This is a genomic window from Bartonella propinqua (genome assembly GCF_047263965.1).
In the GTDB taxonomy this organism is placed as follows: domain Bacteria; phylum Pseudomonadota; class Alphaproteobacteria; order Rhizobiales; family Rhizobiaceae; genus Bartonella.
On sequence record NZ_JBLEBK010000006.1, the window covers coordinates 1 to 57,671 of the forward strand.

The 57,671-nt window shown below is 36.8% G+C and carries 44 protein-coding genes, 1 tRNA gene and 1 pseudogene (1 of these 46 running past the window's edge); 15 read left to right on the plus strand and 31 right to left on the minus strand.

The window, feature by feature from the left end:
- Positions 1-131: 131 nt before the first annotated feature.
- Positions 132-350 (plus strand): hypothetical protein, encoded by a 219-nt coding sequence (locus tag ACMFKV_RS05310; protein WP_413154684.1) that lies wholly within the window; start codon positions 132-134, stop codon positions 348-350.
- A gap of 7 nt (positions 351-357) precedes the next feature.
- On the plus strand, positions 358-1,395 hold the full coding sequence (locus ACMFKV_RS05315; RefSeq protein ID WP_413154685.1) for a tyrosine-type recombinase/integrase: 1,038 nt from the start codon (positions 358-360) through the stop codon (positions 1,393-1,395).
- A 35-nt stretch (positions 1,396-1,430) separates the two neighbouring features.
- Here the strand turns inward: ACMFKV_RS05315 and dcm are convergent, their stop codons facing one another.
- Together dcm and ACMFKV_RS05325 are read right to left on the minus strand one after the other, a co-directional pair.
- A complete protein-coding gene (gene dcm / locus ACMFKV_RS05320) occupies positions 1,431-2,474 on the minus strand; it encodes a DNA cytosine methyltransferase (RefSeq protein WP_413154686.1) in 1,044 nt (347 codons plus the stop codon).
- Positions 2,467-3,387 (minus strand): type II restriction endonuclease, encoded by a 921-nt coding sequence (locus tag ACMFKV_RS05325; RefSeq protein ID WP_413154687.1) that lies wholly within the window; start codon positions 3,385-3,387, stop codon positions 2,467-2,469. Before ACMFKV_RS05325 ends, dcm begins: the two co-directional genes overlap by 8 nt.
- Before the next feature lie 161 nt (positions 3,388-3,548).
- Here ACMFKV_RS05325 and ACMFKV_RS05330 point away from each other — a divergent pair.
- Positions 3,549-3,746, plus strand: a pseudogene (locus ACMFKV_RS05330) (tyrosine-type recombinase/integrase); the annotation flags it as partial.
- Positions 3,747-4,644: 898 nt separating this feature from the next.
- Here ACMFKV_RS05330 and ACMFKV_RS05335 read toward each other — a convergent pair.
- The 3 genes from ACMFKV_RS05335 to ACMFKV_RS05345 all read right to left on the minus strand — a co-directional run bounded on the left by ACMFKV_RS05335 (position 4,645) and on the right by ACMFKV_RS05345 (position 9,515).
- Positions 4,645-6,033: an amino acid permease gene (locus ACMFKV_RS05335; RefSeq protein WP_413154688.1), complete on the minus strand. Its 1,389-nt coding sequence runs from the start codon at positions 6,031-6,033 to the stop codon at positions 4,645-4,647.
- A 537-nt stretch (positions 6,034-6,570) separates the two neighbouring features.
- The gene (hutH, locus tag ACMFKV_RS05340) at positions 6,571-8,109 is read right to left on the minus strand and encodes a histidine ammonia-lyase (protein WP_413154689.1); all 1,539 of its coding nucleotides are present in this window, start codon (positions 8,107-8,109) and stop codon (positions 6,571-6,573) included.
- A gap of 1,329 nt (positions 8,110-9,438) precedes the next feature.
- Positions 9,439-9,515, minus strand: a tRNA-Arg gene (locus ACMFKV_RS05345).
- 212 nt (positions 9,516-9,727) lie between these two features.
- Here ACMFKV_RS05345 and ACMFKV_RS05350 point away from each other — a divergent pair.
- Positions 9,728-10,501 carry an NAD kinase gene (locus tag ACMFKV_RS05350; RefSeq protein WP_413154690.1) on the plus strand — a complete coding sequence of 258 codons (774 nt, stop codon included), beginning with the start codon at positions 9,728-9,730 and terminating at the stop codon, positions 10,499-10,501.
- Positions 10,502-10,649: 148 nt separating this feature from the next.
- Positions 10,650-12,053 carry a DEAD/DEAH box helicase gene (locus ACMFKV_RS05355; RefSeq protein ID WP_413154691.1) on the plus strand — a complete coding sequence of 468 codons (1,404 nt, stop codon included), beginning with the start codon at positions 10,650-10,652 and terminating at the stop codon, positions 12,051-12,053.
- Positions 12,054-12,119: 66 nt separating this feature from the next.
- On the opposite strand, the gene gltX (ACMFKV_RS05360) is transcribed toward ACMFKV_RS05355, so the two are convergent.
- From gltX (ACMFKV_RS05360) to ACMFKV_RS05390, 7 genes are all read right to left on the minus strand, one after another.
- Positions 12,120-13,490 carry a glutamate--tRNA ligase gene (gene gltX / locus ACMFKV_RS05360; RefSeq protein WP_336288449.1) on the minus strand — a complete coding sequence of 457 codons (1,371 nt, stop codon included), beginning with the start codon at positions 13,488-13,490 and terminating at the stop codon, positions 12,120-12,122.
- 10 nt (positions 13,491-13,500) lie between these two features.
- Complete coding sequence (locus ACMFKV_RS05365; RefSeq protein WP_413154707.1) at positions 13,501-15,162, minus strand: NAD+ synthase; 1,662 nt, start codon at positions 15,160-15,162, stop codon at positions 13,501-13,503.
- 123 nt (positions 15,163-15,285) lie between these two features.
- Positions 15,286-16,665, minus strand: a complete 1,380-nt coding sequence (locus ACMFKV_RS05370; protein ID WP_413154692.1) for a class II 3-deoxy-7-phosphoheptulonate synthase — start codon at positions 16,663-16,665, stop codon at positions 15,286-15,288.
- Positions 16,666-16,739: 74 nt separating this feature from the next.
- Positions 16,740-18,131 carry a glutathione-disulfide reductase gene (gene gor, locus ACMFKV_RS05375; protein ID WP_413154693.1) on the minus strand — a complete coding sequence of 464 codons (1,392 nt, stop codon included), beginning with the start codon at positions 18,129-18,131 and terminating at the stop codon, positions 16,740-16,742.
- A gap of 196 nt (positions 18,132-18,327) precedes the next feature.
- Positions 18,328-18,885: a DUF2059 domain-containing protein gene (locus tag ACMFKV_RS05380; protein ID WP_413154694.1), complete on the minus strand. Its 558-nt coding sequence runs from the start codon at positions 18,883-18,885 to the stop codon at positions 18,328-18,330.
- 107 nt (positions 18,886-18,992) lie between these two features.
- A complete protein-coding gene (gene rpiA, locus ACMFKV_RS05385) occupies positions 18,993-19,697 on the minus strand; it encodes a ribose-5-phosphate isomerase RpiA (protein ID WP_336288453.1) in 705 nt (234 codons plus the stop codon).
- Positions 19,698-20,023: 326 nt separating this feature from the next.
- Positions 20,024-22,318: a ComEC/Rec2 family competence protein gene (locus tag ACMFKV_RS05390; protein WP_413154695.1), complete on the minus strand. Its 2,295-nt coding sequence runs from the start codon at positions 22,316-22,318 to the stop codon at positions 20,024-20,026.
- Positions 22,319-22,430: 112 nt separating this feature from the next.
- Between ACMFKV_RS05390 and gltX (ACMFKV_RS05395) the strand changes: the two genes are divergently transcribed.
- The 6 genes from gltX (ACMFKV_RS05395) to ACMFKV_RS05420 all read left to right on the plus strand — a co-directional run bounded on the left by gltX (ACMFKV_RS05395) (position 22,431) and on the right by ACMFKV_RS05420 (position 29,422).
- Positions 22,431-23,858 (plus strand): glutamate--tRNA ligase, encoded by a 1,428-nt coding sequence (gene gltX, locus ACMFKV_RS05395; protein ID WP_336288455.1) that lies wholly within the window; start codon positions 22,431-22,433, stop codon positions 23,856-23,858.
- Between the two features lie 261 nt (positions 23,859-24,119).
- A complete protein-coding gene (gene gltA, locus ACMFKV_RS05400) occupies positions 24,120-25,415 on the plus strand; it encodes a citrate synthase (RefSeq protein ID WP_413154696.1) in 1,296 nt (431 codons plus the stop codon).
- Between the two features lie 896 nt (positions 25,416-26,311).
- Positions 26,312-27,064 (plus strand): transporter substrate-binding domain-containing protein, encoded by a 753-nt coding sequence (locus ACMFKV_RS05405; RefSeq protein ID WP_413154697.1) that lies wholly within the window; start codon positions 26,312-26,314, stop codon positions 27,062-27,064.
- 77 nt (positions 27,065-27,141) lie between these two features.
- On the plus strand, positions 27,142-27,861 hold the full coding sequence (locus ACMFKV_RS05410) for an ABC transporter permease (protein WP_336288458.1): 720 nt from the start codon (positions 27,142-27,144) through the stop codon (positions 27,859-27,861).
- Complete coding sequence (locus ACMFKV_RS05415; protein ID WP_336288459.1) at positions 27,861-28,568, plus strand: ABC transporter permease; 708 nt, start codon at positions 27,861-27,863, stop codon at positions 28,566-28,568. The genes ACMFKV_RS05410 and ACMFKV_RS05415 overlap by 1 nt, the downstream gene beginning before the upstream one ends.
- An 80-nt stretch (positions 28,569-28,648) precedes the next feature.
- A complete protein-coding gene (locus ACMFKV_RS05420) occupies positions 28,649-29,422 on the plus strand; it encodes an amino acid ABC transporter ATP-binding protein (RefSeq protein WP_413154698.1) in 774 nt (257 codons plus the stop codon).
- Between the two features lie 28 nt (positions 29,423-29,450).
- On the opposite strand, the gene lpxB is transcribed toward ACMFKV_RS05420, so the two are convergent.
- The 13 genes from lpxB to ACMFKV_RS05485 all read right to left on the minus strand — a co-directional run bounded on the left by lpxB (position 29,451) and on the right by ACMFKV_RS05485 (position 43,448).
- On the minus strand, positions 29,451-30,626 hold the full coding sequence (gene lpxB / locus ACMFKV_RS05425) for a lipid-A-disaccharide synthase (protein WP_413154699.1): 1,176 nt from the start codon (positions 30,624-30,626) through the stop codon (positions 29,451-29,453).
- Positions 30,619-31,491 (minus strand): LpxI family protein, encoded by an 873-nt coding sequence (locus ACMFKV_RS05430; protein ID WP_336288462.1) that lies wholly within the window; start codon positions 31,489-31,491, stop codon positions 30,619-30,621. Before ACMFKV_RS05430 ends, lpxB begins: the two co-directional genes overlap by 8 nt.
- 2 nt (positions 31,492-31,493) lie before the next feature.
- A complete protein-coding gene (gene lpxA / locus ACMFKV_RS05435; RefSeq protein ID WP_336288463.1) occupies positions 31,494-32,318 on the minus strand; it encodes an acyl-ACP--UDP-N-acetylglucosamine O-acyltransferase in 825 nt (274 codons plus the stop codon).
- A 22-nt stretch (positions 32,319-32,340) separates the two neighbouring features.
- Complete coding sequence (gene fabZ, locus ACMFKV_RS05440) at positions 32,341-32,808, minus strand: 3-hydroxyacyl-ACP dehydratase FabZ (RefSeq protein ID WP_413154700.1); 468 nt, start codon at positions 32,806-32,808, stop codon at positions 32,341-32,343.
- A gap of 1 nt (position 32,809) precedes the next feature.
- Complete coding sequence (gene lpxD, locus ACMFKV_RS05445; RefSeq protein ID WP_336288465.1) at positions 32,810-33,856, minus strand: UDP-3-O-(3-hydroxymyristoyl)glucosamine N-acyltransferase; 1,047 nt, start codon at positions 33,854-33,856, stop codon at positions 32,810-32,812.
- A gap of 66 nt (positions 33,857-33,922) precedes the next feature.
- Entirely contained in the window at positions 33,923-36,319 is a 2,397-nt protein-coding gene (gene bamA, locus ACMFKV_RS05450) for an outer membrane protein assembly factor BamA (RefSeq protein WP_336288466.1), read from the minus strand.
- A gap of 206 nt (positions 36,320-36,525) precedes the next feature.
- Positions 36,526-37,665 (minus strand): RIP metalloprotease RseP, encoded by a 1,140-nt coding sequence (gene rseP, locus ACMFKV_RS05455; RefSeq protein ID WP_413154701.1) that lies wholly within the window; start codon positions 37,663-37,665, stop codon positions 36,526-36,528.
- Positions 37,666-37,689: 24 nt separating this feature from the next.
- Complete coding sequence (locus tag ACMFKV_RS05460; protein WP_336288468.1) at positions 37,690-38,505, minus strand: phosphatidate cytidylyltransferase; 816 nt, start codon at positions 38,503-38,505, stop codon at positions 37,690-37,692.
- Positions 38,506-39,186: 681 nt separating this feature from the next.
- Positions 39,187-39,747, minus strand: a complete 561-nt coding sequence (gene frr / locus ACMFKV_RS05465) for a ribosome recycling factor (protein ID WP_336288469.1) — start codon at positions 39,745-39,747, stop codon at positions 39,187-39,189.
- Positions 39,748-39,784: 37 nt separating this feature from the next.
- A complete protein-coding gene (gene pyrH, locus ACMFKV_RS05470; RefSeq protein WP_332060755.1) occupies positions 39,785-40,504 on the minus strand; it encodes a UMP kinase in 720 nt (239 codons plus the stop codon).
- A gap of 159 nt (positions 40,505-40,663) precedes the next feature.
- Positions 40,664-41,587, minus strand: a complete 924-nt coding sequence (tsf, locus tag ACMFKV_RS05475) for a translation elongation factor Ts (protein ID WP_413154702.1) — start codon at positions 41,585-41,587, stop codon at positions 40,664-40,666.
- A gap of 104 nt (positions 41,588-41,691) precedes the next feature.
- Positions 41,692-42,465, minus strand: a complete 774-nt coding sequence (gene rpsB / locus ACMFKV_RS05480) for a 30S ribosomal protein S2 (RefSeq protein ID WP_336288471.1) — start codon at positions 42,463-42,465, stop codon at positions 41,692-41,694.
- Between the two features lie 158 nt (positions 42,466-42,623).
- The gene (locus ACMFKV_RS05485) at positions 42,624-43,448 is read right to left on the minus strand and encodes an EipB family protein (protein ID WP_336288472.1); all 825 of its coding nucleotides are present in this window, start codon (positions 43,446-43,448) and stop codon (positions 42,624-42,626) included.
- A gap of 137 nt (positions 43,449-43,585) precedes the next feature.
- On the opposite strand from ACMFKV_RS05485, the gene ACMFKV_RS05490 reads away from it, so the two are divergent.
- Positions 43,586-44,047: a RidA family protein gene (locus ACMFKV_RS05490; protein WP_336288473.1), complete on the plus strand. Its 462-nt coding sequence runs from the start codon at positions 43,586-43,588 to the stop codon at positions 44,045-44,047.
- Between the two features lie 130 nt (positions 44,048-44,177).
- Positions 44,178-44,600 (plus strand): HIT family protein, encoded by a 423-nt coding sequence (locus ACMFKV_RS05495; protein ID WP_336288474.1) that lies wholly within the window; start codon positions 44,178-44,180, stop codon positions 44,598-44,600.
- A gap of 9 nt (positions 44,601-44,609) precedes the next feature.
- Here ACMFKV_RS05495 and clpA read toward each other — a convergent pair whose 3' ends face one another.
- Complete coding sequence (clpA, locus tag ACMFKV_RS05500; protein WP_413154703.1) at positions 44,610-46,958, minus strand: ATP-dependent Clp protease ATP-binding subunit ClpA; 2,349 nt, start codon at positions 46,956-46,958, stop codon at positions 44,610-44,612.
- Between the two features lie 12 nt (positions 46,959-46,970).
- Positions 46,971-47,354, minus strand: coding sequence for an ATP-dependent Clp protease adapter ClpS (gene clpS / locus ACMFKV_RS05505; protein ID WP_413154708.1), 384 nt, complete (start codon positions 47,352-47,354; stop codon positions 46,971-46,973).
- 238 nt (positions 47,355-47,592) lie between these two features.
- On the opposite strand from clpS, the gene ACMFKV_RS05510 reads away from it, so the two are divergent.
- Positions 47,593-48,942: an SPOR domain-containing protein gene (locus tag ACMFKV_RS05510; RefSeq protein ID WP_413154704.1), complete on the plus strand. Its 1,350-nt coding sequence runs from the start codon at positions 47,593-47,595 to the stop codon at positions 48,940-48,942.
- Positions 48,943-48,974: 32 nt separating this feature from the next.
- Positions 48,975-49,253, plus strand: a complete 279-nt coding sequence (locus tag ACMFKV_RS05515) for a hypothetical protein (protein WP_336288477.1) — start codon at positions 48,975-48,977, stop codon at positions 49,251-49,253.
- A 487-nt stretch (positions 49,254-49,740) separates the two neighbouring features.
- Here ACMFKV_RS05515 and ACMFKV_RS05520 read toward each other — a convergent pair whose 3' ends face one another.
- The 4 genes from ACMFKV_RS05520 to rpoB all read right to left on the minus strand — a co-directional run.
- A complete protein-coding gene (locus tag ACMFKV_RS05520) occupies positions 49,741-51,138 on the minus strand; it encodes an L-serine ammonia-lyase (RefSeq protein WP_336288478.1) in 1,398 nt (465 codons plus the stop codon).
- A 333-nt stretch (positions 51,139-51,471) separates the two neighbouring features.
- Entirely contained in the window at positions 51,472-52,161 is a 690-nt protein-coding gene (locus ACMFKV_RS05525; RefSeq protein ID WP_413154705.1) for a nitroreductase, read from the minus strand.
- A 596-nt stretch (positions 52,162-52,757) separates the two neighbouring features.
- Complete coding sequence (rpoC, locus tag ACMFKV_RS05530; protein ID WP_336288480.1) at positions 52,758-56,969, minus strand: DNA-directed RNA polymerase subunit beta'; 4,212 nt, start codon at positions 56,967-56,969, stop codon at positions 52,758-52,760.
- A 177-nt stretch (positions 56,970-57,146) separates the two neighbouring features.
- A protein-coding gene (gene rpoB, locus ACMFKV_RS05535) for a DNA-directed RNA polymerase subunit beta (RefSeq protein ID WP_336288481.1) crosses the window boundary here: on the minus strand, positions 57,147-57,671 show its 3' portion. It continues 3,627 nt past the right edge of the window; 525 of the gene's 4,152 nt are visible here — the last part of the coding sequence; its start codon lies beyond the right edge, outside the window; it ends in the stop codon at positions 57,147-57,149.

The following is a 57,671-nucleotide window of genomic DNA, read 5'->3' on the forward strand; positions in this document are numbered from 1 at the left end:
TGACTAAGGCTGCTTAACGTTATGGGGGTGCTGTCTCCTCCCTAGCATCCCCGCCCTCTCTCATAACAACTTTTCATTAAATGCGTGATTCACGTCACAAGTGAATTGCATCTAAAATTAGGAGACTCGATATGGCTCATCGTCAACCTACCATAACCCAACCAGCGATTGCTCGTGCTTTAAGAGAAGCCAAAAAACAAGGCGCAGAGGTTGTAGAAATCAAGCCCACAGGCGAATTGTTAATCTATCTTAAAACTGGAATCGAAGTTCCTAAGACAGCTACCCCTCCAGACAGCTTATTAGAGTTGTCAAAAGACGAGTATTACGAAGCTCTTCTCTCTAAGCTGTGAAACTCCCATGCCTAAACCACGTCCCCCTCATCTCGTTAAACAAATCACCCAGCATGGTAAAATTGTATGGTATGTACGTATCGGTCATGGATCACGACGTAGAGTACACGGAACTTACGGAACGCAAGAGTTTATCGACAGTTACAAAAGAGCGCTTGCTGAATTGCAAGGTATCATCCCTCCTAAACCTAAAGTAGGAAAACTTATTGAAGGTTCATTTGCATGGCTTCTCAAACAATATTTTAACAGCGTCGATTGGCATAGCCTAGCTAAAGGTACCAAAAAACAAAAAGAACTTATCTTGATGAAAGTATGCGACTCCATAGGAAATATTCCATACAGAGAAATCAAAAAAGCACATATTACAGCTGGAGTTGAACGACGCAAAGAAACACCAGCAATGGCTAGAAACTTTCTGAAAGCACTCAATGGTCTTTTTAAATGGGCAATTGATCAAAGTCTTTTAGAAAATAACCCAACCGTAGGAGTAAAGAGACCTCCCCTAAAAAATAAAGATGGCTTTCCTACTTGGACAGAAGAAGATATAGAGCAATATTATCAAAAATGGGCGATCGGTACACATGAACGTGTCTGGATCGATGTGCTTCTGTATACAGGTTTAAGACGTGGTGATGCAGTACGCATTGGCTGGAAAGATGTAAAAGATAATATTATTCATCTAAAGACAGAAAAAAGTAAATTTCAAACAGATGTCTTTCTTCCCATTTTACCTGAACTCACAGAAATCCTTAAAACTAATCCTATTGGAGATGAAACATTCATTTGTGGTAAAGAAGGTAAAAAATTAACTAAAGAAAGCTTTGGCAATCTATTTCGTGAAGCATGTAATGCAGCAGGAATAAAAAAGTCAGCACATGGATTAAGAAAATTAGCAGCAACACGTGCTGCCAATTCAGGTGCAACTTTATCTCAATTAAAAGCACTTTTTGGCTGGACAAATGACAGTATGGCATCTCTTTACACTAAAAGTGCTGACCGTAAAAAACTTTCTCTAGAAGCGATAAAAAAATTGCAGAAGAACTAAAAAAAATCTTCTATGACTTTACTTATAAATAAATCTCAAAGCAAGCCATTGCGGTGCGCTTCACATGCAAAAAAATTTGGCATAATTTTTTTACTACGCGAAAATTGTTCATGAGAGTTTATATTTTGATAATTTTCAGAAATCTTGATGTTTGCTTTCAATACTTTTTTCATTTCATTAGCTATAGCTCGAATAACAGGAACAGAAACACTATTACCAAACTGTTTGTACGCTTGTACATCTGACACAGGTATTGCAAAATTATCTGGAAATCCTTGCAATCTCGCAGCTTCCCTAGGTGTTAATTTTCGAGGATTTTTGTCACTTTGAGCTATCAAAATTTCACTGCCATCTTTGTAGTATCGTGCAGATATGGTGTTAGTATGCGAAGAATTTTGGTCTATCAAACTATAACCAAAACCTTTGCCATTTATTTTATTTTGTTTTTTCCGACGCTGATGTCCATCCCACAGTCTATCGCTAATCGTATATTTATCAGAAACATTAGTTTCTAAAATATCTCCTACTCTCGTTTGCACCAACAAAGGATCTGGAAACTTAAATTTTACAGATGAATCAGAAAAACCAACAATATAAATACGCTCTCGATTTTGAGGAACACCAAAATCACGCGCTCTGAGCACATCATAAAACACACTATACCCAACATCTCTAAGATGATGCAGAATTGTATTTAAAGTCTGTCCTTTATTGTGCCCCTTTAATTGCTTAACGTTCTCGAGTAAAAACGCTTGAGGTTTCCTATAAGATAAAATTCTTTTTATATCGAAAAACAAAGTCCCTCGCGTATCAGAAAAACCTTTTTTTAAGCCTGCTTGAGAAAAAGGCTGACACGGAAACCCCGCTAACAAAACATCGTGTTCTGGTACATCGCATTCGTTAATTTGTGTAATATCACCATGAATAAATTCATTACCAAAATTAGTTTGATACGTCTGTATAGCATGAGCATCAATTTCAGATGTAAAAACACACTGCACACCAGACTTGCTGAAAGCCTGCTCAAAACCCAATCTTATTCCTCCAATGCCAGCAAATAAATCGATGATTTTAAGCATCTTTTCTCCAAAAATTAAAAACCTTTGGAATTTTTTCCAAAAAATATTCCTCAAAATCAATAACATCGAGATTACGTTTGAAACACTCTCTATTTTTGATTTCTTTTAAAACAACTAAAACAATACCCATCTCAGATATCTGCTGTAGCTTTTTTTCGCTCATGGTACCATCAACAGTCAATAAGTAAATACTATTAACTCCTAATCGATGCTTTTCTTCCACAACCTCCTGCCAACGCTCTCGTAAGGTGGTTTTTATTGAACCAATTATAACCTCTTCAGGGCATTGTCTAAATTCTTCAATACCAGGCAAAATCGAATCAACGGGACTACTACTATTATTTGATTTACCAAAAACTTTCTTTATTTCATTCTTCACTACACTTTGTGAAGCAAACGAATAGCTGAAATAATTGTATAAATAATATATAATGTTTTCAAATGTTGCTCCAGCTCGCGATCTGTTTGCTTGTGTATTACTTACACAAAAGCTGTAAAGATATGGACCCATAATCTCAGTATAATTGCCAAACGTTTCCATTAACTTTTCAAAAAAAATGCCTTTATTAGTAGCATTGAACTCAAAAAAAACATCAGCCAAATGTTTTATTTTTGAATTTCGAATGCCGAATTTTTTTCCTATTTCTCTAAAAACAATACCATTAAAAATCGCTTCCTTTTCCAAAAGAGTTGTATAAGCCTCTTCTCTTAAAAAAAGAATGGTGTCAGAAATTTTATCATTCGAAAGATAATCAAATATAGTATTTTTATTTTTTTTTATCACTGATTCCAATATTTCTTTATTAGAAGGTACGAGTGAACTTCTTTTTTTCTCTAAATAATTTTTGAATTCTTTTTTTTGATCTTCATTTAATCGAAAAGAAGATATATTTAAGGAGGAGGATTGCGCCATTTTGAATCTCTGTAAATAAATATAGAATCTAATATGATGCTAATTAGCACGTTGCTAAAAATAGAAACAACTATCAAGTTGATTTTCTGTTTATCTTTACAACTTTGCAAACAAAATAAAGACAATAACTCATAAAAAAATTTTATCGAACGTACGCACAAGCAGGCTTTTTTGAATCAGCACATGGATTAAGAAAATTAGCAGCAACACGTGCTGCCAATTCAGGTACAACACTTTCACAAATGAAGGCACTCTTCGGATGGACAAATGACAGTATGGCATCTCTTTACACTAAGAGTGCTGACTGTAAAAAACTTTCTCTAGAAGCGATAAAAAAGCTTCAAAAAAGTGAGGGATAGGATGCTAAAAAAACTAATAGAATCAATAACCATACAATTCCCTCACCTTATAATAACCCATTGATTTTAATAACTTTATTCGCTCCTGTCACGCCCACCATTCCTTTTTTATAAAGATAGTAAATTAATTTTAGTCGCGTATTTTTTTATAATTAAAAACAAAGCAGTTAAGTGATTAGATGATATAGAGATTATCGTTCATCATATCAGAATCAATAAATTAAAGATGACAATATTCAAATTTGTTTTTCTGTCTTATCATAAAGACACTTCCAACGCTTTTTAACATTTCTTTTTAAAATGGTTGTACTAAACTTATAAATAGAAAGAGTTTGAGCTTTAAAATTCTCACAGCAATTCCACTTTCCACTTTATTGCAGAAAATCTGCTTGCATTAAACAGCTATTAATGAGCGTATTTACGTTGATTATTAAATTTTTATAATTTTCGTATAGCTACCCAAAAAAAAATTTAGACTCCACATTTTAACTTAGAAAAAAATGAAAAAATTAACTGGTTCACTCTGAATTTTTTTTTGCAATAAAACCTGATGTGAATCAGGATAGTAATGGCACTTCTTGTAATGTACCTCTCTATAAAGAGCACTATTTCAATCAATAAGTTGAAGAAATTTATATTATCCCTCACAATATTCTTGCCTCTGGTAAAAAAGCTTGCCTCCCGCACCTTTATCATTTTATTAGGTAGCTCTATTTATAGCATTTCATGATATTGCAAATCATCAACAGTCACCTATTAACTTGGTGACTGTTTCCACTTACATAACTTTCCAGCCACCATAAGGCGACAACATACAAATAGCTCCAAAATAAAATGATAAAATTAGCGAACGTTATTTCATTATGCAATCGTCAATTATTCATTTTTGAATAAATCTTTATTCATACTTTGGTGCACTTTTCTCTTTTCTCGAATTAAAAAATTTAAGTGTATAAAAGCAAATAACAAGCCAAAGAATCCAGCTGATACCTATAATTAAAACTGGTCGCGTATCATCAAAAAACCATAACAAACCAAAAATAAAAATCATAAACAAAATAGAAAAAATCGACCCTATTGGCCATAATGGAATTGGAAATTTTAAATCACGCTGTACTCTCTGAGACATTCTTAACCGCATAAAAATTTGTGAAAGTAAAATCATCATCCAAACAAAAACTGTTGCAAAAGTAGCCATTGCTGCAATAAGAAAAAAAAGTCGGTCGTGGTATAAATAATTAAGAAAAACTCCAAAAAGAAAAACGACCAAGATGAGTAAAATAACAAAAATTGGTATACCGTTTTTTGATAAATATTGAAACTTCTTTAACGCATAACCCTCATGCGATAGCCCATGTATCATACGACCAGCACCATACATTCCACTATTCATCGCCGAAATAGCTGCTGTGACAACGACAATGTTCAAAACATTAGCTGCTGATGAAATTCCAAGGTTTTCAAAAATTGAAACAAAAGGACTTTCCATAAGACCAATTTCATTCCAAGGATAAAGTGACATTAAAATAGCTAAAGTCATGATATAAAAAAGCAAAATACGAATCGGAGTAGAATTAATTGCCTTTGAAATAGTATAATGAGGATCTTGCACTTCCATCACTGCCATCCCAATGATTTCAATGCCACCAAAAGCAAAGACAACAACGCTAAAACAAGCTAAAAAACCAAACCAGCCATTGGGAAAAATACCACCATTTTTCCATAAATTATGAATATTAACAGTAGAGGAAACTGTACTTGTGCCCCAACCAAATAAAATAATTGCTACTCCTAAAACGATCATAGCAATGATAGCAATAACCTTAATAAAAGAGAGCCAAAACTCTAGCTCACCATATACTTCTACTGCTGCCAAATTAATACCAGTAATGATCAGTGTGATACTAAGTGCCCACATCCAAGGAGCAACATCAGGGTACCAAAATCCCATATAAGTTGCAAAAGCTGTAATATCGGCCAAACCAACAAGAACCATCTCAAAGACATACGTCCATCCTGTTAAAAAACCAGCCAATGGTGATATGTAGTTTGCAGCATAACGGGCAAAAGAACCTGGCAATGGATTATGAATAATCATTTCACCAAGAGCTCGCATAACCATAAAAATAACTAAACCAGAAATACAATAAGCAATTAAAACACTCGGACCCGCAAGCCTAATCGCTTGTGCAGACCCATAAAAAAGACCCGTACCAATAGCAGAGCCAAGGGCTAAAAAAATAACTTGGCGCTTACTCATACCTCGTTTAAGTTCATTTTTTACCATTTTTTGCCTTATTTAAAACGCGACCACCCCCTTCATAAAGATAAAATTCATAAATTAATAAACATCAAAGCCAATCGAAGTGCAAAAAACCTCTAATGAATCTGAAGAACTTGCAATTTTGATTGCTTCATTTTCATAAAATAGAACAGCATCATCACGGCTAAAACGCATAATTTTATTTTAAACGGTGAATGCAATGGATGTTTAACAAAAAAAATGGCTCCCTTTTGTCTTCTCAATTTCTACAATTGAGGATACTTTTCACATATCATCACAGCGCTCAAATTTAACGCTTGTTGCATTTAGCAAAAAAATTTTTTAGGAGCAAGTATCATCAAACGCTCAACATGGTGATAAAAATTTCTCTGCATAACTATAATAACATCACCAACTTGTCATAGAAAGGATGAATATGCCACCAATCAATAAATGGCATATTCATTACAATGCTCAAATATATCATCGAGCTTCAAAATTCTATGTGAGGAAACCTCAAAATTAAGTGTCTCTCCTTTTTATTTGACTTCACAATAAATATTATTTTGCTTCTAGCTGTGGAAAAATTGTCTCTGGCAAAATGGATAATAAGTGTCCTTCACTCACAAGTAAATGCCCTTTGTGGAGATCTGGAGCCATATAGCGGTCTGCCTTAAGAGTATCAATATCTTTGCGTAAACGCTCCATAACAGACTGCAATGAAGCGCTTGTTTTTAAAGGAGCGCGATACTCAATTCCTTGTGCAGCAACAAGCGTTTCAATACCAATAATAGTAAAAAGATTTTCACTCATTGCCAATAATCGACGAGCGCCATGGCAAGCCATTGAAACATGATCTTCCTGATTTGCTGAAGTTGGTGTTGAATCAACCGATGCAGGATGTGCCATTTGTTTATTTTCAGACATTAAAGCAGCTGCTGTTACTTCAGCAATCATAAAACCTGAATTAAGACCCGCGTTTTGTGCTAAAAAAGCTGGAAGTCCATAAGAAATTGCTGGATCAACCATAAGAGCAATGCGTCTTTGAGAAATCGCCCCTATTTCACATAAAGCAAGAGCAATCTGATCAGCCGCAAATGCAACAGGCTCAGCGTGAAAATTTCCGCCCGAAACAACTGTACCATCACTTAAAATTAAAGGATTATCTGTAACTGCATTTGCTTCAATAATAAGTGTTTTTGCTGCTGCAGTAAGAACATCAAAACACGCACCCATAACCTGTGGCTGACAACGTATACAATAAGGATCTTGCACACGGCTATCATCACGCAAATGCGCATCCCGAATTCCTGACCCCTCTACAAGCTGTTCTAGTGTTTGCGATACAACAATTTGCCCATAATGACCACGTAAAATATGGATATCAGGATGAAACGGTGCTGTTGAACCCATAATAGCATCTGTTGTCAATGCCCCTGCAAGAAGTCCACCACACAATGCCCGATAACCTCGAAAAAGACCCGCAAGGGCAAGTGCTGTCGATGTTTGAGTACCATTAATAAGAGCCAAACCTTCTTTTGCTTCTAAAACAATAGGAGATAACCCTGCTTTCTCTAGAGCAGCTGCCCCACTCATGCGCGTATTTTGAAAAAAAGCTTCTCCTTCTCCCATCATAACAGCAGCCATATGAGCAAGCGGTGCAAGATCACCTGATGCACCAACTGATCCTTTTTCAGGGATAACAGGAATAACTCCTTTTTCAAGCATATTTTCTAATAAATGCACCAATTCTAAACGAACACCAGAAGCCCCTCGCCCCAGCGAAATAAGCTTTAAGGTCATGATTAAACGCACAACATTTTCCGCTAAAGGCGTCCCTACACCACAACAATGTGACAAAATAAGATTTTTTTGTAAAACAGTCACATCGTTTGTATCAATTTTAATCGAAGCTAGTTTGCCAAAACCAGTATTAATGCCGTAAACTGGTTCACTCCCAGCTGCAATTTCAGCAATACGTTCTGCGCCTTTTTTAATAGCGAAATGCGTATCACTATGAAGTTTGCTTACCTCACCATTTAAATAAACAGCCTCAAGTTCGTTAAGCGTTACCTTACTTGGATTTAGTATAATAGTCATAATTTTCTTTCTTATTTATTTAAAGTATAATACCTTGAACGTCATTTGTTTATTCTATAAAACAAAAAAGAGTACAATGATTTTATAACATTTATATGATGGTTTAAAACCAATTAGGTAAATAAATTTTACCAATTTTTTCATTTACTAAATATAAATACTTTTTTATTACCTTTTTTAGCGCATCATAGAAATAAAAATACGAAAATATCACATAAATAATATTTAATACGATTAATTGATTCTAAATTCGAATAAAATTTTCTTATTAATTACCAAATTTAAAAAAATTTATTTTATAATTATGATGATTATACATAATTAATTTAGCAAGATTAATTATCAAAAAATTAAAATTACATACGATATATAATCATATTATTTATTATAAAACATAAAATTAATAAAAAAAGATATATTTTTTAAATTAATATCAAATATTCAAATTTAATTAATATAAATTTATTTAAAATTTTAATTTATATTATTCAATATATATATTATGATAAGTATAATATTTTGTTTATACGAATGAGTGAATAAAATTACTGGATAATTTTCATGAAACAGTACCAGTACCACGCGCTCAACAAAATAGCTTAAGGCATAGTAGTAGCTGGAAAAAATATCAATAATCAAAGCACTGTCCTTTACAAAGGGAGTCTATGATTAAACCATCAATAGCAAATTTGCTTCAGAACTAAAATGAATGATGAAGCGTAAAACTATTACAGTGAATAAAGATTACCTCATTACAAAAAATACAAATAATTGAGCTTTGAGATTATGAAAAATGCTTATCTTACGAATTATCGCTGTCAGTATGGAAGACGTAAAAAATATATAAAATTGTAAACAGCTTGCCAAAAGTAAATATGAAAGGATCGTGTACATATATACCTCAATATTGTTTACAGAAAAAAATAAATTATGATGGCATAATATTATATCAAATTAAAGCTTACAGAAACTTTGCTACTACTACGAAGAGAAAAATAGGTGCTTAAATAGCATTCTGCAACACAAAGAGAATGTGTAGGTATCTAAAAATGCTAAAGTTTACAAAATGCGGTGATTGGCAATACTCTCAAAATTCGCAGTAATGTTATTATGATTTACGATAATATTTAAATTTATGGCGAGCTCTGAAACTGGTGAAGATGATCAATATGGAAATGCTAATGTTACTGATAAAGCACATATTTCTGGATTTGCCAAAGTTAGCTAATAGCAACTGAGTATTTCAGATCATGTAACAAAAAAGGGTTATTGAGTGAATTTAAAAAAATAAAAATGATTAACCTATTGATTATCATTTAAAAAATAAAGTGGTGCACCCGACAGAATTCGAATCTGTGACCTCTGCCTTCGGAGGGCAGCGCTCTATCCAGCTGAGCTACGGGTGCTTATGGCTGATTTCAAAATCAGCTGTAGTCTTTTAACCGATCATACTCTCAGCTTCAATGATGAATTGTCATTTCGAAAGAAATATTTAAAATACGCGTTTATGATTTATACAATTCTGCAATCTTCTTATCCTATACAACTTTTATTATAACTTCAAAATTCTAAAAAAGTAAGTTAGAAATAAGTTACAAATATATCAGGATAATTTTTAATGACTACTTTACCAAGCCGTTTTCATTTCATTTCCGCTGAAACTCAAGAAGCCATTAAAGCTACGAATAAATTAATTTCCATTTATGGTCACTCTTCTCTTGAAGAAACTGATGTTGTTATTGCGATTGGTGGCGATGGAACAATGTTACAAACAGTGCGAGATGTTATGGACACTGGAAAACCTATTTATGGTATGAATCAAGGCTCTGTAGGTTTTCTTATGAATGAATTTCATGAAGAAAAGCTGCCAAACCGCATTGCTGTCGCACATAAAAAAGAAATCCATCCACTGCGCATGATTGCAGAATCTGAATATCAAGGTTATGTTGAGGCACTTGCAATCAATGAAGTATCTCTTTTTCGTCAGTCTTATCAAGCAGCTAAGATTCGGATCAGCATTGATGGTAACGTACGCATGGAACAATTAAGTTGTGATGGTATCCTCGTTGCTACACCAGCAGGATCTACTGCATATAATTTGTCAGCACACGGACCGATTTTGCCTCTCATGGCTCCCCTTATGGCACTTACCCCCGTTAGTCCCTTTCGTCCTCGACGCTGGCATGGAGCACTGCTTCCCAATACAGTAACAGTACGCTTTGATATGCTCGAACCCAATAAACGTCCTGTAAATGCTGCAGCCGATAATGTTGAAGTTAAATCTGTTCGCTCAGTTACCATTGCATCAGCTGCTGAAGTAACAGCTTCAATCCTTTTTGACTCTAACCATTCGTGGGACGAACGTATTTTATCAGAACAATTTCGCTATTAATTATTGTATTATGCTTTTTATACATATATGTCCGTTATAGTTGACTTTTTTGTAAATGCGCCTTAACCATCTTTAATGATGCAGAATGTTTAATCTTGCTAACAATTCAAATAACTAGGTTAAAATTCCAAAGCAATTGACAGGAAAAATGATATCACCTTTAAACAGTTTCGATGATTTAGGTCTTTCCGCAAAGGTTCTTAAAGCAGTAAAATCAGCGGGATATACAGCTCCAACGCCTATTCAGAGTAGAACCATTCCTCATGTTCTTCAAAAAAAGGATGTTTTAGGAATTGCTCAAACAGGGACTGGGAAAACTGCCTCTTTTGTTTTACCTATGCTCACATTACTTGAGAAAGGTCGTGCAAGAGCAAGGATGCCGCGAACTCTCATATTAGAACCAACGCGGGAACTTGCAGCCCAAGTTAAAGAAAATTTTGATAAATACGGGATAAATCATCGTTTAAATGTCGCACTTTTAATTGGCGGTGTTTCTTTTGAACACCAAGAGCGTAAACTTGAGCGGGGTGCCGATGTTCTTATAGCAACACCAGGACGTCTCCTTGATCATTTTGAGCGTGGCAAATTACTTCTAATGGGTGTTGAAATTCTTGTTATTGATGAAGCTGATCGCATGTTAGATATGGGGTTTATCCCTGATATTGAACGCATCTGTAAAATAACCCCCTTCACGCGTCAAACTTTGTTTTTTTCAGCAACAATGGCGCCAGAAATTACGAAATTGACAAAGCAATTTTTACATTCTCCTGTATCTGTTGAAGTAACAAAAGCATCCTCAACAGCAACAACAATCACACAACGACTTGTTAAATCTGGAAGTAAAGCATGGGATAAAAGAGCTGTTTTGCGAGATCTTATCCACAATGAAGGCGATGAACTTAAAAATGCTATTATTTTCTGTAACCGAAAAAGAGATATTTCTGAACTTTTTAGATCTCTCGTCAGACATAATTTCAGTGTAGGTGCACTTCACGGAGACATGGACCAATACTCACGTATGAATACATTGACTGATTTTAAAGACAATAAACTCACACTTCTTGTTGCATCTGATGTTGCTGCCCGTGGGCTCGATATTCCAGCTGTCAGTCATGTTTTCAACTATGATGTTCCTACGCACGCTGAAGACTACATTCATCGCATTGGTCGTACAGGACGTGCAAATCGTAGCGGAAAAGCTTTTACGATTGTCACAAAAGCTGATCAAAAATATATCAGCGCCATTGAAGAAATAAGCAACGAAAAAATTGAATGGTTGAATGGAGACTTATCAACCTTAATGACCAATGATCAAGACAATGATGCCGTTTCAAAAACAAAGCCTGCAAAATCATCAAAGAAAACTCTTCGAAAAAGAGAGATTGTACAAGTGAAAAAATCCTTAAAAGATGACAAAGCAGACTGCACTGAAAACACCAATAAAAAAGAGATCCCACCTGAACGACATCGTACTCGGAAAAATAAAAATCACACTTTCCTTGGATTTGGTGATGATATCCCAGCATTCATGCTTATCAAAATCCGCAATTAAATTAAATACTTGGCTTGATAATACAGAAAAATTTCTACAATCTTCCGTATTGCTGGTTTCATCCCTTTAGATAGTCAACTTTTTTATTACCTTCTCACGCCCTAAAAGTTGCAAAAGCTTTCCCATTTCAGGACCGTGATCCATTCCAGTTAGTGCTTGACGTAACGGCATAAACAAAGCTTTCCCTTTACGACCTGTTTTTTCTTTTAACGCTGTTGTCCACACTTTCCAGCTATCATCATTCAATGCACCTTCAGGTAAAAAATCAATCGACTGATGCACGAATGCACGATCCTCAAGCGCAACTGTATTAAAATTCTGATCCCCATAAATAATTTTCCACCACAAAGCAGCATCATCCACCTTATCAATATTACCTCTTATCGTATTCCAAAAACATTCTGCCTTTTCCCCATCAATAGAAAGCTTTTTAAGCCGAGTTTTAACTTCCTCATAAGTTAATTCATGGACAAGATGACTATTCAAAGCAAAAAGATCAGCAACATCAAACTTTGCAACCGATCTTGACGTATCTTGAAGATTAAAATGCTCTAAAAGAGCTGCTTGATTGGGATAAGCATGTACATTTTGTGATGTTCCAATCAAAACAGCAAGACACTGAACAGCCATAGATTCCATTCCCTCTTTCCGTAAAGAGCGAATGGAAAGATCACCATCACGCTTTGAAAATCCTTTTCCTGAAACTGTAGTCAATAAATTAATGTGACCAAACATTGGCGGATTTACCTTAAGAGCTTCAAAAAGAGCAAGCTGTGCAGCTGTATTAGTGATATGATCGTCACCACGAATAATATGTGTAACCCCCATATCTATATCATCAACCACAGAAGGTAGCGTATAAAGATAGCTTCCATCTTCACGAATTAAAACAGGATCTGAAAGAGAAGCCAAATCAATCGTCTGTCTCCCCTTTACAATATCTTCCCAATAAACTTCCGTTCGTTTTGTGTGCAATGGATCATTTTCAAAATTAGGTAAAAGAAAACGCCAATGAGGTTTACGACCTTGATCTTCAAATGCTTTTTGATCTTCTGGTGTTAATTTTAATGCTTCACGATCATAAACAGGAGGTCTTTTGCGTGAAAGCTGAATTTTGCGGCGCCGTTCCAATTCTTCTGCCGTTTCATAACAAGGATAAAGAAGACCGCTTTGTTTTAAAGTTTCCGCAACTTTATGATATCGACTCACACGTTTAGATTGGTAATAAATTTCATCTGGTTTTATACCAAGCCATTCAAGGTCAACCATAATACCATCAACATACTCTTGTTTAGAGCGCTCAACATCTGTATCATCAAAGCGCAAAATAAATACTCCATTATTCGCTTGTGCATAAAGCCAGTTAAATAATGCAGTGCGAGTATTACCAATATGGATATAACCTGTTGGAGATGGGGCAAAACGAACTTTTATCATTTAATAATGCTCAACTTTTATCACGAAAATGATTGACGATAGGATAACGACGATCACGTCCAAAATTCTTATAACTAATTTTTACACCAGGTGCAGATTGTCGTCTTTTGTATTCTGCTAAATAAAGAAGATGTTCAATTTTCTCAACCGTTTCTCTTAAATGTCCACGTTTAACAATATCATCAACACTCATGTCGTTTTCTATAAGAGATTGCAAGATATCATCTAGAATAGGATAAGGAGGAAGAGAATCTTCGTCTTTTTGATTTTCTCGAAGCTCTGCGGAAGGTGCTTTTTCTATAATATTGGGTGGAATTACAATCTCTTTTGGTCCTTTAAAATTCTGCAAATGGTTTTTATTGCGCCACTCAGCTAATGCATAGACCTGCATTTTATAAATATCTTTAATGGGATTAAATCCTCCGTTCATATCACCATAAAGAGTCGCATATCCTACAGCCATTTCCGACTTATTGCCTGTTGTTATCACCATTGAGCCAAATTTATTCGAAAAAGCCATTAAAATAGTTCCACGTATACGGCTTTGAAGATTTTCTTCTGTAGTATCAGATGGTAGCCCTAAAAAAACAGGCGCCATTGTATTTAAAACAACCTCAACAGGTTGCGCAATCGATAATATTTCATAACGACATCCTAAAAAATGTGCACAATCTTTAGCATCCTTCAATGATTCTTGCGAAGTATAATGATAGGGCATCATTACAGTACAAACTCTTTCAGCGCCAAGTGCATCCACTGCCATTGCAGCACAAAGCGCAGAATCAATTCCTCCTGAAAGACCCAGAACAACATCCTTAAAGCAATTTTTCTTGACATAATCTCTTAAGCCCAACACGCAAGCTTGATAATCAGCAGCTAATCCATTGAGAAGATCTTCACTTGGACCAGAAATACAGTGCCATCCAGTAAATTTTCGTTGCCAATGACTCAAGGCAATATGACTTTTAAAATGTTTCATTTGAAACACTGTTTTCCCCTGCTCATTCAACGCAAAAGATCCTCCATCAAAAACCAATTCATCCTGACCACCAACTTGATTAGCATAAATAATCGGCACACTGGATTGAATAGCTTGTGCACGAACAACCTCTATACGTTTTAGTGCTTTGTTACGACAATAAGGAGATCCATTAAGGACAAGAATAATTTCAGCTCCTTTATTGCTAAGCTCTGCACAAATAGAGGAATCATTCCAAATATCTTCACAAATCACTATTCCCAATTTTATTCCATGATAGATAATAGGCTCAGGACGTGGACCTAGAGAAAATACGCGCTTTTCATCAAACTCAGCATAATTAGGTAAATCAAACTTCAAGATCTCAGATACTATCTGTCCTGCATCAAGAAGCATAGCACCATTGTAAATCTTGCCGTTATGCCTTAGTGGGATACCAATTACAATTCCTGGTCCCCCTTCTGTTATCTTTGCTAATTTTTTAACAGCACCTTCACATGCTTTTGTAAAAGCGGGTTTTAAAACAAGATCTTCTGGAGGATAAGCACTTATAAAAAGCTCCGTGAATAAAACAAGATCAGCCCCCTCTTCTTTAGCTTTTTGATGCGCCATCACTGCAAGAGAAAAATTTCCCTCAATATCGCCAACAACAGGATTTAATTGGGCAACCACTACTCGAAAATCATTTTTCATAAGTTTTTGTATCATCTCATCAGCTTGGTAATCACAGCTCTGTTGTAATCACCAAAATATCCACTTTTTCAAAAATCCACCCATAAATACCTAAAATAATAAAATGTTTATATAATTTTCTGTTTAGCCATTCATACCTATAGCTAATAAATCAGTATCACGATTTTTCTTAAGAAGTTCAGCAACAAGAAAAGCTAATTCCAATGCTTGATCTGCATTTAATCGTGGATCACAATGCGTATGATAGCGATTAGATAAATCTTCTACAGAAATAGCATGTGCACCACCTGTACACTCTGTTACATCACAACCCGTCATTTCAATATGAATTCCACCTGGATAAGTTCTTTCTTCACGGTGTATTGAAAAGAATTTTTCTACTTCCTTTAAAACATAATCAAAAGGGCGCGTTTTATAACCATTTATGGTAACTGTATTGCCATGCATTGGATCACATGACCATATAACTTTACGATTCTTGCGCTTAACTGCACGGATCAATTTTGGAAGATACTCCTCAATCTTATCATAACCAAAACGAGTAATAAGAGTCAGCCGACCTGACTCATTTTCAGGATTCAGAATATCAATCAAGCTTAAAAGTTCATCAGGCTCAATGGAAGGACCACACTTCAACCCAATAGGGTTTTTAATACCGCGGCAATATTCGACGTGAGCATGATCAATCTGACGCGTGCGATCACCAATCCACAACATATGACCAGAGGTTGCGTACCAATCTCCAGAAGTTGAATCAATCCGTGTTAAAGCTTCTTCATAACCAAGCAAAAGTGCTTCATGACTAGTATAAAAAGGTGTTTCACGTAATGAAGAGTTCGTTTTGGACGTAATTCCTATAGAGCGCATAAAATCAATTGCTTCAGAAATACGCTCTGCCAATAGCTTATAACGCTCACCTTGTGGGCTACTAGAAATAAAACTTAACATCCATGTGTGGACATTTTCTAAATTAGCATACCCACCTTGTGAAAAAGCGCGTAAAAGATTAAGCGTTGCTGCTGACTGACGATAAGCCATCGACATCCGTCGTGGATCAGGAATACGAGAATCCGTGCTAAATTCGATACCATTAATAATATCTCCTCGATAAGCAGGAAGCTCGACTCCTTCTTTGCTTTCCATATCAGAAGAACGTGGCTTTGCAAACTGACCAGCAATGCGACCGACTTTCACGACTGGCTTAGAACTCCCAAAAGTTAAAACAATTGCCATCTGCAAAAACACACGAAAAAAATCACGGATATTATCTGCTTCATGCTCTGCAAAGCTTTCAGCACAATCTCCACCTTGCAATAAAAAAGCCTGACCTTTTGCAACTGCTGCTAATTCATTTTTTAAACTCCGTGCCTCACCAGCAAAAACCAAAGGAGGATAGCTGCGCAATTTTTGCTCAATATCTTCTAAAACAGATTTATCTGGATAATTTGGAACTTGTTTAATTGGCTTTGCTCTCCAAGAGTTAGGCGCCCATTCTTTTATCATTGCACTTCTCTCCAGAGCTTAAACTTATAGCTTGTAACATCAAAAGCTTTATTATTTACCATAATAATTGCCGTTTAACTTTCCACTTTTTTCCCATTTTCATATACATAGCTTGGTTTATACATCGTTACCAATTCTTCTGCCACAGTTGGATGCACTGCCATAGTATCATCAAACACATCTTTGGTTAGTTTCCCCTTAAGAGATATTCCAATAAGCTGCGCCATCTCACCAGCACCATCCCCTAAGATATGTGCTCCCACGATAACACGACTTTCACCATCAACAACTAACTTCATAAACATTTTCTCTGAACTTCCAGAGAAGACATTACGCATAGGACAAAAAGTTGTACGATAAATTTCAAGACGTTTATAACGATGCACCGCATCTTCTTCTGAAAGACCAACTGTTCCAATTTCTGGCTGTGAAAAAACTGCCGTTGTAATTAAATCATAATCAGGTACGGTGGGAGTATTCTCAAATACGGTTTTAATGAAACACATTGCATCATGGATAGCAACAGGTGTCAATTGAGCGTGGCCTGTTACATCACCAACAGCCCAAATGTGAGGTACATTTGTCGTCATTTTTTCATCAACAACAATTGCACCAAACTCGTCCAATTTAACTCCTGCCCGCTCAAGTCCTAAACCTTCTGTATTTGGCACACGTCCTGTAGCTAACATAACTTGATCAGCACTGATAGTTTGCCCATTTGATAAAACAACATCATAATGACTCTCTGTAGCTTGAACTTGAGAAACATTCACCTCATAGATAATAGAAATTCCTTTTTCAATCATTGCATCACTAAGCAACTGTCGCAAATCATAATCAAAGTTACGAAGGATTAAATCACCACGATAGAGTAGTGTTGTTTTTACACCTAATTCATGAAAAATATTAGCAAACTCAATACCAATATACCCACCCCCAACAATTATTATTGATTTTGGTAATTTTTTAAGATCAAAAATTTCATTAGAAGTAAGGCACAAATTACTGCCTTTGATAGCAGTATTTGGTGCAGTTTTTGCCCCCGTCGCGATCAAAATTTTTTCTGCTCTTATCCGCTCACCTGTCGCAGAGAGCTCTAGTGTGTGATCATCTATAAAGACAGCACGACTTTCATAAATATGGACATTGTTATTTTGTAACCCTTTACGATAAAGCCCCTCTAACCTTGTTATTTCTTTATTTTTAGCTGTGACTAATTTTTCCCAACTAAAAATGGGATTTGCATATTCCCATCCAAAACCAATGCTCTTATTGAACTCTCGCGCATATTGTGACGCATAAACATATAGCTTTTTAGGAACACAACCACGGATAACGCAAGTGCCCCCTACACGATATTCTTCTGCTATCGCGACGCGTTTACCAAGTCCTCCAGCAAGGCGCGCAGCTCGTACCCCACCAGAACCACTTCCAATAACAAATAAATCAAAATCAAAAGATCCCACGAACTATTCCTTCTTATACGTCTAAAACAACAGGCTATTGTCATTTATCATAAAATGAAAGTCCTTATTTATTTTCAAAGTATCACTTTCTATATAAAGCAATACTTTTAAAAGCTATTTTCATTAAAAACGGCGGAAAACCGCCGTTTTTTTAATAAACAAGGGAAAGCTCATTCTTGGAATAACATGAATCAAGCTATTTTGGATTTTTTGAAGAGCTTGGTGTTGTAGGTGAAATGGTTTTATCTACATTTAGTGTTTCAGACATCTCCTTTTTCACATCTTTTATAAGATCCTGTAGAACAGCAGAACTCCATACATTAAATGTAGAATAAGCGTCACGCGCAATGCTTGGAACTTCCGTTAAAAACTTTTTACCAGTGTCAGAAGTATAAAATGCCGTAATTGCATCAAGCTCTTCCTGAGTAAAATATTTTGCATATATATGAGCAACTTCTTTTTCCAAATCAGAACGCCGTTTAGCCAAAGCAAGCGCATGTTTATCAACAATCTTAGAAATAACAGTTGCTAAATTTGGATTGTCACTTGTCAGTTCATTTTTGAGATCACGTGCCGCAGTTGGTAAAAAGCTATCAAACTGATCAGTTGCATGAATGGCACTGATCGCCTTTCTAGCTGAACTCAAATGTTTGTCACTCACATCATGTGCATGAACCATTCCAATATTTGCAACCAAAACGGCAATTGCACCCCAATATGCTACAAAACGCTGAAAAGAAAATATTATTTTCATTTAATGATTACCCCGATAGTTATTAATTATAATTTAAATCCGTTATTCCACCTGAAACTTTTAACGCCTTTTATTGCGCCAAAACACCAACATGTAAACTCTCTTATCTAAAAATCAAATGGTTCTAAAACTTTTATTTGACCATTCTTCATCGCTATAATTGCACGCGAAGCCAATTTCAAAAAAAGACCGTGTTCAACAACACCAGGAACTGCAAGGAGTGCATCCGATAACAATTTTGGCTGTAAAATGTGCCCCCAAGACGCATCAAGAATAAAGTGACCACCATCCGTTTCAAAAGGACTCTTCCCGTTCATCCTCAATGTAACTTTTCCTAAAAGCCCTAAATTATCAGCAACTTTTTCAATTGCTCTGCATGTAGCATGCATACCAAATGGATTAACTTCAATTGGCAGTGCAAAAGCACCAAGCGTTTTTACTATCTTTGTTTCATCAGCAATTACAAGCATTGTACGAGATGCTGCTGCTACAATTTTTTCACGCAATAACGCCCCGCCACCTCCTTTAATGAGAGTCATCTCTGGACCGATTTCATCTGCCCCATCAATATCAAGGTCAAGTTCAGGTATTTCTTCTAAAGTAGCGACAGGAACTCCAAACTCACGGCAAAGTTTTTCAGAATAGCGTGAAGTAGGGACACCCGTTACACGCAAACCGTTCCTAATACGTTCACCAAGAAGACAAATGAACTCATTTGCTGTAGAACCAGTTCCTATACCAATTCGCATATCATCTTGAACAAATTCAAGCGCTTTAGCAGCTGCCAATTTTTTTAACTGCTGACCATCCATGAATTACTTTATCCTTTAATCAATCAGCAATATTTATCAAACATTGATCACCACAATAACCTATTGCCTCAATCTACCACAAATTTACTCGCCACCTTTTGGCTAAAAAAATACTCATTATTAAAAAACATACTGTAACAATCAGTATAGAATAATGAATAATTTTATCTCTTTTAAAACTTGCTCATGTTTCCCATGTTTAATAAGTATTTTCGATTTATCCTATCACTATCGATAATATAATCATATGCTTCTGTAAAATTACAAGTTGTTCAGATATCAAAAAAGTTATTTATTTTTTTAAAAAATTTAACAATTCGTCAATTTCAGTATAAATTGCGCGACTTTTGTAAATACTGCCTATGCATATTCCACGGTCTATGAAATCCCTTAAAAGACCAAATGATATCTCCACTTTTTGTCATCATAACGCTTCCTCGTGATAATAATTGTTGGGGCATAAATATTATTGGTGTTTTTTCATGACATATTTGCTTACTCATTGCAGATGTCTTAACCATGATATCTGTCTTTACGCATTGATCTGTTTTTCCACGTAAAACAGTAACTTTAAGTCCATTTTCTAGCATGGATGTACAAGCACGATCATCACAAATAAATTGCTCATTAAATGAAGGACCATATTTTGTCGGCTTGATAAGCTCATTCACGCGAAATGATTTTTTCCATATGAATGTTGTAAACTTAGAGTAATAATAACGATCAATATATAATCTTCCCCTATTCATAACACCCACCAATTTCATATCATCTGCTATAATTAATTGTACAGGTGGATGCACCCAATAGACATAAATACCAACCAACATAAAAAGACTAAAAAAGAATCTGATAGATGTTTCGCAAAAAGTTAGTCCAACTAAGCCTACACTAAATAAAATCAACGTAGACAACGGCACAAACCCAGGATTTAAAGTAGGAGAAATATCTCTTATAGTGTAAGCAATCTTTGTTACGAGACCAATACCAAACCCCATGATTTGTAAAGGAAACCATTCAAGATTCACAAGCATTGCAAATACTGCTATTAATCCAAAGGGTATGATGAGTATTGATATAATAGGCAGAGCTAAAACATTGCTGATAATGCTAAGGAGTGCAATATTGGAAAAATGATAAGCAGCATAAATTCCACTCGCAAATCCCGCGACAAGGGAAGCTGCACATGTTGAAATAACTGATAAGAAAGCAAAATAAAATACTTTACCTCCCACATAAGACGGTGTTGTTTTTCTTGTAGGAGAAGATAACCTTTTATTCCACCAACCAAAAAAAGCAATCAAAGCCGCGGTTGCAGAAAAGGACATTTGAAAGCTAGGACCTAATATTTCGTGTGGAGTAATAGCTAAAGTTATCAAACCTGCAATAGCAAAATTACGCATTGTTACAGAAAAACGATTGCACAATACAGAAACCAGCATAACAGCAATCATTATAAAACTTCTTTGCGCTGATACAGCTGCACCAGATAATACTAAGTAAAAAGCTGTAGCCATCAATGCAGCAATAGCAGCAAACTTTTTAGTGGAATAATAGGATGAGAAAACTGGAAAAAATGCTAAAAAACCGCGGATGCTAACAAGAACTAAACTGCTCAACAAAGCCATATGTAAACCAGATATTGATAAAATGTGCGCTAATCCAGCCGTACGCAATGCTTCATTTGTATCACTTGCAATACCACCCCTTTGTCCCGTAATGAGAGCAGCCGCAATGTTGCCTTTTTCTCCACCAATCACCATACGGATTCTTCGAGTCATATTTGTCCGTAAATTTTCAATTTTTTGTAAGACTACGCCCAATATTGTGTCAGGCTGTGGAATCAATATTTTGACTGGTTTTCCCAGATAAAATCCCAGAGCACCAATTCCTTTAAAATAATTATGAAAACTAAAATCGTAACTTCCTGGACGCACTGACCCAGATAATGCGCGAATCTTAACTCTGCCGTATAGCCCATCACCAATTGCCAATCCCTCTGGCAAACGCCTTGCTGATAAACGAACACGATTAAGTTCATGACGTAATACTGGCTTTTTTGTGCTTAACACATTCAAAATTAAACGAAACCCTCCTCTTTGCATTGCCTCAATAGAAACAACTCTTCCCGTTAATGTAGTGAAAACATCACTGCCTAACATTGGTGTAGATGTCCGCCACGTTTCTATTTTTGCAGCTAAAGCACCCAATACAAAGCAGCACAAAAATCCTACGATAAGCCATACTTTTTGATATGAACGTAAAATATACAACATTCCAAGAAATATACTGATCGATATAACAAACTGCCCCCAACTTGGTTCTCGGTCTAAACTGAAATAAAAAATGACACCTGTGGAAAAAAATACCAAAATCAGCAAAAAAAGAAGTCCCGCAGAAACTTCTCTGTTTATGCAATCTGCCAACCACTCCCAGCAAAAAATTATTGCATTTTTAAAAGAGATAAATAGAAAAAAATTTGGCTCGTTATAATTTGCGCTATTTGTTTTATTTTCACTATAAAAAGTAGAAAAAACTCTTTGCCAGATTAGATTCAGTTTTTTTCTTTTGCACAAACCTCTTTGTGATAAATCATCCTTAACTTTATTTTGATTTAACATCCGCATCTTCCCCTTTACTTGACAATGCGGCTATTGCACACTCTATCACCTATGCTAACATAACCTTTTGTACATTTTCATAAATCATATCTTAATTTAGAGGAAGATATCCGTGCCAGTTATTACCCGTTTTGCCCCCTCACCCACAGGCTTCCTTCATATTGGAGGTGCTCGTACTGCTCTCTTTAATTGGCTTTATGCAAAACATACTGGCGGAAAAATGCTTCTGCGTATTGAAGATACAGACCGAGAACGCTCAACGGAAGTAGCTGTAAAAGCCATTATAGATGGCTTGCGCTGGATGGGACTTAGTTATGACGGCAACCCTATTTCACAATTTGAACGAGCAGAACGTCATCGCCAAGTCGCAGAACAATTAGTAAAAGACGGAAAAGCTTATTATTGCTATGCTTCACCAGAAGAATTGGCTGAAATGCGCGAAAATGCCCGTGCAGAAGGGCGTCCACCACGTTATGATGGACGTTGGCGCGACCGTGATATTTCTGAAGCTCCTAAAGGTATAAAACCTGTTATTCGCATCAAAGCACCACAAGATGGAGAAACAATTGTACACGACCGTGTTCAAGGTGACGTTTACTTTCCTAATAAAGATCTGGATGATTTTATTATTTTGCGTTCCGATGGATCTCCAACCTATATGCATGCCGTTGTTGTTGATGACCATGATATGGGAATAACGCATATTATACGTGGTGATGATCATCTCACAAATGCAGCTCGCCAAACAATTATCTTTCATGCAATGGGATGGGATATCCCTGTTATGGCACATATCCCACTTATTCACGGTGAAAACGGCGCAAAATTATCAAAGCGCCATGGTGCATTAGGTGTTGATACTTACAGAACCATGGGATATCTTCCCTCTGCTTTACGTAATTATCTCGTTCGTTTAGGCTGGAGTCATGGTGATGATGAACTGATCTCAATCGAAGATATGATTTCTTGGTTTGATATTGATGATATTAATAAAGGTGCAGCGCGTTTTGATATCAAAAAGTTAGACGCAATCAACGGACACTATATGCGCATAAGCAACGATAAAGATCTTTTTGATTCTGCTCTTAACATTTTACCAGAGATTGAAGGTGGATTAGAGAAAATTGAAAGGCTTGATGAACAACGTTGTGCTCAATTTTTAGCAGCTATACCACACTTAAAAGAACGTTCCAAAACACTATGTGAACTTATTGACAATGCCTCTTTCATTTTTACACAACGACCGTTACTTCTTGATGAAAAAGCACAAACACTCTTAGACAAAAATGGTAAAGCTATCTTAAAAGATATTTATCTCGCCTTGAAAACATGCTCCAATTGGGATGCCAAAACCTTAGATGAGACTCTTCGATATTATGTGCAAAAACAGAATCTCAAATTTGGAGTTGTTGCTCAACCGCTTCGAGCGGCTCTCACAGGACGTGCAATATCACTAGGAGTTTTCGATGTTCTCGTTTTATTAGGGCAGGATGAATCTCTTAACCGTATTCACGACCAACTTGTTGAAATTGCATGCTAATTTGCAATGTATATAGGTATGTAAACCAAATAATTATTTAAATAAAGATATCTCAACGCAAGCTGAAAGCTATCTTTTATTTTAAGTAATCGAAATATATATTTGCTAAAATTGCAAATAAAAAATATTTTTAGATTGCATGAGCTTACTTTTAGAGTAAATCTACTTTCAACATAGGTAGAAAAAGCTTCAATTACATACCTCCATATCTAATGCACCGTCTCTTATTTTTAAGGGCGAAGGATCTGAAAGGAATATTTAATGTCTGAAAATAAGACACACATTATTGTGAATGGAAAAAAAGTAGAACTACCCATGCGTGAAAGCACTGTTGGTTGTGATGTTATTGAAATTTCTTCTCTCTACAAAGAAACAGGTACTTTTACTTATGATCCTGGTTTTACCTCAACTGCCTCTTGTGAATCAAAAATTACTTATATTGATGGCGATCAAGGAATATTGCTTTACCGTGGTTATCCTATCAGCCAATTAGCTGAAAAAGGGGACTTTCTTGAAAGTTGCTATCTTTTACTTTATGGTGAGCTACCAACAAAACAAGAAAAAATCAATTTTGACCGCTGTATTATGCAACATACAATGGTAGATGAGCAATTTGCACATTTTTTTCACAGCTTCCGTCGTGACTCTCACCCCATGGCTGTCATGATTGCATGTCTTGGTGCTATGTCTGCATTTTATCATGAATCTATTGATATTACAGATCCTCAACAAAGAATCACCGCTGCTACTCATCTCATTTCAAAGGTTCCAACTCTTGCCGCTATGGCATATAAATATAGTATCGGACAGCCATTTATTTATCCACGTAATGACCTTAGTTACGCTGCAAATTTTCTTCATATGTGTTTTTCTGTTCCTTGTGAAGAATACAACATTAACCCTGTACTTGCTCGGGCTATGGATAAAATCTTTACCCTGCATGCAGATCATGAACAAAATGCTTCTACCTCTACTGTACGTCTTGCAGGCTCATCGGGAGCTAATCCGTTTGCATGTATTGCAGCAGGTGTTGCATGTCTTTGGGGACCAGCCCATGGTGGAGCTAATGAAGCATGTCTAAAGATGCTACAAAAAATAGGTTCTGTTAAAAAAATCCCTGAATTTATTGCCCGTGCAAAAGATAAAAATGATCCTTTCCGCCTTATGGGTTTTGGTCATCGGGTCTATAAAAATTATGATCCACGTGCAAAAATTATGCAAAAAACCTGCCATGAAGTTTTAAAAGAACTAAATATCCAAGATGATCCGCTTCTTGATATCGCTATCGAACTTGAAAACATTGCTCTGAATGATGAGTACTTTATTGAAAAAAGGCTTTATCCGAATGTTGACTTCTACTCTGGCATTACATTGAAAGCTCTAGGATTTCCAACAAAAATGTTTACTGTTCTTTTTGCATTAGCACGCAGTGCTGGTTGGATTGCACAATGGAAAGAAATGATTGAGGATCCTGCACAAAAAATTGGACGACCACGCCAACTTTACACAGGTTATGCTGCGCGTGAATATCTTTCTATAGACAAACGTATGAATTAAAAATTATTATACCCAATAAAGCTTCAAATTACTGGGGCTTTATTGCGAATGATCAAATAGTTTGGCATCACGTGTTCTTATTATAGACTTTTATTTAAAAACTTTCTTATAGCTATCGCATCATCATAATAACCACGATGAAAATTTTTTCATGATTTCTGCTCAAAACAATGAATAAAATTTATAATGCACTTCTTGCAGGTTAGCTAAAATGTTTGTTATAAATACATTGAAGCGTTTTCGTCTGCGATTTTATCTCAATGAGACATATATCACTCATTACTCTATATATAAATTTAAAATTATTAATCATATATGGAAATGAATTGATTATATAAATTTGCTCTTTGAGCTCGCTCTAAAACTGGTCTTACAAAGAAATCACTCAAGTGTTACTCCACTATACATCACGTATCTTTTACCACTCCCCTGCCAATTGGTAAAAAAGATGAAACATATGCACATTGGAGTTTCTCTACATAATAATTAAGAGCTGTAAAATGTACACCACTATATGACCATCATAATTACGAGCAAGCACTCTTTTTGAAATCATCTCTTCGCAATATAATTTTTTTTATAAGAAAAGTATTCCATATCTATTAAAAACAAAGTGATTTTACATGTTCCTCAAAATGTACACGTTTTATAATATCTATAAAAATATTTTTACTCTTTTTTTCCTAAAATTTAAGTTCTCTTGTGCTTAAATTTAATAATCTTTTTTAAGCCAGATTTTTAGTTTTCGTAAATAAATAAAAATAAATAATTTCTTTGATGATGATATTTTCATAATGACAATAAACCAATACTAATAAATTTTTGCATTGCTCCTCAAAGAGCTAAATTATAAAAATACATGAAGAACGCATATTTGCGCGCAACAGGAGAACATAATGAAATCATTAGCAATAGCTCTTATAACAGGTGCAACACTGTTTACCCAATTAGCCAATGCTAAAATGCTGAAAATTGCAAGTGAAGGCTCTTATCCTCCATTTAGTTATATTGATTCAAACAATAAACTCCATGGTTTTGATATTGATATATCTTATGCACTTTGTGAAAAAATGAATGTCGAGTGCACTATCACTACTCAAGATTTTGATGGGATTATTCCTGGTCTTCTCGCAAAAAAATACGATGCTATCATTGCTTCCCTCGCGCCTACACAAGAGCGGTTACAAAAAATAGACTTTACAGATGCTTATTATAACACAGAATTAGCTGTTATTGTTACCAAGAATTCAGGAATTAAAGAAATCTCAGCAAAAGCCTTTAAAGGTAAAAATCTTGGAGTACAATCAAATACAACACAAGCTGCCTACGCAGAAGATCATTATGCCTCTGAAGGAGTAAATATCAAACTCTATCCCACAGCAATAGAAGTTAATCGCGATCTTGTAAGCCATAGGCTTGACGTGATCATCTTTGATAAACTGCAAGCATTAAACTGGCTCGAAAATGAAGGAAAAGATTGCTGCCTACTTCTCGGAACCCTTCAAGGAACAAAAGCTCCTATTGCGATTGGTATACGTCAAAATAATAATGATCTTAAAAATATGTTTAACGAAGCGATAGAGAAAATCCGCGCAGACGGAACTTATAATCGAATTATGAAAAAATATTTTACATTCGATATTTATTAAATATCAATATGAAACTAAAATTAGACAAACTGTTTAGTTCTAAAAATATTACCTAAATCTTTGTGAGGAGCGCAAGAATGGCTGAAAATTTAGCATTGCTATCATTTAGCAATGGGGGATGGGGTGTAGTTATACTTTCTAGTGCTGGAATGACATTATCACTGGCTTTGTGCTGTGGCATCTTAGGACTTCCTTTAGGACTCTTAAGCGCCATGATGATTCGATCCAATATCAAAATAGCTAAAGCTATAGCTACTTTTTTTTCATCAGTGTTCCGTGGACTACCAGAGCTTTTAACCTTATTTTTAGTTTACTACGGCTTACAAAATGTGATTCAAGCTATTCTTGATTATTTTAGTATCGAAATAACATTTAGTATCAATGCTTTTATTGCTGGTGTTCTTGCACTTAGTATGGTTCTTGCAGCCTTTTCTTGTGAAGTTTGGCTCGCAGCTTTCAACATTTTTGATAAAGGGCAATATGAAGCAGCTAAAGCTTTAGGACTTTCACGCTCAACCACATTTTTTCGTGTTGTCTTTCCTCAACTAATCCGAAATGCCTTACCAGGTCTTTCTAATAATTGGCTTACCTTACTTAAAGATACATCCCTCGTTTCAACCATTTCACTTGTTGACCTTATGCGACAAACCAATTTAGCAGTTGCAGCCACCAATAAACCCATGTTGTTTTATGTTGTAGCATGCATACTCTATTTATTATTTTCAGCGTTTTTTTCCGCAATTTTACGTCATTTGGAAACATGTACTCAAGCAGGATATAGAAAGGTATCGGTCTGATGATTCCTGAGTGGCTCTATTTCCTTTTTAATCCTGCTCTCTTGAACCGTTATGGACTAAAATTTATTGATGGGTTTATTGTTACCTTTGAGCTTGTTTTTATTGCTTGCTCTATTGGTTTTTTTCTTGGCATTCTTATTACATTTGCGCGCTTATCAAATAATAAGCTTTTGCAGTATTTTGCACATGCTTATGTTTATTTTTTCCGTGGTTCCCCCTTATTGGCTCAACTTTTTCTTTTTTACTATGGGCTTGGTTCAATGAGTGACTTCTGGCAACATGTTGGCTTATGGTGGTTTTTCCAAAACGCGTGGTATTGCTGTCTTTTTATTTTTGCACTCAATTCAGCTGCCTATCAATCTGAAATTTTTAAAGGAAGTTTTCTATCAGTAACAACTGGACAACGTGAAGCATCAAAAGCTTTGGGATTGAGTGATTCTGTAACATTTTTTAAAGTTATTCTTCCACAAGCGATGGTTGTAGCATTACGCCCTTTGGGAAATGAATTTATTTTAATGATTAAATCCAGTGCCATTGCCTCACTCGTTACTGTGTATGATTTAATGGGAATTGCTAAATTAACTTATTCACGTACATTTGACTTCCAAGTTTACGTTTGGGCTGCCCTTATCTATCTTCTTATCGTTGAGATCATTCATCGTTTTATCGTTCTTATCGAGCGTCGTCTAACTCGATACTTACGATAAATAAAAATGATCATAAAAATCTTTACCAAACCAAAATGTTACATTAATCAATTTATTCATCCATGAAAGAATACAACAAGATGAATTTAAAAAATAATAAACCTGTCCATACTGCTAAAACTCCTGTGATCTCTATTCGAGATTTAAATAAATGGTATGGAAACTTTCAGGTGCTGCATGACATTAATTTAGATGTTAAAATTGGCGAGCGCATCGTTATTTGTGGACCTTCTGGTTCAGGAAAGTCGACTCTGATTCGTTGTATTAATCAATTAGAACAGGCACAAAAAGGCTCAATTTGTGTCCATAATATTGATATCAATACTGCTCCTATACACCAACAAAAAACTGTTTTACGCAAAATAGGAATGGTTTTTCAGCATTTTAATTTATTTCCCCACATGACTGTTATGCAAAATTGCATTTTAGCACCTATGACAGTTCAAGGACTTTCTAAACAGCAAGCAAAAGAACGGGCAATTCGTTACCTTACGCATGTTGGTATTGAAAAACACTGTGAAAAATATCCTTTACAGCTCTCTGGTGGGCAACAACAGCGTGTTGCAATTGCACGTGCACTTTGCATGGAGCCTGAAGTAATGCTTTTTGATGAACCAACATCGGCTCTTGATCCAGAAAGTGTTGGAGAGGTTTTAGAAGTTATGGTTCAACTGGCAAATACAGGTATAACAATGCTCTGTGTTACCCATGAAATGGGTTTCGCTCGCAAAGTTTCAGAAAGAATACTCTTTTTAGAAAACGGAAAAATTATTGAAGATACAGTATCTGACGAATTTTTTACCAATCCTAAAAGCCAACGTGCTCACGACTTTCTTGCTAAAATTAAACATTAATTACCAATATTATTTAATTTGCACAATTTTAAATATTCCGAGTTTTTTCGAGAAGAGACATAATCGTTTGGGAAGCGATGACCCCTGAGGGTGCTTCAGTCTTCATTTTTTGTTCCATCATCTCAAAAGCATCAAGTTGTGCCTGCCGTAATAAAGGATTGTGCAAAAGTTGCTCTATCTGTCTTGCCAACATGCCAGGTCGTAAAAATTCATTAAAATATTCTGGTACAATAGGGCTATCTGAAATAATATTTGGAAGAGCCGCACTCCATAACATAAGTTTTGGAACAATAAATAATTTAGAAAAATGATCAAGTTTATAACAAAGAACCATTGGAATTTTTGCCAATGCTAATTCAAGTGAAACCGTTCCAAGTGCTGCAAGTGCAACATCTGCATCCGCAAAAGCGCGCCATTTCGCATCTTCACCAACAACAATTTCCACTTTATTTTTCCAGTCCTGTACAAAATAACGAATTTCATTCACCAAACGCGGTAACGTCGGTAAAATAATACGTAAATTAGGAATGCGTTGTGTAAGAATTTTTACCACTTTGCCAAAAATGGGCATTAAAGAGCGAATTTCTGAATTGCGTGACCCTGGCAAAATAATCAGTGTGGACAATGATTCTTGTTTGTCACACAAATATTTTTTTTCTGATTGAACAGTCAAAAGCGGAGGATAAGTCAAAAGACGATGTCCAACATAAGTAGTGGCAGGCCCCTCTAAATCCTTCATCATTTTTTCTTCAAAAGGAAAAACTGCTAAAACATGATCAACAAATTTACGCATAGTTTTAGCACGCTCTGGTCGCCATGCCCAAACAGTTGGTGCAACGTACTTAATAATAGGAATAGAAGGTGCTAAAGTGCGCACCTTCTTTGCAACACGATGCGTAAAATCAGGACTATCAATGATAATTAAACAATCAGGTTGTTCTCGTGCAATAAATTTGGACAAATTGCGAATATGTATCAGCAGCAATGGCAATTTTTTTAATACTGCTCCTAAGCCTATTAAGGCAATATCATGGGAATCAAAAAAGCTTTTTAAACCTAATGCCTTTAAATGTCTTCCACCAACACCAATCAAATGAATATTGCATCCTGTTTGTCGAGATAAACAAGAAATTAAATCTGCACCAAGAGAATCACCAGATTCTTCACCTGCAACAATAGCAATTTTTAAAAAACAATCATTCATGATCCAACTTTTCAAATGTTTCTATAAACAGTGAATGTTTGTTGGCTTTTTCTATTGTCGTTTGCACTGATAATATCAAACTTTTATTCGCTTCCACTGCAACACCAGATAATCCACTCTTTGCAAGATTTATTATTGTCATGGGACCAATTGATGGCAAATCAACTCGATGATCTTGTTGTGGTTTTGCACATTTCACAAGAACACCGCCTTTAGGTGGAATTTGCTTTCTTTCTCGCATTTCACAAATCCGCCACAGCATATTATCAGTTCCTTCTGCACCCTCCACTGCAATTACCCTCCCATTGACAGCTACAGCTGCTTGCCCAATATCCAATCGACCTAAAAGTTTTGCAGCTTCAGCTGCTAATAAAATATCATTTTTTTCTTTTCGAGTAGAACGCCGTAATGTCAAATCAAATTTCACTGGAGCTAATAAATCTGGTACTATCTCATGAACACCAACAACACGAAAACCATACGCTTCAATAATCTGTATAAAAGCTTTTAGTAACGCGTCATCCCCGCTCCTTAAAGCCCAAAGTAGCTTAGGTAAAGCTAAAAAAGTTGTCCAATTTGGCTGCAATTGCGTAAAAAGCGGTCTCTTTTTCACACCACCTGCCAAAACAATATTACAAATTGCAGCTTCTTTTAAAATTTTAATGAGCCGCGCCAATTCTACAATCGATAATTCACAATGCTCATAGCGATAAAGCACTGCATCTGCCTCATCACGTAACAGTACAAGAAAAGGATTGTGCCCATCTTGCTCCAGTGCCTGAGCAACAGTAATCGGCAAAACACCATTCCCTGCTATGATAGCAGTTCGGCCGGAAAGAAAGCTTCTGGCACTAAGGACAGACATTTTTAATCCTTACTTACTTTTAGTCTGTCGTCTTGAAGTTTGGGTGTACAATAAAAACGTTTTCCTTCTTCCTTAATAAAATTAACTACGTCAAGAACAGACTGAGAAGTAGAATAGCAAGAAGAAACATCGCTTACACGCTCTTTGAATGGTTTACTGCGATCAAAAAGCATAGCAACCGCATGACGTAGCGCATGAATATCTTTACGCTCAAGACCCGCACGTTTCATACCAATAATATTTAATCCAGCAAGTTTTGCCTGTACACCAACAGCTGTTCCGTAAGGAATCAAATCGCCAACCAATGCAGATACACCGCCGATAAATGCATGATGCCCAATACGAACAAATTGATGAACAGCAGAACCACCACCAATAATAACGTAATCACCAACAGTAACATGACCAGCGATCATTGCATTATTTGCAAATGTTACATGATTTCCTACATGGCAATCGTGAGCAACATGTGCATAACAAAAAAATTGACAATTATCACCAACTATCGTCATTCCTATACTCGAATCGGACCCTCTATGCATCGTTACGCCTTCGCGAATTACGCAGTTTTTACCGATAGAAAGAGTTGTACACCCCCCTTTATGTTTATTATTTTGTGGCTCTTTACCCAAAACTGCATGCGAAAATACTTTACTATTGGCTCCTAATGTTGTCTTCCCCATTATCACAACATGACTCATTAAACTGCATCCATCACCAATAACAGCCTCTGAACCAATATGACAAAATGGACCGACTAGTACATTCTCACCAAGCTGCGCTCCCTTCTCCACGAGAGCAGTTGGATGGATTTTCATACCAGACATTTTTAAATTCCTATTGTATCGTCTATTCTGATTCGATAATCATCGCAGCAATTTCCGCTTCAGCAACGCGGACATTCTCTACTTCTGCAACACACAAAAAACGTCTCATGCCAGACCGCTTCTTTAAAAGCTGAACATGAATCTTTAACTGATCACCAGGTATAACTGGCTTACGGAATTTCGCATTATCAACGGTCATAAGATAAACCAAACTTGCTTTCTTATTAACTAATTTTAAAAGTGAAATTGCTCCTGCTGTTTGTGCCATAGCTTCTAAAATTAAAACCCCAGGCATAACGGGCTTTACAGGAAAATGTCCTGCAAAATGAGGCTCGTTAATCGTTACATTTTTAATACCGATAGCTTTTTGCTCTCCATCAATTTCAACTATGCGATCAATCAACAAAAACGGATATCGATGCGGTAATATTGATAATAATTTTTCAATATCTATAGACTCTAAACTTTTGGTTTCTCCGCTGCTAATCATATTAGCGCTTCTCCTTTTTAGTCTTACCAATATTACGCAACGCCGCTACTTCACGAAACCACTGTTTAAATGGTCGTGCTGGACTGCCCCCCCATTTCTCACCATCTGGAATGTCATTCATAACACCACTCCCAGCAGCAATTTGAACATATTTACCTATTACAATGTGATCCGCGATTCCAACATTTCCGCCAAGCTGAGACATATCTCCCACGGATGTACTACCAGCAATTCCGCACTGAGCAGCAATAAGACAACAGCGACCAATCTTCACATTGTGAGCAATTTGTACTAAATTATCGATTTTACTTCCTTCACCAATAATAGTATCTTCAAATGTTCCACGATCAATTGTTGTATTCGCACCAATTTCTACATCATCATAGATTATAACGCGACCAAGCTGTGGAATTTTTTCAATTCCAGCAATACCGCCAACATAACCGAAACCATCTTGTCCAATGCAAGCGCCAGGATAAAGCTGAACTCTATCACCTATTAAAGAATATTGAACTGTCACCTTGGGAGCAATATAACATTCACGTCCAATACGACAATTTTCACCGATAACAGCAGTTGACGAAATAAGAGTCCCAGAACCAATTTCAACATTTTTACCAATAACGGCTCCCGCTTCAATACATACATCATGTCCAAATCTAGCACTTGGATGAATATGCGCATGCGGTGAGATTTCTTTCTGTCCAAACCAAGGCATTGGCTTCACAGAATCAGGAAATAAGATACGACCAATCTGCGCAAAATCACGCCGTGGTGTGGATGTCACCAAAATTGCCATAGATTCAGGAACTTTTAAAACAATTTCATTCGTACAAAAAACAGCAACTGCAGAACTCCCCACTAGAGCATCAGAAAATTTCCGATGCTCTACGAAAACAAGAGAGCCTTCCCCAGCACTTTCAAGCGAAGAAAGAGTGTTTACAACTGTATTAGAGAACTCTGGATTAAGAAGCTTTGCACCTGTTAACTCAGCAATATTTGCAACTGTCAATCGCCGGGACGGCGTAAAAAAAAATGTATCCGCCATCAAAACACTTTATCTCCCAGCCTAATCCATTCTCTTCACAATTTTTCCTTCTGGAGAAAACTCAAATCAGAATTTAGTAGAAATACCAAAGTTAAATTGCTGCAAACGATCACCTTCTTGCTTCATTATCGGCCAAGCATAATCAAAGCGCAACGGACCAAACGGAGATTCCCACATCAAACTAGCACCCGCAGATGCACGCCATGCACTTTTGACATTTGTAACCACCGCTTCACCCTGAAAAACAGGTTTATAATTATTGCCATAGAGTGTTGCAATATCCGCAAATACAGCACCGCGCATCCCTAGCCCATCAGGCAAAATAGGTATAGGAAACTGTACTTCAGCAGTCGCGTTCATATACGTCGTACCCCCTAAGAAATATACTTCACCTTTATTTGAGATTTGACGTGGACCTATTCCGTTGTATCTAAAACCTCGGATTACATCAGGTCCTATTTTAAACATATCAAAGATACGAACACCCTCTTGGCCTATTTCATGAATATAACCACCACCAAAAGAAAGTAAACCAACAAGATCCATCTGGTCAGATAATGTCTTATACATCATTGCCTTACCAGTTGTCTTCAGGAATTTCGCGTTTCCGCCAATCCCTGCATATTCTTGAAGAATATGCATATACATTCCGTCATGAGGATTTCTCATATTGTCAATAGAATTATAGGTCAAACCATAACTAATTGATGAACGCTTCCAAGGGCTATGCTTTGCAGCTTGAACAATTGCACCAGAATATTTGTTATATAATTCTTTTATGACACTTTCATCTGTTAAATCATAATCTCCACCAAAATCATATTCCTCTTGCACATAAGAATAAGCTAAATTAGCAGATAACTTATCATTAATAGGCATCCCCAATCGCAACGCCCCACCTGTTTGACGGACATCATATGCTTTATCAGCACGGTAAGTACTGCGAAAAATATCAATACCAGCAGATAAACGATATCCTAAGAAATAAGGATCAACAAATGATAAATTATAATTACGAGACTTTTCTTGTCCAGCACCTAAACCCAAACGAACATACTGACCACGTCCTCCAAGATTACGCTCAGTAACAGATACCTCAAATGACATACCAGGACTTGTACCACCCGTTGTATATCCTCCAGAAAGAGAAAGATCCCCCGTTGGAGCCTCTACGACATCTATCACCAAAATAACTTGATCAAACTGATCTGTCGGAGTCATTGAAATATTAACTGCTTTAAAAAAGCCCAAACTTTCCAGCCGACGTTTTGCCCGATACACTAAAGTTTGATTATAAGCATCACCTTCATTTAAATCAATTTCACGACGAATGACGTAGTCACGCGTCTTTTCATTGCCGCGGATTTCAATACGCTGAACATAAGCCCGTGGACCTTGTTCAATGTTATATAAAATCGAAATTGTATGATTTGCCAAATCACGATTTCCCCGCGGCTCAACTTTGGCAAAAGCATATCCTGTATCAGCAACTTTATCATTGATAATTGCAACAGACTTTTCAATATTTTCAGCGCTATAAATGTCACCTGAGCGAGTTTTAAGCGCCTCTTTTATAGACTGCACATTAATTCCATCGATATCGCTCTCAACCTGAATATCAGCAATTTTATAACGCACACCTTCATCAAGAACGAAATCAATTTTATACGCATTACTTGCCGCATCAAAAGTTGCTTTCGATGAAATAATTCGGAAATCTGCATAACCACGATTATAATAAAAGCGACGTAGCGCTTCTTCATCTGCAGCTAAACGCTCTTCACTATAAACGTCACCTCTCATTAATAACGCAAATATTCCTGAAGGTTTTGTAGAAATCACATCACGCAAACGACGACTTGGAAAAGCATTATTCCCCTTGAAGGTAATATTGTGAATCTTCGTTCTGCGACCCTCAGCAACATTAAAAACTATATTTACGCGCCCTTTCCCAAGATTAATGGTCTGAACTGTGACGGTAACGTTATTACGACCAACAGTTTTATAAGCTTCACGTATTATATCTAAATCTGCTGAAAGTTTAGTAGGACTGAAAGGTTCATTCGGCTTTAAAGAAATGAACCGTTTAAGATCAGGATCTTTGAAAGATCTATTTCCTTGAAATAATATCTGATTGACCACCTGATATTCTTTAACCAGCACAACCAGCGTATCATTTACCTGATTTATTTTAACATCATAAAATAAGCCTAATCCAAAAAGACGCTTCACTGCAGCATCCACATCACCGTTGGAAAAACTTTCTCCAACTTTGATATCCATATTGTCTCGAATTACCTGAGCACTTACAAATTTATTCCCGCGAACTTCAATGGAACGGACTACAGATGCCTGTGCCTCTCCAACCATTGCCATTGACACAAAGGCTGTTGTTGGTGCAATTACCCCCATAGCTAACACAAAAACAGACGCCACACTTAAAAACTTTGAATTCGTAGTCATTGGCTTTTTTACCTTATCTTATTCCCTGAACACGATGTCTCAAAAAATTAACTGCCATAACAATTCTTTTATTCACAGCGAGACTTCCCACTCTTTAATTACTAACTATGGCGCACACTGCCACAATATTTCGCGGACATAGTAAACAACTTTTAACTCTTTCTTCCTACTATTACTCAATTTCAAAAATGTTTTCCATAATTTAATTACCGAAACCAACAGAAATAATCATTAAATAGTGCAAAAATCATAAACGTAAAAACAATTAAGAAACCAAAATAAAAAATAACTCCCTGAATTTTTTCTGAAACTGTCCTCCCCGAAAAAGCTTCAATAATATGAAATAATAAATGTCCTCCATCAAGTGGCGGAATTGGAAAAAGGTTAATAATTCCAATACTGATTGAAAGAAAAGCCGCAAAATGTAAAAGAGAAATAAAACCCGTTTCACTTACCTGCCAAGCAATTTTAATAGTCTTTGATGGACCGCTTAATCGACAATGATCTTCTTTTCCCCCTATAAAACGACTAACGAAAAAAATTGTTTGTTTAACAATAAATATCACACGCCCTGCTGCTTCTCTTATAGCTTCCCCAAAACTGTAAGGAATATGTTTTTCATAAGCTGAATCTAAACGCATAGGATTATTAGGATCAACAGGCACACCTACTCCGATCATTCCACTCTGAACCCGACTACCAAACCCGTCATCTCGCTCAACCACCGCTGGTGTAATCACTGTCGTAAACACCTGTTCCATGCGCTTTATTTTAAATTTTATCGGACTTCCCCCATGAAAAGTGACATAGGACATCAAATCCTCAAAGCTTCTTACTTGTTGACCATCCATTTCAACAAAACGATCGCCTAATGCCAAGCCAGCTTGAACGGCAGGAGAATCTTTTACCAAAGAGCCAATAACAGGTTCAATGACTACACGCCCATAAACAAAGAAAAAAAATGTAAAAATAACAATAGTAAAAAGAACATTAAATAAAGGACCAGCAAAAACAGTTGCTGCTTTTTTCCAAGCATGAGCACTAACAAATGAACCATCAACAACTGGAGATGATTGGGATGATGGCATACCTATATCATTTTCATCTCCAATAAATTTCACGTATCCCCCTAAAGGAATGAGTGATAAACGCCACTGTGTGCCACGCTTATCTGTATAAGCCATTATCCGTGGTCCAAATCCAAGTGAAAAAATTGATGCCTTAATACCACACCACCGCCCAATGAGATAATGCCCAATTTCGTGCACAAAAATAATAACCATAACAACCAAGAGAATGCTCAAACTTCTCAAAAGCAAATCGCCTATAGTGACTATATGACTCATAAACTCCAAGATATCTTCTCCCGATTAAACCATAGAAAAAAGATTAAAAGGTGTATCCATACCAGACATAAACGAACCAATTAAATAAAGAAAAGAAGCCGCCCCTATTAATCCATCCATACGATCCATAAACCCACCGTGCCCAGGTAATAAAGAACTAGAATCTTTAACAGAAAACTGCCTTTTTAGCCATGACTGCCCTAAATCACTTATTTGTGAAACAATTGATAAAATAAAAGCAAGAAATGGTATAAAAAAATTTGCTAAACTTGTATTAAAAAAGACTAACGAAATTAATATACCACCAAAAACTCCTACAAACGTACCACCAAGTGCTCCAGACCATGTTTTATTAGGAGAAAATTGCGGAGCCAATTTGGGACCACCAAATGCACGTCCACTAAAATATCCGCCAATGTCTGTTCCCCATACTACTGTAAATAAGAAAATAACAACCCAGAACCCTGATATTTCGTAGCCACGTAAAAAAGATAAAGCTACAACTGGAAAGGACGCATATAAAAAACCAAAAAAAACCCAACCAACATTTTTAATGGATCCAACACTTAACAATGTTGCCAAAGCTATTAAAATACAAAAAATGAATGCAGCAGATACGCTCAACACCAAAAAAAAACCAAACACCGAATAAAAAATACTCGCTAACGCTTTTTGTAAAATACTCCACTTTTCCTTAGTAATGCTAATCCATTCATAAAGAATAAAACCGCCAATTATCCATACAAATAAAAAAAATAAAACTCCCCCAACCCATGTTAAACATAAAGTAATAATACCAAAAACAAAAGCTGTCAGAATACGAGAGACTAAATTAGACAAAACAATATCCAAATAAAAAAATAGAAAGCACAAACTCAAAAGCCGATGCAAAAAAGCTTTTCTTCACAGTATTTTTACATTTACACTTTTGCAAACCTTGCGTATAATTTACCATAAACAATCTGATATACCAAGACGTCACTTATGAGATTAACAATGAGTGAAAGCGAGTGAAAGTTTATTTAGTCGTGGTTAATTCCAAAATATATTATTAAATATGCTACTAATCGTAAAGATATAAATAAGCTCCCCTTTACTGCTTGTGCAAACTACTAAAATGAGACCTAATATTTACTTTATATTAGAGCATTTTTATCACATAATCAGTGACATCTTCAAAACTTAAAAGACTGTTGAAAGTCAATTGCACAAAATAACATTAAATTTCCCCATTTTATCACAACCTCTATAACTGTGACAGCAGCAACCAAACTAAAGCATTATTCTTTTGTCTCACTCTCCTTAGCCAATCACTGACTATAAAATACTTAATTAATCGCCAATGATTGAAAATATTTTTATCATGAAAATTCATAAAACTACGCTAAAAAAGTTTTATCCATTCAATAAAATAATGCCCTACAATAAGATAACCCTACTCAGTCATAAATAAAAATTCAAAAACACCAATCACTCAAAATTACTCTTACCGATACAATTCAAAAATATAATGAAACCGTCTCAAACGTGCATTATTTCGGATTCTTTTACAGCTAAAATTTTATCAATATCAGCAATAGTTTCATCTGTAAGTTTTTGGACTTTCTCAGACAAACCATGAGCCTCATCTTTACCAATTTCACCTTCTTTTTCTAGTTTTTTCAAATTATCCATGCCATCTCGACGAACGTGACGAGTAGCAACACGAGCTTGCTCTGCATATTGATGTGCAATCTTTACGAGCTCTTTACGACGCTCTTCATTCAATTCAGGTAAAGGAATACGCAAATTCATACCATCAGTGATAGGATTTAAACCAAGACCAGAATCACGAATAGCACGCTCCACAGCTCCTACCATCGTTTTATCCCATACAGAAACTGAAAGCATCCGCGGTTCTGGAACAGAAATATTTGCAACCTGATTTATCGGGACAACAGAACCATAAGCCTCAACTGTTAATGGCTCTAGTAAGCTGGATGATGCTCGCCCAGTTCGTAAGCCACCTAATTCATGTTTAAAAGCCGAAATAGCACCATCCATGCGACGTTTCAGATCATCCATAATCGATGTGACATTCATATTTCTGTCTCCTTTAATTACGCTTGGAAAATTATCTTCATTCCGATACTATTGTAAATCGTCCTGTTCCATTCAATACCTTAGCTAAACCGCCTTTTTCATGAATAGAGTACACAATGATTGGAACGTTGTTCTCGCGCGCTAAAGTGACTGCTGTTGTATCCATAACGGATAACCCCCACTGCAAAATTTCAACGTGCGTTAACTGATTAAAGCGTTTCGCTGTAGGATCTATTTTGGGATCTGCAGAATAAATGCCATCGACTTGCGTTCCTTTTAATAAAACATCTGCACCAATTTCTGCTGCACGTAAAGTAGCGGCAGAATCGGTAGTAAAAAATGGATTACCAGTACCACCCGCAAAAATAACGACTTTTCCTTGATTCATATAACCTATCGCTTTACGCTGTGAAAAGCTCTCACAAATTTGTGGCATAGAAATTGCAGACAGCACAACCGTCTCAACTCCTAACTTCGTTAATGATGTTCGCAACGCTAAAGAATTAATAGCAGTTGCAAGCATCCCCATATGATCACCAGTTACGCGATCCCCACCATGCGAAGCAACAGCAACTCCACGAAAAATATTACCACCACCTATAACAATGGCAACTTCTACCCCCATCGCCCGTACTTCAGCAATATCAGCAGCAATACGATCTGCAACTGAAACATCAATTCCAAAACTCTGTCCCCCCATAAGAGCCTCACCAGAGACTTTCAAGAGAATACGTTTATACTGAAGAGCTAATGTCATTGATAATCTCCCAAAAAGCACATTTACTTTTTGCTTTCGATACCACTAAGGGCACCACTTTATTACGTGACGCCCTCTAAGCAACCAATACCTTATATCAGTGATTTTATACTCAATGATATAATTTCAAAATTTATAATCAATAATTTATAAAAACAGTTAGCCTTTTACAACTGCAGCAACTTCCGCAGCAAAATCAGATTCCTCTTTTTCCACACCTTCACCTAATGCAAAACGAATAAAACCTGTGATTCTTGCTGGCGCACCGATTGATTTTTCAGCACCCTTTAAAGCTGCTTCAATAGTAATATCAGGATTCATAACAAAAGCCTGAGATAGTAAAACAACTTCTTCATAAAATTTACGCATTCGCCCCTCAACCATTTTTTCAATGATATTTTCAGGTTTTCCAGACTGACGCGCTTGATCTGAAAAAATTGCTTTTTCACGCTCAACAGCATCGACGTCAATACCTTCCACTGTTAGCGCCAATGGATTAGTTGCTGCAATATGCATTGCAACCTGTCGACCAAAAGCAGCAGCAGCTTCTTTATTCCCTGTAGTTTCAATAGCAACCAAAACACCCAGCTTTCCAAGCCCTTCAGCTACACTATTGTGAACATACGTAGCAACAACACCCTCCTCAACAGATAACTTAGCTGAACGACGAAATGTCATATTTTCGCCAATCGTACCAATGGCATCTTTAATTGTTGCCTCTACAGTCTTTTCAGAGCTAGGATAAAAAGACATAGAAACAGACTCGACATCCCCCTGAGTACTCAAAGCAGCGATTGCCACATTGCGTACAATATCCTGAAACATATCATTGCGCGCAACAAAATCTGTTTCAGAATTAACCTCTACCAAAACTGCGCTTAAACCTTCTGATACAACTCCAATTAATCCCTCAGCTGCCATACGACCAGCTTTTTTATCTGCCTTGGCTATTCCCTTTTTCCGAAGCCAATCAACCGCAGCTTCTATATCACCATTAGTTTCTGCCAAAGCCGCTTTACAATCCATCATACCAGCGCCTGATAATTCCCTAAGTTCTTTTACTTGTGCAGCAGTAATGCTCATATTTGCCTCTTTATTCTGTAACAACGAAAGCGTGCAAGAAAAAAATCTTGTGCACGCTTACACCCTTTCTTTAGAAATAAATACCCTAACAAATGTTTTAAATATTATTCAGAAACTGGAACCGCATTTTCCAAAATAGGCTCCACAAGCGCATCAGCTTGAGCTCCCAAATCAATACCCATTGCACCTTGCTGACGAGCAATACCATCAAGAGCTGCACGAGCAACAAGATCGCAATAAAGAGAAATCGCACGCGAAGCATCATCATTACCTGGAATCGGATGATCAATGCTATCAGGATCGCAATTAGTATCAACAATAGCAACAACTGGAATCCCCAAACGTTTTGCTTCTTGGATAGCGATATTTTCTCTATTTGTATCAACAACAAATATAAGATCTGGAACAGATCCCATATCTTTAATACCACCAAGTGCACGATTAAGCTTTTCGCGATCACGTTCAAGATTTAAACGTTCCTTTTTAGTAAACCCTTGCGCTTCAGCAGCAAGAACTTTATCAAGCTTATGCAAGCGGTGTATAGAATTAGAAATTGTCTTCCAATTCGTTAGCATACCACCAAGCCAACGTGCATTAACATAATACTGCGCTGAACGATTCGCTGCATCTGCAATAATATCAGCTGCCTGCCGCTTGGTACCAACAAATAAAATACGACCACCACGCGCAACTGTATCTGAAACAAGTTTAAGCGCCTGATGCAAAAGCGGAACAGTCTGAGAAAGATCGATAATGTGAATATTATTACGCTGACCGTAAATATAAGAAGCCATCTTTGGATTCCAGCGATGAGTCTGGTGCCCAAAATGAACACCTGCTTCTAAAAGCTGGTGCATAGTAAAATCTGGTAGTGCCATAATTTATCCTTTCCGGTTTAACCTCCGCGGAAAAAGTAAGTAACCCTACTACCGGCGGACATTTGCTAATCTTTTTTCGCAAACACCCAAACTCCGCGTGTGGAATGAAACAAACATACTAATATTTGATTCTTTTTCAAGTTATTTTCTACAATCACTTAATGTTTGCATTGATCAAGACTCTTTTCAACATCAAGAAATTCAAGACTATTCAACTTTGCATGTACAGCAAAAGTCCCATAATCCACATGAAGATTCCGCATAACACCATTTTCATGTAAGAAAAAACTGGTGCGGTAAATAGGGAGACCATTTTTATTTTCTACATCATCAAAATAAGAAATCGTAACTGGCCAATACCCTTCCTCATTCAAATTTTCCAATTCCTTCGTTTCAGCATCAGGTATTTGAGTCTTCTTTTCTCCAATAACTACACTTTCTTTTATGACTTTGTCTGCTTTACCTGTTCCATCAAATACAGTGGTATAATAAAAATGGTGACCCGCTTTCGCATGCCGAATAATACTCTTCAACTGCATAATCGGAAATTCAGCTGTTACAAGCCTATATTCTTTTTCTTCAGGCTTTTTTAATCTCACTATAATCCCATTTTGGATACGCTCCGCCGATCCTTCAGCATTATACGCAACATCTTGCCCAATCTTATCCGTAGTATTAAACTGGAATGTACGACCATCACCTGTTTCATAACTGGTAATTTGTTGATCAGTTAGTCGCATTGGCGCATCCTCAATATGAACACGACTGATAAAACGAAAACGTGTAGTATAACCCTGACATACTGAACCAGTAAGTTCGTAAACCATCCGCCCAGACATCCCTAAAATCGGCATTTCGTTAAAAGCACCATCAAGCTGAAAATCGTAAACTGCTCGATGCGGTGCAACAAAAATAGGCTCCCTAGCTCCCGCAGCATATAAAAGAGAAACATATAAAATTATTACAAATAATGACCTCATCATTCCCTATTTCCAATTCCATTACACAGCATACCATCATACAATAAAGCACGAAAAGCCAACATCTTGATTAACTCACATTTTCTTAAATTAAAAAATAGTTTATGCAATAGCTATATTACAGTTATGGAGTTAAAATTATGACCAATTCGATTGAAAGCTATCTTCAAAAATTCAACATCACCATTCCTGAGGCAACGCAACCTGTCGCAAATTACGTAACAGCATCACAAAGCGGCAATCAACTTTTTATCTCTGGACAGCTTCCTCTTCTTGACAAAAAACCCGTAGCGATTGGTAAAGTTGGCGCAACTGTTAGCGTAGAACAAGCAAAAAAATCAGCTGAAGCATGTGCTATCAATATCCTTGCACAAATAAAGGCAGCCATCGGTGATTTAAATAAAATAAAACGCATAATAAAAATCACCGTTTTTGTTGCTGTTGATCCTAATTTTACTGATATTCCTCTTGTTGCCAATGGAGCATCTGACCTCCTGACCAAGATCCTTGGTGAAGCTGGAAAACACGCTCGTTCTGCTATTGGTGTCGTCGCTCTTCCTATGGATGTTCCAGTAGAAGTTGAAGCTATCATAGAAATTTAAATCCTTCATCAATGGCAGTGCAACTACATAAAATGTAAAAACACTCTCTAACAAACACTTTATTAGCTATCGTACTCTTCTGTCTTAAAATTAAAATTCTGAATCAGAGTTAATAAAAGGGAATATTTATATGAAACAAATTTATGATGATAATAATATTTTTGCTAAATTGATTCGTAATGAAATACCTTCTGTTCGTGTTTATGAAGATGATGATACCATTGCATTCATGGATATCATGCCACAAGCACCAGGACATACGCTGGTCATTCCTCGAAAAGGCTCTAGAAACCTACTGGATGCGGATCCTGAAATATTATTTCCAATTATTAGAACTGTCCAAAAAATCGCTAATGCAGTAAAAAAAGCCTTTAACGCAGATGGTATAACAGTCATGCAATTTAATGAAGCAGCTAGTCAGCAAACTGTTTATCATCTCCACTTCCATATTATACCACGCATGGAAGGGATAGCACTTACCCCTCATAACAACACCATTACGCCTACAGAAATACTTGAAGAGAACGCAAAAAAAATTCGAGCTGCCCTTTAAAAGTAAACTTCAGTTACTGAATTTTTTTTCAACACGCCTTTTTACAAGGCGTGTAGCTTTGCTGCTTTTTGCACAAACTGGCATATTGGAAGATGAAATTTTTAACTGCAATTCCTCATCTTTCCCATCTAGCTTGCGTGTTAATACGTGAACCATACCACCATTGCGCAACTTACCGAATAAAATTTCATCAGCTAATGGTTTCTTAATATGCTCTTGTATAACGCGACTCAATGGACGCGCACCCATTTGAGAATCATATCCTTTATTAGCAAGCCAAACCATAGCGGAAGTAGTTAATTCAAAGCAGATCCCCCGATCAACCAATTGTGCTTCAAGCTGAAAAATAAATTTTTGCACAATTTGACTGATTATTAACTGAGATAAAGGAGCAAACGGAATGATCGCATCTAATCGATTACGAAACTCTGGTGTAAATAATCGATTGATTGCTTCTATATCATCACCGTCACGCTGCACTTTGCCAAACCCAATAGCCGACTTTGTCATATCGGAAGCACCAGCATTGGTTGTCATAATTAAAATGATATGACGAAAGTCAATTTTTTTGCCATTATGATCTGTTAACTTACCGTAATCCATTACCTGCAATAAAATATTAAACAATTCTGGGTGAGCTTTCTCGATTTCGTCTAGCAATAAAACTGCATGAGGCTTTTGGTCGACTGCATCTGTAAGGAGACCGCCTTGATCAAATCCTATATAACCTGGAGGAGCCCCTATTAAACGTGCAACCGTATGCCGTTCCATATATTCCGACATATCAAAACGTAACAGCTCAACTCCTAACGAAGATGCAAGCTGCTTTGCAACTTCAGTTTTCCCTACACCTGTTGGTCCTGAAAATAAGTAACTGCCTATGGGTTTTTCTGCTTCGCGTAATCCTGCTCGCGCTAATTTAATTGATGATACTAACGCTGAAATTGCTTTATCTTGTCCATAAACAACATGTTTAAGTTCCCTTTCAAGATTGCTAAGTATCTTCTGTTCATTGCCAGAAATTGTTTTTGAAGGAATCCTCGCCATACTGGCAACAGTGGCTTCAATTTCTTTAATACCTATGCTCTTTTTCCGCTTTTTTTTGGGCAAGAGCATTTGCGCTGCACCACTTTCATCAACAACATCAATCGCTTTATCAGGTAAACGACGATCAATCATATATCGTGAAGATAGCTCTACAGATGCCTTCATTGCCTCATCAGTATATTTTATCTGATGAAAATCTTCAAAATAAGGCTTTAAACCTTGTAAAATCTTAATCGCATCGACAATAGAAGGCTCATTAATATCAATTTTCTGAAAACGTCGCTCTAAAGCTCGATCTTGTTCAAAAATTTTGCGATATTCTCTGTAAGTCGTCGAACCAATACATCGAATAGTTCCAGAGGATAATGCAGGTTTTAAAAGATTTGCCGCATCCATATTCCCCCCAGATGTTGCTCCTGCTCCAATCAATGTATGAATTTCATCAATAAATAAAATTGCATCTGGATATTGCTCAAACTCTTTAATAACTTGCTTTAACCGTTCTTCAAAGTCACCGCGATAACGTGTACCAGCAACAAGTCCTCCCATATCAAGAGAAAATATCGTTGCATTTGACAAAACTTCAGGCACCAGTCCATCAATAATGCGTTTAGCTAATCCCTCAATTATAGCCGTTTTTCCAACACCAGGATCACCCACTAAAAGTGGATTATTTTTTGACCTTCGGCATAAAATCTGAATCATTCGTGAAATTTCCACCTCACGACCAATCAATAAATCAATTTTTCCACTACGTGCTTTGCAATTGAGATCAACACAATAAGCAGCAAGCGCGCTCGTCACTTTTTCATCATTATCCAAAATTTGCTGATCTAATTGCTCTTCAAGATCCTCAAGCAACATGGATAATCCATCATCACGCTTGATCCCGTGTGAAATGAAACGCACGGCATCATAACGCGTCATTCCCATCTCTTGAAGAAAATACGCTGCATAACTTTCACGTTCAGAAAAAATTGCAACAAGAACATTTGCTCCCGAAACTTCATCTTTTCCAGCAGATTGAGCATGTATCACTGCACGCTGGATAACACGCTGTAAAAATGCTGTCGGTTTTGTATCATCATCAGTTTTAATCTGTGCATCTAATTCTGACTGGATATAATTTGTTAAGCGCTCTCGCAACTGCTCCAAATCCACCTGACAAGCCTGAATAACTGAACTTGCATCTACATCATCCAGTAAAGCAAGTAAAAGATGCTCCAACGTTGCATATTCATGCCGCGCTTGAGTAGCAATTGTTAATGCACGATGCAAAACTTCTTCAAGACTAGGTGTAAAAGACGGCATAATCCCTCACTCCTATTCCATTACACATTGTAATGGATGTTCATTTTGATGTGCACACTCCATAACTTGCACAACCTTCATTTCAGCTACTTCATAAGTATAAGTTCCGCATTCGCCCACCCCATCTTGATGAACATTTAACATAATGCGTGTTGCTTCTTCTAAATTTTTTTTAAAAAAACTCTTCAACACAAAAACAACAAAGTCCATAGGCGTATAATCATCATTAAGTAAAAGGATACGATACAGCTTAGGCTTTTGAAGTTTTAGTCTAATCTTGGGTATAATAATAGCGTCACACCTATTTTTTTTCCAACTTTTGTCCTTTTTCCAACTCTTGCCCTTTTCATTGTGCATAGTATGGCGTATGGAATTCGTTGTTAGCTTTTTTACCATCATCGTTTCTCGTGCAGCATACTTTTTATTAATCTTAAGTCTTTTCATAACTATTGCAATACCTGTTTATGTAAAGAAAGAGAAAGTTTTCCTTTATGATGAAGGTGGAAGTAAATATGGAAACGCATAAAATGATTTCTGTAAACAAATTAGTAACATCATTTCTCTAAATTACAGAAAAAGGGGATCTAACAGGGATTTTCAGAGAAAATAAAAAAGAAGAAGTAGGATATTGCAAGTGTATATTAATTGCTCTAAAATTGTGTGCTGCTGCAAAAAATTAGCAGTTTCTCTTATTGTTTTAGCTTTTTCTTACTCTTGGGCATTAGCTACTCCTCAAGGAGCTTATCCAGATAAGTATGCAGCTATCGTTATAGATGAGCACACAGGAAAAACCTTATTTCAAGCTAATGCAAAACTGAAACGTTACCCCGCTTCTTTGACAAAAATGATGACGCTGTACATACTTTTTGAAGCCATGAATATGCGTCGCATAACATCCAACACACCAATTCCTGTATCTCATCGTGCAGCAGCACGTCCACCAACAAAAATCGGACTTCAAGTGGGGCAAACAATTTCTGCGGAAGCGGCTGCCAAAGCACTCATTACAAAATCAGCAAATGATGTTGCTACTGCTATTGCTGAATATTTAAGCGGAAGTGAGAAAAAATTCGCTCAAGTTATGACAACAAAAGCCCGTCAACTTGGAATGATAAATACACATTTTGCAAATGCTTCAGGGCTTCCAGATGTGCAAAACTATTCTACAGCACAAGATATGGCCACTTTAGCATTGGCTCTACGTAAGCATTTTCCAAAGCAGTATAAACTATTCAAGACAACAAGTTTTACTTTTCGTGGTCAAACAATTAATAGCCATAATAAGTTAGTCAAAACAATGAAAGGCGTCGATGGAATTAAAACAGGCTACACACAAATGTCAGGTTCTAATTTAGCAACATCAATACGAAGTGAAGGACGCTCCATCGTTGCTGTCGTTATGGGAGGAAAGTCAGCTGCCGCACGTGATGTTCACATGGCCAGTTTATTAAAAAAATATTTGCCACAAGCAAGCCTCAGGAAAAATGGTGAGCGTTTAATAGCATCCACACACTATGACTTACCCAAAGGCGTAAATATCCCTATACCAGTCTTCAAAGCTGATCCAACAGATTTTGATGACGAAATTTCTACTATATTGACAGCACTTGCAGAGCCATCTGAAAATTTCAATACAGCAATAGCCGCTGTAAACCAAGCAATTATACCAATCCCTAACCCTCAAAAAGCGACACATGTTAAAAATGGTAAAATAGTTAGAGCCTCTTTATCTACAAAAGCGGGATGGGCGATTCAAATTGGTTCCCTTCCTGATGAAAAGCATGCAAAAGCTTTACTGTTAAAAGCAAAAAATGCAGCTTATTCAGCTTTAAAAAACGCGTCTTCACATATGCAATTATTTAAAAAAAGCGGGCGCCACTATTATCGTGCTCGGTTTATAGGCTTTCAATCAAAAAAAGCTGCATCCAATGCTTGTTCTACTCTAAAGAAAGCAAATTTTAACTGCTATGCTATAGCTTATTAGAAATTTTCAAATTCTGCATTAAGGATAATACCATGACATATAATGCTATTGCTTCATTTTCTGAAAAAGGAAAACGTTTGAAGCAGTCACCCCTCTTTTCGTTGCGCTCTCTGCACAATTCTGCGATAAAACTTGCTGACTTAAAACATACCTCTACTGCACTAAACACGCAGTCTCTTGTCAGCCTTCTCATTTTCCAAACCATTCGAAATCGTCGTCTAGCTACACCGCCTGTACGTATTCATTTACGCGTCGCGAGTCAAACTGGTAACGTACCTATTAAAATCCGTCTAGGTGCAACAAATGTTTAATTCCATAGATAATCTCCACGAGAATTATTTGTTAATAAAAATATTCAGATGTTGCCTACAATCTAAAAAAATCCTTCCTCGGTACGCTTTTTCTTTGCACTCATAAGAATGAAATTGCAGAATTTTTTCGATTATCTTGTTATACACTTTCAATTTTTAAAGTAAATCATCCCTTAAAAATATACTCAAAATATAAAACACTGAGCATTACTCTTGGTAACGCCAGAGATCATTTTCAAAAATTTTTTTTACAACTTATGAAACATAACAGCTATTGGATGCAAAACCTCTCATGCAAGAATTATCGTGAACAACTAATGGAAAAATAATTCACAACTTTTCTCAGCCAACACAGATACTTATAATATGCCTGAATTTTTTAAATTTATATTTTTTTAAACGCATAAAGTAATTTTTAAATAAGCCACTTCATCGATTAATAATTAATCAGCACATAAGTTATCAAATTAAATACCGTTTTTACACTCTAACAGAAGGTTACGTTAACCGCGAGACCAGCTTTACTTGTTTCTTTATAGCGTTCACTCATATCATGCCCTGTCTGACGCATCGTTTCTATACAAGCATCAAGAGACACAAAATGCTTCCCATTACCATGCAATGCAAGAGAAGAAGCTGTCACTGCTTTAACAGCACCCATTGCGTTACGCTCAATACAAGGAACCTGCACAAGACCTGCAATTGGATCACAAGTCATCCCCAAATGATGCTCAAGAGCAATTTCTGCAGCATTTTCAATTTGAGCTGGTGTACCACCCAATGCCGCCGTTAATCCCGCCGCTGCCATTGAAGATGCCGTTCCAACCTCACCTTGACAACCAACTTCTGCACCAGAGATAGAAGCGTTATGTTTGATGACGCCACCAATAGCTGCTGCCGTCAACAAAAAATTATGTATTCCCTCTCGATCTGAAGCATCATTAAACTGAAGGTAATAACGTAAAACTGCAGGTATCACACCAGCTGCACCATTCGTCGGTGCAGTAACAACTCGACCACCAGATGCGTTTTCCTCATTCACTGCTATAGCATACACAGAAAGCCAATCATTCGCCAAAAATGGGTGATTACGATTTTTCTTTCGATTCTCCAAAAGTTTATCATGCAATTCTTTAGCGCGTCTTGGCACATGCAACTGACCTAGCAATTCACCTTCTTGTGAAAGCCCTCTATCAATACAATTTATCATAGCTGAAAAAATTTCATCAAGTCCACTATCAAGAGCAGAACGCTCCATCTTTGTCTCTTCATTTATGCGTTTCATCTCTGCAATTGAAAGCCCTGACTTTTCTGCCATTAATAACATTTCACTTGCAGAATTAAAAGGGTATGGAACCTCAGATACTTCTGCTTGTGCATTATCATTCATATGATTTAATTCATCTTCGGTTACAACAAAACCCCCGCCGATAGAATAATAAATTTGTCGTAAAAGAACATTTCCATCACTATCAAGCCCCTCAAATGCAAGCCCATTAGCATGTCCAGATAAAGTTATTTTTCGTTCAAAAATAATATCATCGTGCAAATCAAACTTATAAGCAGGATGACCTTCTGGCTGAACTTTTTTTTCACGTTCTACCTTTTTTAATAGTGATCCTATGTGATCAGGATCAACGGTAGAAGCTTTTTCTCCTAAAAGCCCTAGTATGACAGCTTTGTCTGTAGCATGGCCAATTCCCGTAAAAGCCAATGAACCATAAAGATAAGCACGTATATGAGAAACTTTAATATGAGATGATGGAGAAAAATTTCGCGCAACAATCTCTTGCAAAAACATATTAGCAGCGGTCATCGGCCCCATCGTATGTGAACTGGAAGGACCAATACCAATTTTAAAAAGTTCAAAAACGGATAAAAACACCAATCACCTCAAAATCAAATACAAAATCTGGCCTTGAGTATACGCTTTTTTATCACTTTTGTACTATTTAAAATCAAATCGTAAGATAAGTTAAAAAAATGACAGCAATAAACACAAATGTTGCTCTTCTTGCCACCACCCAACATTTCTTTTCTAGAGCGCTTTCCATAGCCAACCTTTGAAAAACTGACAATGATCTTTGAGTTACCATTATCTTAATGCACCAAACGTAGTAAAATAAATGTTAACATGCAACATTAAAATGATACGAGAATGAAAAGTTCCCACCAAAATATTTTTCATTATGCCACAAAGTTTTTACATAAAAATATTCTATGATTGTGATTTAATAAAACGTACAAAATTTTCGATGGGTTCGCGTTCAGTTTCAAAATTGTTTTCTGGGGCGTTGACATCACGATAGCCAAGAGCCATACCACAGATAATATGTCGATCAGAAGGCACTGATAAAATTTTTCGAATTTGTTCGTGATAATCAGCAAAAACAGCTTGAGGACACGTATCTAATCCAAACCCGCGCGCCGCTAACATAATGGTCTGCATAAACATACCTAAATCAAGCCAGCTCCCCATCTCCATGTCATGATCCATTGTGAACAAAAGTCCAACAGGTGCGCCAAAAAACGAAAAATTTCTTGCTTTTTGATGAAGCATTTTTTCTTGCTCATCTTTTTGGATGCCAAGACTCTTATAAAGATCTAAACCCATTTTTTTACGACGAGAAATATAAGGCTCACGCCATTGACGTGGATAATAATTATGTGCACGCTTTCCTTCTACACCAGATAATACAAGCTGTGAGAGTTCCTGCCCTACTTGCTGTAGCACTTGCCCTGTGAGAACAATCACTTGCCACGGCTGAATATTTGCTCCAGATGGTGAACGCGTTGCCAGTTTTAAAATTTCTTTGATAGTTTCCTGCGTAACTGGCTGGTCAGTAAAAGCTCGAATTGACTTTCGTGACACTATAGATTGAAAAACTCCCATAAAAGAATCCGTCATTTTTTTACTTTCTTTCTGCAGAAAATGAATCTGAATACCTTTTGTTTATAATAAAGCCGACATAATGCTAAAAAACTTTAGCATTGCTTTTATTCGGTCGACTCCTCTCTAATAACTTATATATTCCACGCCCTACAATGCTTATTAATAAAAGGCTATTATAATTTCCCTCTTAATGGGCACGAAATTCTCAAAAATGAGTAAATAAAATAAACCTCAGAGTTAACAATTATCCCCCTATTTAGCTAACTGTACAAAAATCTCTTCGACGCACTCTCAATTAAAAAAGCTTATTAATAATATCGTGCCGCATCTGCTGCAAATTAGCACGTTTTTTATTAATCACTACAATAAATTTCTTAAATGTTTTCGTCATCAGGTAGCTTTCCAACCATGATTATCAGATATTTCAAATAAGAAAAAATGAACTCTTTTAGCTCACAATACTTGACACTTACTTTTTATCTACAATTACCTGTTTGTATATAAAACTAAAGTAGCTCTATACTAAAAAATGCACTAGCCTTACTTTGAAATTAAAAAACGCCTAAACTTTACATCCAAGCGTTTTATATTACTTCTATCATATATCCAAATTATTCAGCAGCTGCGTCTGCCGTCATATTTGTTAACATAGCTTTAGCTACCTCGTTATTATTAGATTTTCTCCGCTCATCTACGATTAAGTCATCACGAACTCCAGCAATACGGCGAATTTGAGCAATAGTACCACCTGTACCCGCAGGAATAAGACGACCAACAATAACATTCTCCTTAAGCCCCTGCAAAGTATCAATTTTTCCAGAAACCGCTGCCTCAGTAAGTACACGAGTCGTTTCTTGAAATGATGCTGCAGAAATAAAAGATGGTGTTTGCAGAGAAGCTTTTGTAATTCCGAGAAGAATAGGATTACCATACGCTGGTCTCTTCCCTTCTGCAATCAAATTATCATTGATTTCATCTAACTCAATACGGTCAACATTATCACCAGGAATATAACCAGAATCCCCAGATTCAGTAATTTCAACTTTCTGCAACATCTGCCGAACAATTACTTCAATGTGCTTATCATTAATTAAAACACCCTGTAAACGATAAACTTCTTGAATTTCATTAACAAGATAAGATGCCAAAGCTTCAACACCCTTAATTGCCAAAATATCATGAGGTGCTGGATTGCCATCAAGGATATAATCTCCTTTTTCAATCTGATCACCCTCCTGGAAGTGAAACAACTTTCCTTTTGGAATTAAGTATTCTACTGGCTCAAGAGTTGCATCATTTGGCTCAATAATAATACGACGCTTATTCTTATAGCCACGACCAAACCGAATTGTACCACTAACTTCTGCAATGATAGCGTGATCCTTCGGACGCCGCGCTTCAAAAAGCTCAGCCACACGTGGTAGACCACCCGTAATATCTTTTGTCTTGGTACTTTCCATTGGCAAGCGTGCAATAACATCACCTGCCTTCACATGAGCACCAGGCTCAACAGAAAGAATGGTCTCTACAGACATCATGTAGCGCGCTTCTCCACCTTTATGCAATTTGGCAATATTCTCACCTTTTTTGTCTGCATGGATAATAATCGCTGGCTTCAGCTCGGCACCACGTGGGTTAGCACGCCAATCTATCACCAAACGCTTCGTAATACCTGTAGATTCATCAGCCGTTTCCGTAACTGATAAACCATCAATCATATCCTCAAAGCCTACATAACCTTCAACTTCAGTCAAAATCGGACGTGTATAAGGATCCCATTCCGCTATACGTTGACCACATTTAATAATATCGCCATCATCAACGAAAATACGTGCACCATAGCTAATACGATGCGCAACACATTCTTTTCCAGTCTCATCTTTGATAAGGATAGCCATATTACGCCCCATAACCACTAGATGACCTTCAGAATTGCGCACCACATTACGATTACGAATTTCTACTCTACCTTCATAAGATGCTTCTAAAGAAGATGAATCAACAACCTGTGCTGTTCCACCCAAGTGGAAAGTACGCATAGTAAGCTGAGTTCCCGGTTCACCAATTGATTGAGCAGCGATAACGCCAACTGCTTCACCTTGGTTAACTGGCGTTCCACGCGCTAAATCACGACCATAACACTTAACACAAACACCAAGGCGCGTTTCACATGTTAAAGCAGAGCGAATTTGCACAGATTGAATTCCAGCTTCTTCAATCTTAGCAACATCAGCCTCCTCAATCATCGCACCACCTTCAAGGATAACTTCTCCAGAAACTGGATGTAAAATATCAACAAGCGCTGTACGACCAAGAATTCTCTGTCCAAGCGATGCAACAATTTGCCCTGCGTCAACGATTGGCTGAATAGTAAGACCCTTTGCAGTACCACAATCAACAGCTGAAATGATAGCATCCTGCGCAACATCAACAAGACGCCGTGTTAAATAACCTGAATTAGCAGTTTTTAATGCAGTATCAGCAAGACCTTTACGCGCACCATGGGTCGAATTGAAGTATTCGTTAACAGTTAGACCTTCTTTAAAATTTGAAATGATTGGCGTCTCAATGATTTCACCTGAAGGCTTTGCCATAAGCCCACGCATACCAGCCAATTGCTTCATCTGGTTAGCAGAACCACGTGCACCAGAATGCGACATCATATAAATTGAATTCATTTGTCGTTGGCGACCTGTTTTAGGGTCAAATTCAACAGCCTGAATACGCTTCATCATTTCATACGCAACACGATCAGTACATTTACCCCAAGCATCTACAACTTTATTATATTTTTCACCCTGCGTAATTAAACCATCATTATATTGCTGTTCATATTCTTTAGCCAGTGCTTCCGTTTCCGTAACCAGACGCGACTTACTATCAGGGATCACCATATCATCTTTACCAAAAGAAATTCCAGCACGACAAGCATGAGAAAAACCAAGTTGCATAATACGATCACAGAAAATAACTGTCTCTTTTTGCCCACAATGCCGATAAACCTGATCAATCATTTTAGAAATGTTCTTTTTTGTCATTTCTTGATTAACAATATCAAAGGAAATATTCGGATTTTTTGGTAAAAGCTCACCAATAATCAAACGACCAGGTGTTGTATCATAAAGCTTAGCAACTTCCTTCCCGTCTTTTCCCATATTGTTAAAACGACCTTTGATCTTTGTATGGAGAGTGATCACCTTGTTTTCCAAAGCATGATGCAATTCACCAATATCAGCAAAAGCCATCCCTTCACCTGGCTCTTTTTCAGCAACAATCGAAAGATAATAAAGACCAAGAACCATATCTTGTGACGGAACAATAATCGGCGCACCATTAGCTGGATGAAGAATATTATTCGTTGACATCATCAAAACACGAGCTTCAAGCTGTGCTTCAAGAGAAAGCGGAACATGAACTGCCATCTGATCACCATCAAAATCTGCATTAAATGCAGTGCATACCAATGGATGTAGCTGTATAGCTTTCCCTTCAATCAAAATAGGCTCAAAAGCCTGAATCCCCAAACGGTGCAGTGTTGGTGCACGATTCAATAAAACAGGATGTTCACGAATAACCTCATCCAAAATATCCCAAACTTCTGGGTGCTCCTTTTCAACAAGCTTCTTTGCCTGCTTTACAGTCGATGAGTATCCCTTTGCGTCAAGCCGCGCATAAATGAAGGGCTTAAATAATTCAAGAGCCATTTTTTTAGGAAGACCACACTGATGCAATTTCAATTCAGGTCCTGTCACAATCACAGAACGACCTGAGTAATCAACGCGTTTCCCTAGCAAATTTTGACGAAACCGTCCCTGCTTCCCTTTCAACATATCTGAAAGCGACTTTAGTGGACGTTTATTTGCTCCAGTAATTACTCGACCACGGCGACCATTATCAAACAACGCATCAACAGCTTCCTGTACCATACGCTTTTCATTGCGCACAATAATTCCAGGGGCACGCAACTCAATCAACCGTTTCAACCTGTTATTACGATTGATAACCCGTCGATAAAGATCGTTCAAATCTGACGTCGCAAAACGACCACCATCAAGAGGAACTAATGGGCGTAAATCTGGTGGAATGACTGGAATCGTTTTCATAATCATCCATTCTGGTCGATTTCCAGATTCAAGGAAATTTTCAACAATTTTGAGTCGTTTAATTAACTTCTTCTGCTTTAATTCTGAAGTTGTTTCAGATAATTCAATGCGCAAATCATTTGCAACTTTTTCTAACTCCATGCTAGCTAAAAGCTCATAAATCGCTTCAGCACCAATCATGGCTGTAAATTGATCTTCTCCAAACTCATCAACCGCAAGCATATATTCTTCTTCAGAAAGAAGCTGATAAAGCTTAAGAGATGTCAATCCTGGTTCCGTTACAATATAATTTTCAAAATAAAGGACTCTCTCAATATCCTTCAAAGTTAAATCTAAAAGAGTAGAAATTCGACCTGGTAATGACTTAAGAAACCAAATATGAGCAACGGGGGCTGCGAGCTCAATATGCCCCATACGCTCACGCCGTACACGCGAAAGAGTAACCTCTACACCACATTTTTCACAGATAATACCCTTATATTTCATGCGTTTATATTTACCGCATAAACATTCATAGTCTTTAATTGGACCAAATATACGTGCACAAAAAAGACCATCACGCTCTGGCTTAAAAGTTCGATAATTAATAGTCTCAGGCTTCTTGATCTCACCATACGACCAAGACAAAATCTTCTCAGGACTCGCAATTGAAATACGAATAGAGTCAAATGTCTGCGCTGGCGCCTGAGGATTGAAAAGATTCATGACCTCGTGGTTCATGCCGTTCTCCTTCAAAGATTTTTAAAACCTGTTACAATAGCTCTTACTTCCATCACAGATCTGAATTTAAAACCTGTTCCTATTTTTAAAATCGCCTGTGCTATCTCTTAATAGAAATTTCTTTATTTAGCCTTTCAGGACAATGAAAGCGCACTATTTTCTAGTGCACTCTTTAAATTATTGTTCTGCTGTATCAGATAATGCTCGTTGTGCAATAAATTCACGCGCATCATCAAGTTCTACATTAAGAGCAAGTGAACGCATTTCTTTTACCAACACATTAAAGCTTTCAGGTATCCCCGCCTCAAATGTGTCATCACCGCGCACAATTGCCTCGTAAACTTTGGTTCGACCAGCCACATCATCCGATTTAACTGTCAGCATTTCCTGTAAAGTATATGCGGCACCATAGGCTTCAAGTGCCCAAACTTCCATTTCACCAAAACGCTGACCACCAAACTGCGCCTTCCCACCTAACGGCTGCTGCGTAACAAGTGAATAAGGCCCAATCGAACGCGCATGAATTTTATCATCAACAAGGTGATGCAATTTAAGCATATAAATATATCCCACCGTCACTGGACGATCAAAAGGCTCTCCAGTACGACCATCGTAAAGTGTCACTTGCCCTGAACTATCTAAGCCTGCATCTTCCAGCATCATGTTAATATCAGCTTCATGTGCACCATCAAAAACAGGAGT

What these genes read in the sequence shown, in the direction of transcription:
- ACMFKV_RS05420 (WP_413154698.1), top strand. Translation starts at nt 28,649, where the DNA reads ATGAATTTAAAAAATAATAAACCTGTCCATACTGCTAAAACTCCTGTG.
- ACMFKV_RS05315 (WP_413154685.1), top strand. Translation starts at nt 358, where the DNA reads ATGCCTAAACCACGTCCCCCTCATCTCGTTAAACAAATCACCCAGCAT.
- ACMFKV_RS05335 (WP_413154688.1), bottom strand. Translation starts at nt 6,033, where the DNA reads ATGGTAAAAAATGAACTTAAACGAGGTATGAGTAAGCGCCAAGTTATT.
- ACMFKV_RS05310 (WP_413154684.1), top strand. Translation starts at nt 132, where the DNA reads ATGGCTCATCGTCAACCTACCATAACCCAACCAGCGATTGCTCGTGCT.
- ACMFKV_RS05515 (WP_336288477.1), top strand. Translation starts at nt 48,975, where the DNA reads ATGACATATAATGCTATTGCTTCATTTTCTGAAAAAGGAAAACGTTTG.
- rpsB (WP_336288471.1), bottom strand. Translation starts at nt 42,465, where the DNA reads ATGGCACTACCAGATTTTACTATGCACCAGCTTTTAGAAGCAGGTGTT.
- ACMFKV_RS05430 (WP_336288462.1), bottom strand. Translation starts at nt 31,491, where the DNA reads ATGTCTGTCCTTAGTGCCAGAAGCTTTCTTTCCGGCCGAACTGCTATC.
- rpoC (WP_336288480.1), bottom strand. Translation starts at nt 56,969, where the DNA reads ATGAACCACGAGGTCATGAATCTTTTCAATCCTCAGGCGCCAGCGCAG.
- fabZ (WP_413154700.1), bottom strand. Translation starts at nt 32,808, where the DNA reads ATGATTAGCAGCGGAGAAACCAAAAGTTTAGAGTCTATAGATATTGAA.
- pyrH (WP_332060755.1), bottom strand. Translation starts at nt 40,504, where the DNA reads ATGACATTAGCTCTTCAGTATAAACGTATTCTCTTGAAAGTCTCTGGT.
- ACMFKV_RS05405 (WP_413154697.1), top strand. Translation starts at nt 26,312, where the DNA reads ATGAAATCATTAGCAATAGCTCTTATAACAGGTGCAACACTGTTTACC.
- frr (WP_336288469.1), bottom strand. Translation starts at nt 39,747, where the DNA reads ATGAATGTCACATCGATTATGGATGATCTGAAACGTCGCATGGATGGT.
- ACMFKV_RS05365 (WP_413154707.1), bottom strand. Translation starts at nt 15,162, where the DNA reads ATGAAAAATGATTTTCGAGTAGTGGTTGCCCAATTAAATCCTGTTGTT.
- rpiA (WP_336288453.1), bottom strand. Translation starts at nt 19,697, where the DNA reads ATGGATGGTCAGCAGTTAAAAAAATTGGCAGCTGCTAAAGCGCTTGAA.
- gltX (WP_336288449.1), bottom strand. Translation starts at nt 13,490, where the DNA reads ATGATAAAAGTTCGTTTTGCCCCATCTCCAACAGGTTATATCCATATT.
- lpxB (WP_413154699.1), bottom strand. Translation starts at nt 30,626, where the DNA reads ATGAATGATTGTTTTTTAAAAATTGCTATTGTTGCAGGTGAAGAATCT.
- lpxA (WP_336288463.1), bottom strand. Translation starts at nt 32,318, where the DNA reads ATGTCTGGTATGAAAATCCATCCAACTGCTCTCGTGGAGAAGGGAGCG.
- ACMFKV_RS05350 (WP_413154690.1), top strand. Translation starts at nt 9,728, where the DNA reads ATGACTACTTTACCAAGCCGTTTTCATTTCATTTCCGCTGAAACTCAA.
- rseP (WP_413154701.1), bottom strand. Translation starts at nt 37,665, where the DNA reads ATGAGTCATATAGTCACTATAGGCGATTTGCTTTTGAGAAGTTTGAGC.
- ACMFKV_RS05410 (WP_336288458.1), top strand. Translation starts at nt 27,142, where the DNA reads ATGGCTGAAAATTTAGCATTGCTATCATTTAGCAATGGGGGATGGGGT.
- ACMFKV_RS05490 (WP_336288473.1), top strand. Translation starts at nt 43,586, where the DNA reads ATGACCAATTCGATTGAAAGCTATCTTCAAAAATTCAACATCACCATT.
- ACMFKV_RS05495 (WP_336288474.1), top strand. Translation starts at nt 44,178, where the DNA reads ATGAAACAAATTTATGATGATAATAATATTTTTGCTAAATTGATTCGT.
- ACMFKV_RS05380 (WP_413154694.1), bottom strand. Translation starts at nt 18,885, where the DNA reads ATGAAAATAATATTTTCTTTTCAGCGTTTTGTAGCATATTGGGGTGCA.
- lpxD (WP_336288465.1), bottom strand. Translation starts at nt 33,856, where the DNA reads ATGGCGGATACATTTTTTTTTACGCCGTCCCGGCGATTGACAGTTGCA.
- ACMFKV_RS05355 (WP_413154691.1), top strand. Translation starts at nt 10,650, where the DNA reads ATGATATCACCTTTAAACAGTTTCGATGATTTAGGTCTTTCCGCAAAG.
- ACMFKV_RS05525 (WP_413154705.1), bottom strand. Translation starts at nt 52,161, where the DNA reads ATGACGGATTCTTTTATGGGAGTTTTTCAATCTATAGTGTCACGAAAG.
- ACMFKV_RS05390 (WP_413154695.1), bottom strand. Translation starts at nt 22,318, where the DNA reads ATGTTAAATCAAAATAAAGTTAAGGATGATTTATCACAAAGAGGTTTG.
- bamA (WP_336288466.1), bottom strand. Translation starts at nt 36,319, where the DNA reads ATGACTACGAATTCAAAGTTTTTAAGTGTGGCGTCTGTTTTTGTGTTA.
- gltA (WP_413154696.1), top strand. Translation starts at nt 24,120, where the DNA reads ATGTCTGAAAATAAGACACACATTATTGTGAATGGAAAAAAAGTAGAA.
- tsf (WP_413154702.1), bottom strand. Translation starts at nt 41,587, where the DNA reads ATGAGCATTACTGCTGCACAAGTAAAAGAACTTAGGGAATTATCAGGC.
- ACMFKV_RS05325 (WP_413154687.1), bottom strand. Translation starts at nt 3,387, where the DNA reads ATGGCGCAATCCTCCTCCTTAAATATATCTTCTTTTCGATTAAATGAA.
- ACMFKV_RS05485 (WP_336288472.1), bottom strand. Translation starts at nt 43,448, where the DNA reads ATGATGAGGTCATTATTTGTAATAATTTTATATGTTTCTCTTTTATAT.
- dcm (WP_413154686.1), bottom strand. Translation starts at nt 2,474, where the DNA reads ATGCTTAAAATCATCGATTTATTTGCTGGCATTGGAGGAATAAGATTG.
- ACMFKV_RS05415 (WP_336288459.1), top strand. Translation starts at nt 27,861, where the DNA reads ATGATTCCTGAGTGGCTCTATTTCCTTTTTAATCCTGCTCTCTTGAAC.
- clpS (WP_413154708.1), bottom strand. Translation starts at nt 47,354, where the DNA reads ATGGTAAAAAAGCTAACAACGAATTCCATACGCCATACTATGCACAAT.
- ACMFKV_RS05370 (WP_413154692.1), bottom strand. Translation starts at nt 16,665, where the DNA reads ATGATAAAAGAATGGGCGCCTAACTCTTGGAGAGCAAAGCCAATTAAA.
- hutH (WP_413154689.1), bottom strand. Translation starts at nt 8,109, where the DNA reads ATGACTATTATACTAAATCCAAGTAAGGTAACGCTTAACGAACTTGAG.
- clpA (WP_413154703.1), bottom strand. Translation starts at nt 46,958, where the DNA reads ATGCCGTCTTTTACACCTAGTCTTGAAGAAGTTTTGCATCGTGCATTA.